This window comes from Streptomyces viridochromogenes (assembly GCF_001270495.1).
GTDB lineage: Bacteria > Actinomycetota > Actinomycetes > Streptomycetales > Streptomycetaceae > Streptomyces > Streptomyces viridochromogenes_A.
The window spans coordinates 1-56,762 of the sequence record NZ_LGUR01000222.1; the positions used below are offsets into that span (position 1 = coordinate 1).

Here is a 56,762-nt window from a genome sequence, read left to right on the forward strand (position 1 = left end):
GTCCGGGGGCGGGGGTGCCGGGAGGGTTTGGGGCGTAGGCCGTGGGGCTTGCGCCGCGGGCCGTGGGCGGTGGGTGGTGGTCCCGTGGGACCTCTGCCTCTGCCCCGCGCCCTGGCGGGACTCCCCCGTTTCGGCTGCGGCACCTGTTCGCCGCATCAATGTCCCGTTTCACCCCAAAGCTCCCTAGCCTGGAGTGATGGGTGAGGACAGACGTCTCGCGGCCGTGGTGACGCTGGCGCAGGGGATGGCGGCGGCGCACACCCCGCGTGAGTCCTGGCGGGCGGCGGCACTCGGGGCGTGTCGGGCGTTGGCCGGGAGTTTCGCCGCGCTGTCGGTGTGGGAGCGGGAACTCGGGCGGCTGCGGGTGCTCGTGAACGTGGGGGACCGCGCCGAGGGGGAGGAGGAGTTCCCGGGTGACGAGACCTACCCGGTGCATCAGTTTCCGGAGATCGCCGAGTTCCTGCACGAGCGGTGGGCCTCCGGGGGTGAGCCCCATGCCTGGGTGGAGACGGCCGACGGTCCCGCCACCGGGCATCCCGGGTACTGCCATCAGCGGGTCGCGGCTCTCCGGCGGCGTGGGCGGGGGTGCTGTGTCGTCGCGCCGCTCGTGTTGAACGGGCGTGCCTGGGGTGAGCTCTACGTCGCCCGGCCGGCCGGTTCGCCCGTCTTCGACCGGGGGGACGCCGACTTCGCCACCGTGCTGGCCTCCGTCGTGGCCGCCGGGCTCGCGCAGAGCGAGCGGCTGGAGGAGGCCCGGCGGCTGGCGTTCACCGACGCGCTCACCGGGCTCGCGAACCGGCGTGCCGTCGATGTGCGGTTGGAGGAGGCCGTCGAGCGGCATCGCGGCCAGGGTGTCGTCGTCAGTCTCGTCGTCTGCGATCTCAACGGGCTCAAGCGGGTCAACGACACCCAGGGGCACGCGGTCGGTGACCGGCTGTTGGAGCGGTTCGGGTCGGTTCTGTCGCTGTGCGGTGCCATGCTGCCGGGCGCGCTCGCCGCTCGCCTCGGCGGTGACGAGTTCTGTCTGCTCGCCGTCGGGCCGCCGGCCGACGACGTGGTGAAGGCCGCTGACGAACTGTGCCGTCGGGCGGGTGAGTTGGAGCTGGGTGAGGGGGTCGCGTGCGGGGTTGCGTCCACCGAGGATCCGATCGGGGTCGTGCGGTCTGCGCGGCGGTTGTTCCGGCTTGCTGATGCCGCGCAGTATCAGGCCAAGGCCGTGCGGGCCGATCGGCCTGTGGTCGCGGGGCGGGAGGGGCCGGACGATCCGGTCGTGCGTCTCGCCGACGAGCCCTTCGGGGAGGAGACCGGGGAGCGGCGCCGTTTCCGGGGGCGTCTGCCGTGACGCCCTCCGGCGTCGGTGCGGGCCCGTGGCCTTCTTCGCCCCCGCCGCCCCTACCCGTCCCATCCTGTGAAGGGGCTCCGCCCCTTCGACCCCGCTGGGGCTGCCGCCCCAGACCCCGCTATCGGCCCTTAACTATCGGCCCTTAAGGGGCCTCGTCCTCAAACGCCGGACGGGCTGAAGGTGCCTGGACCGGCGTCGAGCTGTGGGGTCTGCTGGTAAGGGGTGTAGCGCCCATCCACTAGTGACATCTTCGTCTTCACTGCGTACGCTCCTGAATATGGATATGCACACTGTGATGGTGGGGACGTCCGGGGTCACCGCGTCCGACGTTCTCGCCGTGGCGCGCGGCGGCGCCCGGATCGAGCTCTCGTCGGAGGCCCTCGCGGCCCTTGCCACGGCCCGGGAGATCGTGGACGCGCTGGCGGCCAAGCCCGACCCCGTCTACGGCGTCTCCACCGGCTTCGGTGCCCTGGCGACCCGGCACATCAGCCAGGAACTGCGGGCCCAGTTGCAGCGCAACATCGTGCGTTCGCACGCGGCGGGGATGGGGCCGCGGGTGGAGCGGGAGGTCGTACGGGCCCTGATGTTCCTGCGGCTCAAGACCGTCTGCTCGGGGCACACGGGCGTACGGCCGGCGGTCGCGCAGACCATGGCCGACATCCTCAACGCCGGGATCACGCCCGTCGTCCACGAGTACGGCTCCCTCGGCTGCTCCGGCGACCTCGCTCCCCTGTCGCACTGCGCCCTCACGCTCATGGGCGAGGGGGACGCCGAGGGCCCGGACGGGACCGTGCGGCCCGCCGGTGAGCTGCTCGCCGCGCACGGCATCGCGCCGGTGGAGCTGCGCGAGAAGGAGGGGCTCGCCCTTCTCAACGGCACCGACGGCATGCTCGGCATGCTGATCATGGCCCTCGCCGATCTCGACACCCTCTACAAGTCCGCCGACGTCACCGCCGCGCTGAGCCTTGAAGGGCTCCTCGGGACCGACAAGGTGCTCGCACCCGAGCTGCACGCCATCCGGCCGCACCCCGGACAGGGTGCCTCCGCCGCCAACATGCTGGCCGTGCTGAAGGGTTCGGGGCTGACCGGGCACCACCAGGACGACGCGCCCCGCGTCCAGGACGCCTACTCGGTGCGCTGCGCCCCGCAGGTCGCCGGTGCCGGGCGGGACACCATGGCGCATGCGCGGCTCGTCGCCGAGCGGGAGTTGGCGTCCGCGGTCGACAATCCCGTCGTGCTGCCCGACGGGCGGGTCGAGTCCAACGGCAACTTCCACGGGGCGCCCGTCGCCTACGTCCTCGACTTCCTCGCCATCGCCGTCGCCGACCTCGCCTCCATCGCCGAGCGCCGCACCGACCGGCTGCTGGACAAGAACCGCAGCCACGGGCTGCCGCCGTTCCTGGCCGACGACGCCGGTGTCGACTCGGGGCTGATGATCGCTCAGTACACGCAGGCCGCCCTGGTGAGCGAGTTGAAGCGGCTGGCCGTGCCCGCGTCCGCCGATTCCATTCCCTCCTCCGCCATGCAGGAGGACCACGTCTCCATGGGCTGGTCCGCCGCCCGCAAGCTGCGTACGGCCGTGGACAACCTCACGCGCGTTCTGGCGGTGGAGCTCTACGCCGCCACCCGTGCCATCGAGCTGCGGGCCGGACTCGCCCCGGCGCCGGCCTCGCAGGCCGTCATCGACGCCGTACGGGCCGCCGGGGTCCAGGGTGCCGGTCCGGACCGGTTCCTGGCGCCGGACCTCGCCGCGGCCGACGCGTTCGTGCGCGGCGGGGAGTTGGTCGCCGCGGCGGAGAAGGTCACCGGGCCGCTCCAGTGACATGCCAGGGGCCCTGTCGTACGACCGACAGGGCCCCGATGCCGTAGGTGCGGGTTACTTCAGCTTGGCGGCCTGCGCGTCGATGACGGCGGCCGGGACGTCGTACGCCTTGTCGGTCATCATCAGACCGATGTTCATCGTGTAGTACGTGGCGATGGTGCTGCCGTGCCGCACCACCTCGACGTGCGTGGTGGCCACGTCGCCGTCCTCCGCGTCGCTCTTCGCGGTGAACCCGACCGACTCGTCACCGGCGCCGGACGCCTTCTCGGCGGTGATGGCCGTCAGCTTCTGGTCCGTGCCCTGCATGACGAGCGGGAAGCCCCCGGAGCACTTCTCCACCGCGTCCGACACGGACTTGAAGGTCTCCTCGGCGCCGTCACCGTCGTAGGAGGAGAGTCCGACGACCGTCATGGTGAGGTCCAACGCGTCGGTGAACGAGTCCTCGAACTCGCCCTCCGTGAGGTCCTCCAGGGACTTGGAGGGGTTGTCGGTGGGCTTCTTCTTGTCCTGCGTGACCATGACGGCCGTCTGCGAGGCCGCATCGCCCGGCGCCTGGCCGCTCATGGCGTAGGCCAGCGGCGTGCACTGCTCCTCGCTGCTCTTGACCTGGTCCTTGGACTTCGGCAGCTGCTTGCCGGACGCGTCCACCTTGTAACCCTTGACATCGCCCTGAGCGATGATCGACTTCTTCAACTCCGCGGCACTGAGCGCCTTCGCGTCAGAACCGGCGGAGTCGCCCCCGCAACCCGTGACAAGGGCGAGCGACAGCACGCTCACGGCAACCGTGGCGGCTACACGCACGCCCGATGATCTCTTCATGGGCGGACTATGAAGCCAAGGTGAAGGGAGCGTCAAGCCTATTCAAAATCCGAGACGCTCCCGGCGCACCGAGTAGGCGACGAAGCCCGCGCCCAGCGCGAGGAAGACGGTCCCGCCGACGATGTACGGCGTGGTGTCGAAGCTTCCGGTGTCGGCGAGCCGGGTGCCGTCCCCGGTGGTGTCGTCCGCGCTGTCCGAGGCGGCCCGAGCCTGCTGGGTGACCTGGGTCGTGGGGGTCGCCGAGGGCACCGTTCTCGCCGGTTCGTCGCCTGTCGCGTTCGCGGAGGGCACGAACCACAGGGCGCCCAGCAGGGCTCCCGCGGCGGTGGCGGTCAGCAGCGATCGGCGTGCGGTGGACGACGATCGGTGAGCGGCGGACACGGAATATCGATCCCCTTGTGGCGCTGGCGAATTGGCCGTGTGGGGCGATGTTAGTGAAAGTCGCGGGTCACGGGAAAGTCACGGGAGAAAAGGGTCGTACTCTCCGGGCATGAGTACACCAGAAACCTCACGTTTTGTACGGCTTCGCGTGGAACTCGTCCTCGAAGTGGACGACCAGGACGCCGTCACCAAGGCCGCGCTGCGCCGGATCGCCGACGACACCACCATGCCGGTCGACGAACGGGCCCACGCCGAGGCCGCTGTGACGGAAGACACTGCGGAGGCCCTCGCGTATCTCGTTGATCCGTTCGACCTGGTCAGCGAGGTACCGGGGGTTGAGCTGGCGCAGGCATCCTGGTCCAGCGAGCGGATCGAGTACGACCCGGATTCGCCCGAGTGGGACCTTGACGAGGATGATGAGGAGGACTTCGACGGCGAAGAGGCCGAGCGGGCCGGCTGAGGCGTCTTGGGGAAATCGTGACCCCGGACGGCAACCGCCGCCCGGGGTTTCGTCGTCTCATGGGGCGCACTGACCGACACCCGCACCACCCGCCTCGGCGGAGGTGGCGTGCCCCACACATACAAGAGATGTGGAACGGGACGAACCGGTCGTAGCGTTGAAGATCCTTGACGGGGACTCTCGGGGTTTGGGGATTCGGGAACAGATGGAGAAGCGTGTGATGACGAACAGTAAGCGGCGCAAGGGCCTGACGGTCGCGTCCGCGCTGCTCGGTGGTGTCCTGGTGCTCTCGGCCTGCTCCGGCGGCGACGACAACGCCTCCGGCAGCGACGGCGGCGACACCTCGCAGTCCAAGGTCGACGAGGCGGCTGCCAAGAAGACCTCCGCGGCCCAGATCAAGATCACGCCCGAGGACGGCACCGACAACGCCTCCATCAACAACTCCGCCGCCGTCACCGTGAGCAAGGGCACGCTCACCGAGGTGACGATGACGACCGCCGAGGGCGCCGCGGTCGAGGGCGAGATATCCGCCGACAAGACCAGCTGGAAGCCCAGCGCCCAGCTGGAGCGCTCCACGACCTACAAGGTCGCCGTGACCGCGAAGGACTCCAAGGGCCTGGAGGCCCACGAGAACGCCTCCTTCACGACCGTCTCCCCGAACAACAGCTTCCTCGGCTACTTCACGCCGGAGGACGGCTCCACGGTCGGCGTCGGCATGCCCGTGTCGATCAACTTCGACAAGTCGATCACCAACAAGGCGGCCGTCCAGAAGGGCATCACCGTCTCCGCCACCAGCGGCCAGGAAGTCGTCTGCCACTGGTTCAACGACACCCGCATGGACTGCCGGCCCGACGAGTACTGGAAGGGCGGCTCGACCGTCACCCTGAAGATGGCCCTGGACGGCGTCGAGGGCGCCGAGGGTGTCTACGGCGTCCAGGAGAAGACGGTCACCTTCAAGATCGGCCGTAACCAGATCTCGTACGTCGACGCGAAGACCAAGCAGATGAAGGTCACGCAGGACGGCAAGACGATCAAGACCATTCCGATCTCGGCCGGTTCGCCGGAGAACAAGACCTACGAAGGCATCATGGTGATGTCCGAGAAGTTCAAGGAGACGCGCATGAACGGCGCGACCGTGGGCTTCACGGACGACGACGGCAAGGGCGAGTACGACATCAAGGACGTGCCGCACGCCATCCGCCTGTCCAGCTCCGGCACCTTCATCCACGGCAACTACTGGGGTGCCAAGTCCATCTTCGGCAGCGTGAACACCAGCCACGGCTGCGTGGGCCTGTCCGACACCAAGGGCGCCAACGACAAGGGCACCGCGGGCTACTGGTTCTACAACAACTCGATCGTCGGTGACGTCGTGATCGTCCAGAACACCGGCGACAAGACCATCGCCCCGGACAACGGCCTCAACGGCTGGAACATGGACTGGGCGCAGTGGAAGGCCGGTTCGGCGGTCTGACCGACCCGACGGGCACAGCAGCCCCACAGCTCTCCCACACAGAGCCGATGCCGCCCTCAGGGGCGGCATCGGTGTTTCCGGGCCGGGTCTCAGCCTTCTCATCCTCCTCTTATCCCGGCCTTATCTCTTCATCACGCGCCGTCCCTACCTTGCGGCGCATGTTCTTCACCTATCTGAGGCGCGAGCTGCGCCGCCGCAGAAAGGCGGCCCTCGTCGTCGCCTCTGGACTGGCGCTGGGAATCGCGCTGGTCATCGTGGTCAACTCCGTGTCCTCCGGCATGAGCAAGGCCCAGGACAAGGTCCTGCAGTCCCTGTACGGCCTGGGCACGGACATGACCGTCACCAAGGCCGCCGAGCCGGCCGCGAACAGCTCCGAGCGGCCGCGCTTCCAGTTCGACGCGCGGGACAGCGACTCCGACGAGGAGCAGAGCACCGACCGGGTGATGGTCCAGGGCTTCCAGACGCTGGCGAGCTCGACCGTCACCAAGGTCGGCTCGCAGACCGGTGTCTCGGACGCGGTCGGCGGTCTGAGCCTTCAGGTCATCAAGGTCAGCGGGCAGTTCACGCGGGGTCAGTTCCAGCAGGACCAGAGCGGCAGCGGTGGCCAGCAGGGCGGCGGCCCCGGCCAGGGCGGCGGTGGTGGCAGCAGCCGGCCGCAGGGTGAAGTGCGGGGTGGCGGCGCCGACTTCGACGTCAACAACTACTCCGTCTACGGCGCCGACGTCACCAAGCCGGCGCTCGGTCCGCTGACCTCGTCGAAGATCACCAGCGGCCGTACGTTCAAGACGACGGAGACCGACGCCAAGGTGGTCGTGGCCGACACCTCCTACGCCAAGGAGAAGAAGCTCAAGGTCGGCTCGACGGTCACCATCAAGGGCACCAAGTTCAAGGTGATCGGCATCGCCACGCCCGACAGCGGGGACGCGGCCGCCAACCTCTACATCCCGCTGCAGCGGGCGCAGACGCTCGCCGACGCGAAGGACAAGGTCACCACGATCTACGTCAAGGCGACCGACTCCCAGCGGATCGACTCCGTCAAGTCGACGATCCAGAAGAACATCTCCGGTACGACGGTGACGACCTCCGCCGATCTCGCGGACACGGTGTCCGGCTCCCTGTCCACGGCGTCCTCGCTGGCGACGAGTGTGGGCAAGTGGCTGTCCATCGCGGTGCTCGTGGCGGCCTTCCTGGTCGCCGGTCTGCTCACCTCCTCGGCGGTCTCCCGCCGGGTGCGGGAGTTCGGGACGCTGAAGGCGCTGGGGTGGAAGTCGGGGCGGGTGACCCGGCAGGTGGTCGGCGAGGCCGTGGTCAACGGGTTGCTCGGCGGTGCGTTGGGTATCGCGGTCGGGCTGGCGGGCGCGTATGTCGTGACCGCGATCAGCCCGACGCTGCAGGCCCAGTTGGGCGGCGGTGGCGGTGGCGGTGGCATGGGCGGTGGCCCGGCAGGCGGCGGCTTCGGGGACGGACCTGGTCGGCAGACGGCGAGCACGACGCTGGACGTCGCGCTGACGGCACCGGTCAGCCTCACGACGGTTGCGCTCGCGGTCGGCCTCGCGGTGACGGGTGGGCTGATCGCCGGTGCCTTCGGCGGCTGGCGGGCGTCCCGGCTCCGCCCGGCGGACGCACTGCGCCGCGTCGAGTAGCTGACGCCGGGGACTTCGGCTGCGGGCAGTGGAGGGCTGGTCGCGCAGTTTCCCGCGCCCCTGGGCGTTGCAGTCCCGCCACCCCCACAGCCAGCCACCCAACGGTGCCGCCCCGCCCTCAGAGGCGCGGAGAACTGAGCGATCGACCCCCACCCAAGCCCCTAGGGGCGCCCCACCAACCCGCAGCCGAAGTGGATTGCGACGCCCCGCAGTCATGGCCGACGGGACTGCACCCCCCTGGGGGCGCGGAGAACTGAGCGATCGACCCCCGCCCAGCCGCAGTCGCAAACGATCCGAGCCACCCCCGAAGCCCACGCAACCCCACCCCACCCAGGAGCACCCACCATGTACGACCTCAGAAGCGTCACCAAGCGCTACACCCGAGGCAAGGACACCGTCCACGCCCTCGACGGAGTCGATCTCACCATCGCCGACGGCGACCGGCTCGTCATTCAGGGCCCCACCGGCGGCGGCAAGTCCACCCTCCTTCAGATGCTGGGCGGACTCGACCGGCCCACCGCAGGTGAAGTCGTCCTCGACGGCACCGACTTGGCCAAGCTCTCCGAAGCCCGGCTGACAAGAGTCCGCAGTGAGAACATCGGCTTCGTCTTCCAGTCCTTCAACCTCATCCCCACCCTCACCGCACAGGAGAACGTCGAGACCGCCCTCGTCCCCCTCGGCGTGAAGCCGAAGGAACGGCGCGAACGGGCCGCCGAGGCACTCGAGTCGGTCGGGCTGGGGGAGCGGCTCGGACACCTGCCCTCCGAGATGTCCGGAGGACAGCAACAGCGCGTCGCCATCGCCCGCGCACTCGTCAAGCAGCCCAAGGTGCTGCTCGCCGACGAACCCACCGGAAACCTCGACGAGTCGATGCGCGACGAGATCATGGACGTACTCGAACGCATGTGGAAGGAACTCGGTTTGACCTTCGTCATGGTCACCCACGACTCGGCGATCGCGAAAAAGGCCCCACGCGTGGCGACCATCCGCAAGGGACGCATCAGTGTCAAGGAGAACGCGGGGGCGTAACCCGGCGACTGCGTAACGGAGTTCGCGCCGTCGCGTAACAGTCGTCCGGCGTGCTTCTTACCTTCTTCTCATGTATTGGCTGCCTGATCACCCCTCGGCATACTGCGTATTCCGGGGGGTGACGCGCATGCGTACGTGACTTCCTCCGGCCGGGTGAACGGGAATTCGCCCGGACCTTCTGCAAGGGGGAAACTTGCGCAGAAAAGTCAAAAGAGTATGCGCCGCCTCTGTCGCCACGGCGGCGGCCGTCGCCCTCGCCGCGGGCATGACCAGCCCGGCGTCGGCCGAACCGGAGCAGCGCCCGTCCGGCGCCGCTGCCTCGCCCACGTCCCCGCACCGCATCACCCTGATCACGGGTGACCGGGTCTCCGTCGACTCCAAGGGCCGGGTGGTCGGCCTGGAGCGGGCGAAGGGGCGCGAGAACATAGCCGTGAAGATCCGGAAGGCCGACGGGCACACGCTCGTGATCCCGGCCGACGCGGCCCAGCTGGTCGCCGCGGGCAAGCTCGACCAGCGGCTGTTCGACATCACCGAACTCAACAAGTCCGCGACCCGAACCTCCCAGGCCAAGGGCCTGAAGGTCATCGTCGGCTACCAGGGCGGAGCGGCCGGCGCCAAGGCGGACGTCCGTGACGCGGGCAAGCTCCGCCGCACCCTGAAGTCCCTGAACGCGGACGCGGTGCAGACCCCGCACCAGGACACGCCCGAACTGTGGGACGCGCTCACCAACGGCGACCGGACGGCCTCCGGCATCGCGCACGTCTGGCTCGACGGCGTCCGCAAGGCCAGCCTCGACACGTCCGTGGCGCAGATCGGCGCCCCCAAGGCGTGGTCGGCCGGCTACGACGGCAAGGGCGTCAAGATCGCCGTCCTGGACACCGGCGTGGACGCCACCCACCCGGACCTCAAGGACCAGGTGATCGCGGCCAAGAACTTCACCCCGGCCGCCACCACGGACGACAAGGTCGGCCACGGTACGCACGTCGCGTCCATCGCGGCAGGCACCGGTGCCAAGTCCGGCGGCAAGTACAAGGGTGTGGCGCCCGGTGCCGACATCCTCGCCGGCAAGGTCCTCGACGACACCGGCTCCGGTGACGACTCCGGCATCCTCGCCGGCATGGAGTGGGCCGCCGAACAGGGCGCCCAGATCGTCAACATGAGCCTCGGCGGCGGCGACACCCCGGAGATCGACCCGCTGGAGGCGGCGGTCAACAAGCTGTCCGCCGAGAAGGGGATCCTGTTCGCGATCGCGGCGGGCAACTCCGGGCCGGAGACGGTCGGTTCGCCGGGCAGCGCGGACGCCGCGCTCACGGTCGGCGCCGTCGACGACAAGGACGTCCTCGCTCCCTGGTCCAGCACCGGCCCGCGGGTCGGCGACGGCACGATCAAGCCCGACGTGACCGCGCCGGGCGTGGCCATCACGGCGGCGTCCGCCAAGGGCAGCCTCATCGAGCAGGAGGTCGGCGAGAACCCGCCCGGCTACCTGACCATCGAGGGCACGTCGATGGCGACCCCGCATGTCGCGGGCGCGGCGGCGATCCTCAAGCAGCAGCACCCGGACTGGACGTACGCCGAGCTGAAGGGCGCGCTGACCGGTTCCACCAAGGGCGGCAAGTACACGCCGTTCCAGCAGGGTTCGGGCCGGATCCAGGTCGACAAGGCCATCAAGCAGAGCGTGATCGCCGACCCGGTGTCGGTGAGCTTCGGTGTGCAGCAGTGGCCGCACACCGACGACAAGCCGGTCAGCAAGGAGCTGACGTACCGCAATCTCGGTACGAAGGACGTCACGCTCACGCTGGCCGCGACGGCCACCAACCCCAAGGGCCAGGCGGCCCCCGAGGGCTTCTTCAAGCTCGGTGCGACGAAGGTGACGGTCCCGGCGGGCGGCAAGGCATCCGTCGACTTCACCGTCGACACCAGGCTGGGCGGCACCGTCGACGGCGCCTACTCCGCTTATGTGACGGCGACGGGCGGCGGGCAGAGCGTCCGTACGGGCGCCGCGGTGCAGCGCGAGATCGAGTCGTACGACGTCACCGTCCAGCACATCGGCAAGGACGGCAAGCCGGCCCCGGAGTACCTCACGGACCTGTTCGGCTACTCCGACCTGGCGAAGGACCGCTACTACCAGGTGCCGCTCGCCGAGGCCGGCACCACGAAGATGCGGCTGCCCAAGGGCACGTATCTGCTGGACGCCTGGATCGCCAAGGACTGGGTGAACATGGAGGGCGGCCTCGACTGGCTGGTCCAGCCGAAGCTGAGCGTCACCAAGAACACCTCGGTGACGATCGACGCCCGCACGACCAGGTCGGCCGACATCACGGTGCCGGACACGCAGGCCAAGCAGGTGCTCGCCAGCACGAACTACTTCTACGCCCCGGCGGTCGTCAGCATCGGTGCCGTGCACGACTCCTTCGCCAACCTGCGCCTGGCACACCTGGGCCCGGAGGTCGCGAGCGGTCTCACCCAGACCTGGAACGGGCAGTGGACCAAGGGTGCCGACACCGAGTACGACGTCGCCACCACCGCCAAGGTCAAGAAGATCCAGGGCGACAAGGTCCGCCACTTCAAGGCGGCCGAGCTGGCCAAGGTGAAGAACAACCTCGGTGCCGCGGCTCCCGGCAAGACCGGTGGGCTGCTGCCCTTGGGCGTCTTCCCCGACGACGTCGTCTTCGCCGCGCCGGTCGAGCAGAAGCTGCCGGGCTCGCGGACGGTGTACCTGTCGACGTCGGACAAGGTCCAGTGGACGTTCGACCTGGAGCAGTACGCCGGTAAGGACGCGGACGGCTTGTCGATCGTCGACGCGTACTACACGCTGGGCACGCCGCAGACCTTCAAGGCGGGCCAGAGCTACTCGAAGACCTTCAACACGGCGGTCTTCGGCCCGCACATCAACAAGGAGTTCGGTCTGTTCCGGGAGGGCAACGAGATCTACGGCTCGCTGCCGCTGTTCGCCGACGCCAACAAGCACGCGGGCTCGTCCGAGTTCACCGCGGTGACCACCAACCTGTACCGCAACGGCACCAAGGTCGGCACCAACGAAGACCCGCTGTTCGGTGAGCCGTTCAAGGTCCCGGCCGGGGACGCCGAGTACAAGCTGACGACCTCGGTCAAGCGGAGCGTCAAGGTCGCGGCGGCCTCCACGCGGATCGACGCGAGCTGGACCTTCCGCTCCAAGAAGCCGTCCACCGACCAGGTCACGCTTCCGGCCTCCACGGTTCGCTTCAACGCCAAGACGGGCCTGGACAGCCGGGTCGAGGCGGACAAGAAGGTGACGTTCCCGGTCACCGTCGTGGGCTCGGCCGCGGGCAGCAACCTGAAGTCGCTGCATGTGTACGTGTCGTACGACTACGGCCAGAGCTGGAAGAAGCTCGACGTCAGGAACGGCAAGATCACCGTGAAGAACCCGGCGAAGGGGAAGGCCGTCTCCTTCCACGCCAAGATCGCCGACAAGAAGGGCAACAAGTCGACGATCTCGATCTACAACGCGTATTACGGCAAGTGATCCGGTGGCGGATATCTGAGCCATGAGCGAACCGCCCGCCGGAAGTGCAGCTTCCGGCGGGCGGTTCGTGTTTCCGTGAGGCCATGACGGCTCACACGGTGGAGTACATCCGGTACCGCGTTCCCGAGCAGCAGTCGGCGGAGTTCCTGTCCGCCTACACCCGTGCCGCGGCCCAGCTGGCCGCGTCCGAGCACTGTGTCGACTATGAACTCGCCCGCTGCGAGGAGGACTTCGAGCACTACGTCCTGCGCATCACCTGGACGTCGACGCAGGACCACATGGAGGGCTTCCGCGAGTCGGAGCTGTTCCCCGACTTCCTCGCCGAGATCCGCCCCTACGTCCCGTACATCCAGGAGATGCGCCACTACAAGCCGACGACGGTCCGCGGCGCGGGCGCGTCGGTGCCCACGCTCTACGCCTGGGCGGGCGGAGCGGAGGCATTCGCCCGCCTGACGTCGGTCTTCTACGACAAGGTCGTCAAGGACGACCTCCTGGCCCCGCTCTTCGCGGGCCTTGACCCCGCCCATGCGGAACATGTGGCCCGCTGGCTCGGCGAGGTGTTCGGCGGCCCGCCCGCCTACTCCGAGACCCAGGGCGGTCACGGCCACATGGTCTCCAAGCACATGGGCCGCGGCATCACCGAGCCGCAGCGCCGCCGCTGGGTCAACCTCATCCAGGACGCGGCGGACGAGGCGGGCCTGCCGACGGACGCGGAGTTCCGCTCGGCGTTCCTGGCGTATGTGGAGTGGGGGACACGGCTGGCGGTGTACTTCTCGGGTCCGGACGCGGTGCCACCGGTGGAGCAGCCGGTCCCGCGGTGGAACTGGGGGGCGGCACCGCCGTACCAGGGGTGACGAGCGCGTCAGCCGCCGCTGCCGTACGGCCTCGTCAGGATCTCCAGGTTGTGGCCGTTCGGGTCCTCGAAGTATGTGCCGCGGCCGCCGTCGTTGTGGTTGATCTCGCCGGTGCGGCGGTGGTGCGGGTCGGCCCAGTAGGTCAGGCCGGCCGCCTGGATTCGGGCGAAGATCGTGTCGAAGTCGTCCTCCGACACCAGGAACGCGTAGTGCTGCGGCGTGATGGTGTCGGGTGAGTCCATGTAGTCCAGGGTCACACCGTTGGGGATCTCGACCGGGATGAACGGGCCGTACTGCGGGCTCACCTCCAGGCCGAGGATGTCGGCGAGAAACCGGGCCGATGTCCTCTTGTCGTGCGCGGCGACGATGGTGTGGTTGAGCTGGACGGTCATCGGGGCTGCCTCCTCGTGTGCACGGTTCGGTCGGGCTCCTGACCTCACGCTAGGCAGGGTCGCCGCACGGCACATCGGTCCTGAGTAGGGGCCGGTTCTAGTCCTCCGGTACTCCGCCTACGGAGCCGACCGTTCCGCATGAGATCGACCGGGTTAAGGGATCGCCCTCGGCCTCGCGAACGGCTTCGGCGGCCATGTCTGGTACGCCTTCGCCGGTGCCGTCGTCGCCGCGTGCCTGGTGTACGGCATCGCGGCACGGGGGCGGGGTGGCGCGTCGCCGGTGAAGCTGGCGCTGGCGGGGACTGCGCTGTCGGCGATGACGGCCGGTGCCACGACCGTCGTCCTGACCTCCAGCTCGGCCACGCTCGACCAGTTCCGGTTCGGGCAGGTGGGCGCGTTGAGCGGGCGGGACGCGGGGACGGTCGTCCGCATGCTGCCGTTCCTCGTCGTCAACGAGCTGCGCGTCCCGCGTATCGCCGTCGGTGCCCTCGTGGGCGCCGCCCTCGGGGCGGCCGGGGCGCTGGTGCAGACCGTGACGCGGAATCCGCTGGCAGGTCCCGATGTGATCGGTGTCGGGCACGGGGCCGCAGCCGCGACCGTGCTCGCGCTGGCGACCGGCGCGGTGAGCTCGCCCAATGCCCTGCCCCTCGTCTCCGTGCTCGGCGGGCTCGTCGCGGCCGCCCTCGTCTACATGCTGGCCTGGCGGCGCGGGATGCAGCCGAGCCGGTTCGTGCTCACCGGCGTCGGTATCGGTCTCGCGTTGTCGGCCGTGGTGCAGCTCTATCTCACCGACAGCGAGTTGGAGGCCGCCGAGCAGGTCAAGCTGTGGCTGACCGGGAGCCTCAACGGGCGCGGCCTGGAGCAGGCGGGGCCGCTGGCCGTCGTACTGGTTCTCTCGCTGCCCGCCCTGGTGTGGGCGAGCCGGGCGCTGCGGCCGCTCGGGCTCGATCCCGAGACCGCGGCCGGACTCGGCGTACGGGTGGACCGGGTGCGGCTCGGGCTCACCGTTCTCGGCGTGGTCCTCGCCGCGACGGCGACCGGGGCCGCGGGACCGATCGGGTTCGTGGCGCTGACCGCGCCCCAGCTGGCCCGGCGACTCACCCGTACGCCCCAACTCCCGCTCCTCAACGCCGCGTCGACCGGCGCGATCATCCTGGTCGCCGCCGATCTCGCCGCCCGCACCCTGCTGCCCCCGCTGGAGATCCCGGTCGGCGCGCTCACCGCGCTCGTCGGCGGGCCGTATCTGCTGTGGCTGCTGGGACGCCGTACGGCGACACGCTGAGGCCCCGGAGCAGTGCGGCTCCGGGGCCCTCGGTCAGGGTGATCCGAATCAGATCGTCGCCGTGTCGATCACGAACCGGTACCGCACATCGCTGTCCAGCACCCGCTTGTACGCCTCGTTGATCTGGTCCGCGCTGATCACCTCGATCTCGGCGCCGAAGCCGTGCACCGCGCAGAAGTCCAGCATCTCCTGGGTCTCGGCGATGCCGCCGATCATCGAGCCGGCGAGGGTCTTGTTGCCGCCGATGAGCGAGAACAGGTTCAGGGCGACGGGCTCTTCCGGGGCGCCCACGTTCACCAGGGCGCCGCCCGTCCTGAGCAGGCTGAGGTAGGCGCCGAAGTCCAGCGGCGCGGACACCGTGGAGAGGATCAGGTCGAAGGAGCCGGCGAGCTCCTCGAACGTCTTCGGGTCACTGGTCGCGTAGTAGTGGTCGGCGCCCAGCTTCAGCCCGTCGTCCTTCTTGCGCAGGGACTGGGAGAGGACGGTGACCTCGGCGCCGAGCGCGTGCGCGATCTTGACGCCCATGTGGCCGAGACCGCCCAGGCCGATCACGGCGACCTTCTTGCCCGGGCCCGCGCCCCAGTGCTTGAGGGGCGAGTACGTGGTGATGCCCGCGCACAGCAGCGGCGCGGCGACGTCCAGGGACAGGCCGTCGGGGATGCGGACGACGAAGTTCTCGTCGACGACGACCTTCTCCGAGTAGCCGCCGTAGGTGGGCTCGCCGTCCTTGCCGATGGCGTTGTACGTGCCGACCGAGCCGCCGGTGCAGTGCTGCTCCAGGCCCGCCTTGCAGTTGTCGCACTCACGGCAGGAGTCGACCAGGCAGCCGACGCCCACGCGGTCGCCGACCTGGTACTTCGTGACGCCCGGACCGACCTCGGAGACGATGCCGGCGATCTCGTGGCCGGGGACCATCGGGAAGATCGCCTTGCCCCAGCCCTCGTGGGCCTGGTGGATGTCGGAGTGGCAGATGCCCGCGAACTTGATGTCGATCAGCACGTCGTGCTCGCGGACGGCACGGCGCTCGATGGTGGTGCGCTCCAGCGGAGCCTTGGCGGAGGGGGCTGCGTATGCGGCGACGGAGGTCATGCCGGGGTTCTCCTAGAGGGGGTTTCACGCCCGGCTGCCTTCTGACGTCGTGTTGTCCGGCCGGGCATGGCATTCAGCCTGCTGGAATGCGCCGGAGTCACCCAGACCTCGGTTGTGCGTACGTCCGCTGGTCCTACCACTGGCGGGGTCAGGCTCGTGCGCGTATGACCGGGAATACTTGAGGCATGGACGAAAAGCCCGAATCCGTGACGGGAGCCACAGCCCCTCCCGGTACCGGCCCCGGAACGGGCCCCGGTACCGGTACCGGCCTGGACCGGCGGGCCGAGCTCAGCGAGTTTCTGCCCCCCCGCCGCGCCCGGCTGAAGCCGGAGGACCTCGGGCTGCCGGACTTCGGGCGGCACCGCAGGGTGCCGGGGCTGCGGAGGGAGGAGCTGGCGCAGCTGGCCGGTGTGTCCGTGGCGTACTACACGCGCCTGGAGCAGGGCAACGGGCGGAACGTCTCGGCGGAGGTCCTCGACGCGATCGCACGGGCGCTGCGGCTGAGCGACGCCGAGCACGCGCACCTCATGCATCTGGCGAAGCCGAAGCAGCACAAGAAGAAGCCGACGACGCGTATGGAGCAGGTGCGGCCGGCCCTGGCGCAGCTGCTGGACTCGATCAACGACGTGCCCGCGTACATAACGGGCCGGCGCTCGGACATCCTCGCCTGGAACCGGATGGCGGCGGCGCTCTTCGGCGACTGGGCGGAACTGCCGGAGCGGGAGCGGAACTGGGCGCGGTTGGTGTTTCTCCGGCCCGAGTACCGCGATCTGTTCGTGGAGTGGGACCAGAAGGCGTCCGACATGGTCAGCTTGCTGCGCATGGACGCGGGCTGCCATCCGGACGATCCGCGGCTGTCCGCCCTCGTCGGCGAACTCTCCGTCAAGAGCGAGGAGTTCCGCCACCTGTGGGCCAGGCACGACGTCAAGGAGAAGACCTACGGCGTCAAGCACCTCCGGCATCCGCTGGTGGGCGAGCTGACCTTGAACTTCGAGTCGTTCCGCCTCACCGACGGCACGGAGCAGGGCCTGGTCACGTACCACGCGGAGCCGGGGTCGCCGTCGGCGGAGGCGTTGCGGTTGCTGGCCAGCTGGGGCGCGGATGCGGCGAAGGCGGGGGCTGGGACTGGCACGGGGTCCGGGGCCGGGACGGGGTCGGGGACCTCGGAGGCGTAGGCCGGTATGCGCGCGTGCGGGTCAGCCCGCGCGGCCCTCGATCGCCACGGCGACGTCATCCAGATCCTTGGCGACGGCCTTGCTCACCGCTCGTGCGCCCACTCCGCCCAGAAGCTTGGCGAGCAGGCCGGTGACACCGCCGGAGGTCACGCCCGTGAACGTCATCCGGACCGTCGTCGCCGACGGGCCGTCCGGCCGCAGCTGCCACTCCGAGACGTAGTGGGTGCCATGTGACTCGGCCTCCACCACATAACGCTCGGGCGGTTCGCTGGCGGTCACCCACATCTCCTCGGTGGCTTCCTTCCCGAACATGCGCCGCGTCTCGCGCCACCGTGTACCGACGCCGAAGGCGCCGGGCGTGAGGACCTCGACGCGGGTGACTCCACTGAGCATGTGCGGCATGCCCCCCAGGTCGGTCAAAGCCTCCCACACGGGCCCTTGGCCTGCGGCGATACTCCGCTCCACGACGACGCTTCTGCTGGTCATGCCCTCCATGAAAGCAGCAGGGTCCGACAATCGCGCGCCCACTTCGACCAGGGTGCCCCGCCCTCCCGGCCACAGGTGTCACAGGCCGGCTGGATGGGCGGAGAGCCATTCGGCGTGCCGGGCGCGCATCTCGTCGCGCTCCGCGGGCGTGGTGAGGACGACGTCCGCGCCGCCGTCGTACGGATGATGGATACGACGAAGTTCCGTGTCGGTGATGAACACCTCGACGAGCGCCTCGTCGGCGACGGCGCGCAGCAGGCCATCGGCACATCCGTGCCGCCACGGCCGCCGATCTGCGTAGAGGCGCGTGTGGGTGTGCAACTCCGGATCCAGATCCAGATCCGGGTCCTCCCGGTTCGCTTCGGTCCACCAGCGGACGCCGTCGGGATGAAGTTCCTGTCGCGGTGTCGGATAGCCCGCGGGGCCGTCCTGTGTGTACGACCAGTCCATGGTCACGACGAACACGTCCAGGCCCGTGAACAGTTCGTCCAGGACCGTGTTGTAGCGCTCCAGCACGATCCCGTACTCGTCCTCGGACTCCGGATAGCGCTTCGAGCCCGGAAGACTGTGGAAGCGCACCCAGCGATCCGCGTAGGTGCCGCGAAAGGTGTGGGCGACGGGCGGGCCCGACGGCCGTCGGTCCCGCCACAGCGCTGCCAACCGCGTCGGTGTGACGCCAGTGCTCACCCGTCGGCCTCGGCGACACCGATCGGGCAGGAGACGCCGGTGCCGCCGATCCCGCAGTATCCCGCCGGGTTCTTGTCGAGGTACTGCTGGTGATACCCCTCCGCCGGGTAGAAGGTCCGCCCCTCCGCCGGCAGGATCTCCGTGGTGATCGTGCCGTACCCCGAGCCCGTCAGGACCTTCTGGTACGACTCCCGGGACGCCTCGGCCGCCTTCGCCTGTTCCGGGGTGTGCGGGTAGATCGCCGAGCGGTACTGCGTGCCGACGTCGTTGCCCTGGCGGAAGCCCTGGGTGGGGTCGTGGGCCTCCCAGAAGGTCTTCAGGAGACGCTCGTACGAGATCACGCTCGGGTCGAAGACCACGCGGACGACCTCCGTGTGGCCGGTCAGGCCCGAGCAGACCTCCTCGTAGGTGGGGTGCTCGGTGTGGCCGCCCTGGTAGCCGACCAAGGTCGTCCACACGCCCGCCGGGAGCTGCCAGAACTTGCGCTCGGCGCCCCAGAAGCAGCCCAGCCCGAAGTCGGCGACCTCCAGGCCCTCCGGGTAGGGGCCGAGGAGCGGGTTGCCGAGGACCGTGTGGCGGTCGGGGACGGAGAAGGCCGGTTCCGGACGGCCCTGAAGCGCCTGCTCGGGGGTGGGCAGGACGGGCGTACGGCCGAAGAGCATGAGGGTTCCTTCCTCGCGGGCGACACGGACCTCGCGGGCCGGGGCACAGGCTGCGGTACGGCGGCGGGGGCACTCGGGGTGCTCCCCGCCGGGCGGTACCCCCTTCAACGTACGGCCGGGCCCTCAGATTCCGCTCTGCGCCTTCGCCACCTGCGTCAGTGCGGCAGCGTCGCCGGGCTGCCGCCGTTGGCCTCGTAGCCCGCCACCGCCAGCGCGCGGTAGACCGCGAACTCCGCGGCCGGGTCGGGGGAGAGCGTCCAGGGGAGGGCGCCGACGTGGCCGTCGACGTGTATCAGCTGGTTCATGGCCTCCGCCCAGCGCTCGCCACGGACCAGGAAGAAGACCAGCAGGTGGCGTACGTGCGCCAGCATCGGGTCGTCGTGGCGGGCCGCGCCCACCGCGAACAGCGCGCCGTGGATCGCCTTCGTCACGACCTCGCTCTGGTAGAAGCCGCTGACCAGGTTCACCTCCGGCAGGTGCTCGAAGACCGCGAAGAGCGGCATCGCGGCGAGGAGGGAGCCCTGGGGCGCGCGGGCCGCCGCCGCTTCCGCGAAGTCGTACGCCAGCTGGCGTGAGCCGTGCCACTTCTCGCACCAGTAGTGCAGGGCCGCCAGGTGTGCGCCCATGTGGGCCGGGGCCCGGTCCAGGATCTTCAGCCAGAGCTGCTCGAACTCCGGGCGGGGGTAGGCCAGTCCGCGGGCCACCGACAGCTCGATGATGTACGGGATCGGGTCACCGGGGGCCAGCAGCGCCGCGTCCCCGCAGGCCGACTTCGCCTCCTCCATGATGATCCGGAACTCGTCCGTGCCGGGCGTCGCCGTCCGCCACGCCTGCTGGACCAGGAACTCCGCGTGGACGGCCGCCCCGCCTGCGTCCTTGGGCTGCTCGGTGCGCCACACCCGCAGCCACTGGCCGCCCGGCGACTCACTGACCCCGCCCGGCCGCCGCTGGAGCTCCAGCGACGCGGCACCGGCGAAGGCCTGCACGCGCTGCCAGCGCAGCTCGCCCTCCGTCTCGGTGCCGGCGAGCAGCTGGGACGCCGCCTTGTAGTCCTGCGTGCGCTGTACCAGGTCCAGGACGTCCAGCAGGTCCTGGTCGGGGCCGGGCATGCGGATGTCCAGCTCCTCCTGGCGTACGAAGCCGTAGTTCGCCGGGTCCGCGGCGTCCGGGTGTCCAGGCGGGACCTGCTCGATCATGGCCCGCCTGCGCCGCATGAACGGCAGCACCACGAAGCCGATCATTACCAGCGCGATCAGGACCCAGAGAATCTCCATGCCTCCAGCGTTCCAGACGCCTCTGACAATTGGCCAACGGGTGCCTCCGGCGGTTGGGCGGGTGGGGTGCCTGCGGTGGCCTGGTGCCGGTGGGTGGGGGTGCGCGTCTGCGCCTGCGGCGGCTTGGTGCCGGTGGGTGGGGGTGCGCGTTTATGCCTGCGGCGCCTGTGCGGGTCCGGTGGGGGTTCGCGTAGCGCCTGAGGGTTTCGTTGTGGGGCGGGGCCGCGTCGGGGGGTGTCCGTCCTCGGTCCGGTGGTGGGCCTTGCGCCAGAGGTGCTGTTTCTTGACACCGGACTCTGCGGGCGGACACCCCCCGACGCGGCCCCTCGCCGCCGTACGCGGCTGCGGGCTCGTGGTGTGCTCTGGAGCTCCGGGCGCATCCGGCTCGTTCGCGGACTACGCTCGGGGGCCATGAGCGACAGGCACATCAGTCAGCACTTCGAGACCCTCGCGATCCACGCGGGCAACACCGCCGATCCCCTCACCGGGGCGGTCGTCCCGCCGATCTACCAGGTCTCGACCTACAAGCAGGACGGCGTGGGCGGGCTGCGCGGTGGCTACGAGTACAGCCGTAGCGCCAACCCGACCAGGACCGCCCTCGAAGAGAACCTCGCCGCCCTGGAGGGTGGCCGCCGCGGGCTCGCGTTCGCGTCCGGACTGGCGGCCGAGGACTGCCTGTTGCGTACGCTGCTCAGCCCCGGCGACCACGTGGTCATCCCCAATGACGCGTACGGCGGCACGTTCCGGCTGTTCGCGAAGGTCGTCGCACGGTGGGGGGTGGAGTGGTCGGTCGCCGACACCAGCGACGCGTCCGCCGTGCGGGCCGCCATCACCCCGAAGACCAAGGTCGTCTGGGTGGAGACCCCCTCCAACCCGCTGCTCGGTATCACCGACATCGCCGCCGTCGCGCAGGTCGCCCGGGACGCCGGCGCGAAGCTCGTCGTCGACAACACCTTCGCCACGCCGTATCTCCAGCAGCCGCTGTCCCTCGGCGCGGACGTGGTGGTGCACTCGCTGACCAAGTACATGGGTGGTCACTCGGATGTCGTGGGTGGCGCTCTGATCGTCGGTGACTCGGACCTGGGCGACGAACTGGCCTACCACCAGAACGCGATGGGCGCGGTCGCCGGGCCCTTCGACTCCTGGCTGGTGCTGCGCGGCGCCAAGACGCTTTCGGTGCGCATGGACCGGCACAGTGAGAACGCCACGAAGATCGCCGACATGCTCACCCGGCACGCGCGCGTGACCCGCGTTCTGTACCCGGGCCTGCCCGACCACCCCGGTCACGAGGTCGCCGCCAAGCAGATGAAGTCGTTCGGCGGCATGGTCTCCTTCCAGGTCACCGGCGGTGAGGAGGCGGCTGTCGAGGTCTGCAATCGCGCCAAGGTGTTCACGCTCGGCGAGTCCCTGGGCGGTGTCGAGTCGCTCATCGAGCACCCGGGGCGTATGACCCACGCCTCCGTGGCCGGGTCGGCTCTGGAAGTTCCCGGAGACCTCGTCCGCCTCTCCGTGGGCATCGAGAACGTCGACGACCTCATCGAGGACCTCCAGCAGGCCCTCGGCTAGGCCCGGGGCTCACCAGCCCATCAGGGGTGGAGTCGTCTCCGACGGCGGCTCCACCCACGGGCGGGCCGTCACCGCCCACACCACGAACGCCACCGTCGCGGCGAACAGCAGCAGCCACATCAGCCGTACGGCGACCCTCCTGCGGCGCAGCATGCGGCCACCGCGCCTGACGGCCTCCGCGTACAGCTCCGGCGGCACCGTCGCCGGAGCGCGCTCCATGATCTGTCGTGCGGCCGCTTCCCGTTGGGGGCGGTTCACGGCGACACCGCCTTCGCGTCCAGCACGGCCGGCGTGGCCCGCCTCGGCGGATGCAGCAGTGTTGCCGTCGCCCGGTCGCAGATCGTGTGGACGCGCTCCAGGGGCAGACCGAGCAGGGCCGCGGCCTGTTCCTCGGCGACCCCCTCGTACAGCCGCAGGACCAGGATCAGGCGTTCCTGCGGGGAGAGGCGGGCGAGCGGGCTGGCGGGGTGGGGGCGGGACCGGCCGAGGGCGCCCAAGCCGCCGTACTGGTGCCAGGCGGCCCGGGAGAAGCGGGTGGCCAGGTACGCGCGGGCGCGGTCGTACGGGTCCTCGCCGCGCAGCCGGTCCCAGCACGCGTACGTGTGCGCGAGGGACAGGGTCAGCAGGCGCCGCGCGCGCGGGTTGTCGTCCGGCGGCTCCGCGGTGAGCAGCGTGGCGGCATGCAGCAGTCGCCCTGCCGCGCCCGCGACGAACGCCTCGAACTCCCGGGCCCGGCGGGCGTCCTGGGCCACACGCCGTCGTTCCACCGTCCCCTCCTGCCTGAGCGCGCCCCCTGATGAACGCGTCGGTCGCGCACGAGAGGGGACCCGGTTTCATAGGAGGCCAGCGGAGGCCCGGGGTCAAGAGCCGGGAGCGGATCGCGCGGCCGGGCGTGGGTTCCGGCATTCGAGCCCGGTCGGGGCCGGGGGGGGCTGGGGGCGGCAGCCTCAGGGAGAGCCCCGTCCCTCAGGACGCCGCCGGTGTCTCGGCGCCCGAGATTCCCTGCGCCGCCATCCGTGCGGAGAGCGCCGTGTTGAAGCGGGTGAGGAGCGTGCAGAACGCCTCACGCTCCTCCGGCTCCCAGTCGTGCGTCAGCTCGGCCATCAACTGGCGTCGGGACGAGCGCACTTCCTCCAGTCGCGACTGCCCGCGCGGGGACAGCTGGAGCACCACCGCCCGCCCGTCCTCGGGGTGCGAGGTGCGCTTGACGAGCCCCGTGTCGACGAGCGGTGCCACCTGCCGGGTGACCGTCGACGAGTCGATCCCCATGCTCGCGGCGAGCGCCTTGACGCCCATGGGGCCTTCCTTGTCGAGGCGGTTGAGCAGCAGGTATGCGGCGCGGTCCATGGAGTTGCGCACCTGACCCACGCCGCCGAGCCGGGTCTGTTCGGCACGCCGGGCGAAGACCGCCACCTCGTGTTGCAGCGTGTCGAGGAGACCGCTGTCGGCGACGGTCGTCATGTCCATCGACATTTCAGGTGTTGTGGGCATGGCCGGAGGCTCACTTCATGAAGGGGGTGCTGGGTTGGGGGACAGGGTACGCGGCCCGGACGCGGGGTGTACCGGCGCTGCGCAAACCCATCTCGGTGCTTGGTCACAACAGGGCCTTGCGCCTGTGAACTGCGAGACTTGTGTCATGAGCTACAGCACGGCTGACTCCTTGCCTCCCGTCACGCTCGACGACGTACGGGGCGCCCAGAAGATGCTGACGGGCGTGGCGCGGGTGACGGCGATGGAGGGCAGCAGGCACCTGTCCCAGCTGGTGGGCGCGCCGGTGCACTTCAAGTGCGAGAACCTCCAGCGGACGGGATCGTTCAAGCTGCGCGGCGCGTATGTGCGGATCGCCGGGCTGCTGCCGGAGGAGCGGGCCGCGGGGGTCGTGGCCGCCAGTGCCGGCAATCACGCGCAGGGCGTCGCGCTGGCGTCGTCGCTGCTCGGCGTGGGCTCGACCGTGTTCATGCCGAAGGGCGCCCCGCTGCCGAAGATCAGCGCCACCAGGGACTACGGGGCCGAGGTGCGGCTGCATGGTCAGGTGGTCGACGAGACGCTCGCCGCGGCCCAGGAGTACGCCGCCGAGACGGGCGCGGTGTTCATCCACCCCTTCGACCACCCCGACATCATCGCCGGCCAGGGCACCGTCGGCCTGGAGATCCTGGAGCAGTGCCCGGAGGTGCGGACGATCGTCGTCGGCATCGGTGGGGGAGGGCTCGCGGCGGGTATCGCGATGGCGGTGAAGACGCTGCGGCCCGACGTGCGGATCGTGGGTGTGCAGGCGGCGGGCGCCGCGGCGTACCCGCCCTCACTGGCGGCCGGGCACCCGGTCGCGGTCGACAACCCGGTGACGATGGCCGACGGGATCAAGGTCGGCCGGCCCGGTGACGTGCCGTTCCGGATCATCGGGGACCTGGTGGACGAGGTCCGCACGGTCACCGAGGACGAGCTGGCCACGGCCCTGCTGCTGTGCCTGGAGCGGGCCAAGCTGGTCGTCGAACCGGCCGGGGCGAGCCCCGTCGCGGCGCTGCTGAGCGACCCGGGATCCTTCGAGGGGCCGGTCGTCGCGGTGCTGTCCGGCGGCAACGTCGATCCGGTGCTGTTGCAGGGCGTCCTGCGGCACGGCATGGCCGCGCAGGGCCGCTACCTGGCCGTACGGCTGCGGCTGACGGACCGGCCGGGCGCGCTCGCCACGCTTCTCGGGGTGTTGTCGGCGGTGGACGCCAACGTCCTCGATGTGAGCCATGTGCGGACCGACCCGCGGCTCGGGCTCACGGAGGCGGAGGTCGAGCTGCACCTGGAGACGAAGGGCCGTGCGCACTGCGTCGAGGTCGGCCAGGCCCTGCGCGAGGCGGGCTACACGGTCATCGGCTGAGGCACGGGCTCCTCTTGTCACTCGTTCGGGCAACTCTGTTGAGAGACGCGATACATCGCGTTATGGTGTGTCTCGTGATTCCGCCTCCCAGCGGAATGAAAAGTGCAAACCTAGGCTTTCCGAAGTTTCCCCGACGACGTGGAGATTCATATGCCAGGCGCCATCTATGCCGAAGGCCTGGTGAAGACCTTCGGTGACGTAAGGGCTCTGGACGGCGTCGACCTCGATGTTCCCGAGGGCACGGTCCTGGGCCTGCTCGGGCCGAACGGCGCGGGCAAGACGACCACCGTCCGCTGCCTGACGACCCTGCTGCGCCCCGACAGTGGCTCGGCGGTCGTCGCGGGTATCGACGTCCTCAAGCATCCCGACGCTGTGCGCCGCTCCATCGGCCTGTCCGGTCAGTTCGCGGCTGTCGACGAGTACCTCACCGGCCGCGAGAACCTTCAGATGGTCGGGCAGCTCTACCAGATGAAGGCGAAGCCGGCGAAGGCCCGAGCGGACGAACTGCTGGCGCAGTTCGACCTCGCCGACGCCGCCGATCGCCCCACGAAGACCTACTCCGGCGGCATGCGGCGCCGCCTGGACCTGGCGGCCGCCCTGGTCGTCTCCCCGCCTGTGATGTTCATGGACGAACCGACGACCGGCCTCGACCCCCGCAACCGGCAGATGCTGTGGGATGTCATAAAGCGGCTGGTCTCGGGCGGTACGACCCTGCTGCTGACCACCCAGTACCTCGAAGAGGCCGACCATCTCGCGCACGACATCGCGGTCGTCGACCACGGCCGTGTCATCGCGCAGGGCACCTCCGACCAGCTCAAGGCCCGCACCGGCGGAGAGCGCGTCGAGGTCGTGGTGCACGAACGCGACGACATCCAGCCGGCCTCAGAGGTGCTGCGCGGCTTCGGCAAGGGGGACACGACGGTCGAGGAGCACATGCGCAAACTCACCGTCCCCGTGACCGGAGGTGCCAAGCTCCTCGCCGAGGTCATCCGTGAACTCGACACCCGTGGCATCGAGATCGACGACATCGGCCTGCGCCGCCCGACCCTGGACGACGTGTTCCTGTCCCTGACGGGACACCTGGCCGAGGCCAAGGACGAGGAGAACGGCAAGGAGGCCGTCAAATGAGTGCCCTCACCGACGCCGTGCGGGTCGCGCCGAGCACCAACCCGGTCAGTCAGTCCTTCCGGGACTCGATGGTCGTCGCGAAGCGCAACCTGATCCGGATGTCCCGGATCCCCGAGATGATCATCTACGGGCTCATCCAGCCGATCATGTTCGTGGTGCTGTTCACCTACGTCTTCGGCGGATCCATGCAGATCGGAAGCAGCACCAGCGCCGTCGACTACAAGAACTTCCTGATGGCGGGCATCTTCGCGCAGACCGTCACGTTCGCCACCGCCAGCTCCGGCGCGGGCATCGCCGACGACATGCACAAGGGGCTCATCGACCGCTTCCGCTCGCTGCCCATGGCGAGAGGCGCGGTGCTCACCGGGCGTACCTTCGCCGACCTCGTCCAGACCGCGCTGACCCTGGTCGTCCTGGCCGTGGTCGCCCTGCTGGTCGGCTGGCGCGTCGGGTCGGACGGCAGCACCGACGCCGGCCGGGTGCTGGGGGCCTTCGGACTGCTGCTCCTGCTCGGTTACGCGTTCACCTGGATCGGCGCCCTGATCGGCATGTCCGTCCGTACGCCCGAGGCGGCCACGTCCAGCGGACTGATCTGGCTCTTCCCTGTCACCTTCATCTCGAACGCGTTCGTGGACACCAGCCATATGACCCCGTGGCTGCGGCACGTCGCCGACTGGAACCCCTTCAGCGCCACGGTCCAGGCGTGCCGTGAGCTCTTCGCCAACCCCGGGGTCTCACCCTCGGACGCCTGGCCCATGCAGCACCCGGTGTGGGCCTCACTGATCTACTCGGTCCTGATCATCCTCGTCTTCCGTACCCTGGCGGTTCGGAAGTACCGCTCCGCCACCGCATGACAAGACCCCCGGCGCCGAGGGGCAGCCGGGGGTTCGTCACGGTAGGGCGGGCCCGCTGGGCCCTGCCGGTCCTGAGGGCTGGGTCAGCCGTTGTAGGGCTCGGCCTTGAGGATCTTCACCGAGGCCGTCTTGCCGTTCGGCAGCTCGTACTGGGCGTCCTCGCCGACCTTGTGGCCGATCACGCCCGAGCCCAGCGGGGACTGCGGCGAGTACGTCTCGACGTCGGAACTCGCGTACTCGCGCGAGGCGAGCAGGAAGGTCATCGTGTCGTCCTCGTCGCCGTCGAAGGCGATCGTCACGACCATGCCGGGCGCGACCGCACCGTCCGCCGACGCCGGCGCTTCGCCGACCTTGGCGTTGTCCAGGAGCTGGGTCAGCTGGCGCACTCGGAGCTCCTGCTTGCCCTGCTCCTCCTTGGCCGCGTGGTACCCGCCGTTCTCGCGCAGGTCGCCCTCCTCGCGCGCGGCCGCGATCTTGGCGGCGATCTCAGTGCGCGCAGGACCAGACAGGTACTCCAGCTCGGCCTTGAGCTGGTTGTACGCCTCCTGGGTCAGCCAGGTGACGTTCTCGCTGGTCTGGGTCACAGGTGCTCCTCGTAGGTACTGGGAATACAAAGCATCGCCCTACCCAGAAGGATGTTCCTTCACGGATGGGCGAAACCACGAGCCTAACAATTCAATGGCCGAAGGGGGAGGACATAAGCCATCAGAATCACGTCAACGCAGGTCAGCGGCTATGTATTCCGGACACGACCGGTCGGGAGTGACCAAGGGCGGTCGATTCTGGTCAGCATGATCAGCCGATGTGATCGGGCTGTGTGATCGGGCCGTGTGATCAGTCGGTGTGATCAGTCTGTGTGGCAGCCGAGCAGTTCGGCCGTCGTCCCCTGGGACGTCGTACGCAGCGTGACGACCTTGTCGATCCGCGTGGCGTCGCCGTCGAAGCGGAAGTCGGCCCGGCCCACCTCGGCGCCGCTCTCCGCCTGGGAGCGCAGCGTGCAGTAGCCGGAGACGCCGGCGTCCTTGCGGACCTCCAGATGCACCTTCACCGAGTCCTTGCCGGCGTCGAACTCGATGACCTCGGCGCTGATCTTGTTCTGGCCGATGTAGTGATAGGCGAAGTAGCCGATCAGGGCCAGCAGCACCGCCCCGAGGACGGCGCCGACGACCTTGAGCGTGCGGTCGGCGCGCTCGTCCGAGGAGCGGCCGTAGCGGCTCTCGGGCAGCCGCGTGCTCGCCGTACTCATGATCGTCCTCTCGGCCGGGGCGGGACGGATGTCCCGAAACGGGGCCTCCGAGCCGTACCCCGGAATTATCCGCCCCCCGATTCGGTCACTATAGAAGCCGCCGATCGCACCGGCCCACGCCGGGGCGCCGACTACGAGGATTGAGTCTTGACTGACCAGCTGCGACTGATGGCCGTGCACGCCCACCCCGACGACGAGTCGAGCAAGGGCGCGGCCACCATGGCGAAGTACGTGTCCGAGGGGGTGGACGTGCTGGTCGTGACCTGCACGGGCGGGGAGCGCGGCTCCATCCTCAATCCGAAGCTCCAGGGCGACAAGTACGTCGAGGAGCACATCCACGAGGTACGCAAGAAAGAGATGGACGAGGCCCGCGAGATCCTCGGGGTCAAGCAGGAGTGGCTCGGTTTCGTCGACTCAGGTCTGCCCGAGGGCGACCCGCTGCCCCCGCTCCCCGAGGGCTGCTTCGCCCTGGAGGACGTCGACAAGGCGGCCGGTGAGCTGGTGAAGCAGATCCGCTCCTTCCGTCCCCAGGTGATCACCACCTACGACGAGAACGGCGGCTACCCGCATCCCGACCACATCATGACCCACAAGATCTCGATGGTGGCGTTCGAGGGAGCGGCGGACACCGAGAAGTACCCGGAGGCGGAGTACGGCCCCGCGTATCAGCCGCGGAAGCTCTACTACAACCAGGGCTTCAACCGCCCCCGCACCGAGGCGCTGCACCAGGCCATGCTCGACCGCGGCCTGGAGTCCCCCTACGGGGACTGGCTCAAGCGCTGGGACGAGTTCGGCATGAAGCAGCGCACGCTGACCACGCACGTCCCGTGCGGCGACTTCTATGAGATCCGCGACAAGGCCCTGATCGCGCACGCCACCCAGATCGACCCCGACGGCGGCTGGTTCCGCGTTCCGCTGGAGCTCCAGCGGGAGGTCTGGCCGACGGAGGAGTACGAGCTGGCGAAGTCCCTCGTCGATACCTCCCTCCCCGAGGACGACCTCTTTGCGGGCATCCGCGACAATGCCTGACATGAGCGCAAGCGCAAGCCTGGCAATGACACAGCTCGCCACCCTCGCCAAGGAGGTGGACGAGGACAAGGTCACCCCCGGCGTCCTCGGCTTCATCGTCTTCGCGGTGATGGCACTGGCGGTCTGGGGCCTGATGAAGTCCATGAACCGCCACATGAGCAAGGTCGACTTCAAGGAGGCCGCGGATCCCGGGGCGGGGGCCTCCGGCGACGGTGCCGACGCCGACGCGGCGGGCGCGGACGCGAAGCGCTGACCACAGGCGCTGACCGCGCGGCAACGCGGTGACGGCATGATTCGGTGATGCCCGGGGGCATCGGGGAGTCATGCCGTATCGCCCGCCTGCCTCACCTCGGGCCCCGCCCGGCCGAACCTCTCCCGCACCACCGGTGCTCAGGGCTCGGGCACGAACTCCGCCGCGGCCCAGAGTTCGGTGAACTGGCTGACGCGGTCGTCGACGTGCTCCGGCTCCGCCCTCAGCCGGGTGCCGTCCGGGGCGGACTGGAGGTCCGGCATGGTCTCGAAGCACAGTTCGCCGTCGAAGACGATGAAGTCGTCCACCCGGGTGTGTGACTCCATCAGCGAGCGCACCGCGATCCGCGCTTCGATGCCATGCCTGCGGTGGTCCTCGCACAGCGCTGTGAGTTCCGGCGTGACCTCGTCCGGTTCCCGCACGACGAACAGGCGCCGGATCGCCACTCCCCGCCGCTTCACCGCCTTCTCCTGCGCGGTGAGGTACCGCTGGCCGGGCCCGCTGGACCAGAACTCCCGGTCCACGGAGGTGCTGGTGGCGTCGAGGGTCATCTTGACGCAGTCGGTGAGGTCGATCAGCCACTCGTGGTTCTCGCCGGAGGCGTCCATGCTGCCGCCGCCCAGGCCCTCCAGCGTCCTCGCGAGACGGCGCAGCTCCCTCTCGGCGAAGGCCTGCACGATGTCGCCGCCCTGTTCACGGACCTTCGTGTAGCCGAGAAACAGCCGCGTCACCTCCTCGGAGCGGAGCACCGAACCGTCGACCCGGCTGAACAGCTCGGCCGCGGCGCAGATCTCGGCGAGGCGCCGGTCGACCGTCTCGAACCGCTGCTCGAAGTCCCTCAGGTACTGCACGATCAGTGCCACGCCGCCACTGACGAGGGATGCCGTCCACGGCCACGTCCGGGTCGCGTCCTCGGTCAGGGCGAGCGTCAGGAAGAACGCGCCCGTCGCCACGAACGCCGTGACCAGCGCCTTGCGCAACGCCGTCGACCGGTGTCGCCCCCGGAACGGTGCCGTGCCCTGGACTTCCCCTGCCGTACGTCCGTCCACGTCGGTTCCCCCCGGCCGGATACCTTGTTCGCGCCGCTCCTCGCCCCTGCGCCGCGTCGGAGGGCGAGGCCCTCTCATCGAGGCGAAGCCGAGGTCGGCACTCCCATGACCTCTCGGGCATGCCGGTTCGGCACCATCCCCAACCGCCAAGCCTGCCAGCCGGCTTCCAGGTCCACGCCTCGTTCCAGCAACAACAGATAGGCCTCGACGAAGTCGTCCAGCTTCCCGTCCCGAAGCGCGTGCCTGCCCCGCGCCAGCTGCGTCAGCTCCTCCTGCGCCACAGCCGTCCCGACCTCGACGCCGCCCGGCGCCGCGTACGGCAGCAGCGTGCAGCGCAGGAAGCGCGCCCAGTCCTCGCCTCTTCGGTCGCCGTACGACGAGAACAACGCCACCGCGTCGTCGCACAGCGTCAGTGCCTGCTGGGTACGGGCGTTCCCGGCGTCCACCACCGCGAGCTCGAGGCACGTCCACGCCTCCCCGTGGGCGACGCCGATGCGCTGGAAGTTGGCGCGGGCGTCCACGAGGAGCTGGCGGGCGAAGCCGGAGTTCTTCAGCGAGCCGGTCTGGGCGGCCCGCTGGTCCCGGGTCACGCGGGCCGAGTGGTGCCGGGCGCAGGCGAGGCCGTAGACGTCCTGGATGCGGGAGAACATCGTGCGGGAGCGCTCCAGCTCGCGCACCGCCACATCCAGGTTGCCCGTCTCCTCCAGGGCCTGGCCCAGGTAGTAGACGGACCAGGCCTCGCCGCGCGCGTCCTCGTTGTCGCGATGCCGGGCGGCCGCCTGGCGCAGACCGTCCACCGCCGGGGACGGGTCGCCGGCGACCAGGCGCGCGCGGGCCAGCTGGGTCAGCGCCCAGGCCTCCCCGCGGGCGTCGCGCGTACGGCCGTACAGCTCCAGGGCCTGGCGCAGCTCCGACTCCGCGCGCGGGACGTCGCCCATGCGCAGCCCGAGCTGGCCGAGCTGGAAGTGGGCCCACGCCTCGCCGTGCACCGACTCGCCGGCGCGGTGCAGGACCAGGGACTCGGTCAGCAGGTCCATCGACTCCGACACCCGGCCCCGGTCCCGCTCCACGGCCGCCAGCGCGTGCATCGTCCAGGCGCGGTCGGTCGACAGCTGGGGAGCCGACTGGAGGTCCAGGGCCGCACGGAGCTTGGCCACGGCCTCGGTGAGGTTGCCCTGGTGGTGGAGGGTGATGCCGAGGGAGCAGAGCGCGCGGGCCGCCCCCGCGTCGTGGTGGGCCTCCATATAGAGGTCGACCACCGAGGTCAGGGTCGTGCGGGCCTTGTCCAGCTCGCCGAGCTGACGGGCCGCGATGCCCGTACGCCACTGCACCGAGCGCACCAGCAGGCCCTGGTCCACGGCCTGGGCCAGTTCGCTGATCTCGCCGAGGCGGTAGAGGTCGCCCCGCAGCAGGCAGTAGTCGCACAGGGCGCCCAGCAGGTTCAGGACCGCCGCCTGGTTGGCGTCCTCCGCGTGCCTGAGCGCGGCCGTGATGAAGCTGGACTCGTCGTCCAGCCAGCGCAGCGCGTCGTCCAGCGAGGTGAACCCGTGCGGGCTGAAGCGGTCCGAGCGGGTCGACATGTTGCCGTCGACCAGGCGCAGAACGGACTCCGCGAGGTCGGCGTAGTTCACGATCAGCCGCTCCTGCGCCGCCGTACGCTCCGCGGCCTCCTCCTCGTCCAGGAGACGGGCGTGGGCGAAGGCGCGGACCAGGTCGTGGAGGCGGTAGCGGTTGCCGCGCACATGGTCGATCAGGCCGGACCGGGACAGGGCCACCAGGTGGCGCGTCGCCTCCGCCTCGTCCGTGGCCAGAAGCGCCGCCGCCGCTGCCGCGCCCAGCGAGGCACGGCCCGCCAGGGCCAGCCTGCGCAGCAGACGCCGCGCCGCCTCCGACTGGTCGGTGTAGCGAAGCCACAGCACCCGCTCGACCGGCTCCACCGGGCCGTACGCGCCGAGGTCCGTCGCCAGCGTGCGCGGTGACCGCGGGCCCAGCGACGAGCCCGCGATACGCAGCGCCAGCGGCAGCCCGCCGCACAACTGCCGGATCAGGTCGGCGGATTCGGCGTCGTAGGGACTGGAGGAATCCTGTGCCGCCGAGCTGAGCAGCTCCTCCGCGCCCGCCGCGTCCAGCGGCTCCACCGGCAGCTGGTGCACCCAGGCGGCGAGATCCGCGGGCAGGTCGAGGGGCTCCCGGGCGGTGACCAGGACCAGGCTGTCGGAGCGCTCGGGGACGAGGGTGCGGACCTGCGCCGCGTCCGAGGCGTCGTCCAGTACGACGGTGACCGGGAGGCCGGTGAGGTGCTGGTGGTACAGCTCGCTCAGCCGCTTGACCTGCTGGTCGGTCGAGGAACGCTCGCGGAACAGGAGCTGCTCACGGGGGGCGCCCAAACGGTTCAGCAGATGCAGGAGCGCGTCTCTCGTCGACAGCGGCGCCTCCTCCGTCGTGTCGCCCCGCAGATCCACCACGCACGCGCCGCGGAACTGGTCCTTCAGGTCGTGGGCCGCGCGGACCGCCAGTGCCGTACGACCCCCGCCGGGCGGCCCGTGCAGGACGACAACCGTCGGCTTCGTCTCCGTGCTCGCCCGCGCCGCCTGGACCCACTGCCGGATGCGGGCCATCTCCTGTCGGCGACCCGCGAACGGGCCCGTCGGCGCCGGGAGTTGACCGAACGACTGCTCCAGCGCGTTCCGGCCGCGGGCCGCCGCGCTCTTGTCCGCGCCCTTCAGCCGCCGCCCGGTCTGCTTCGGGCCGGTGGACGCGCTCAGCACCCGCTGCTGGTCGAGGAACGGACGGATGCCCCGTACCTCCAGCGCCGTCAGCCACTGCAGCCGCAGCTGTTCCGGGCCGCCGGGCTGGCTGACGGCGCCCGCACGGTGGTGCGCGGCGGGCAGATGCGTGCCGGCCACCTTCACGACCGTCGCCGCCGCGCCGACGACACCGACGGTCACACCCGCGCCCACGGCCGTCCCCGCGCCGGTGCCGAGCGCCAGGTCGGACACGGCGGCCGCGACCGCGGCGACGCCCGCCACCATCAGCGGCGTACCGCCGCCCTCCCTCGCGAACCGCTGCCCGAACGTGAGCCGGCCGGCCTCCGCCTCGTCCAGCGCGCGCGTGTACGCCTCGTACTCCTCGGCCGCCGCCTGCGCCATGGCATCGAGCGCCCCGCGCGCCCGCGACAGCAGCACCGGCCCGTCGATCCGCCCGCCCGAACGCCGGACTTCCTCCTCCACGGCCCGGGCCAACAGCCGCTCGGCATCGGCCCGATGACTGTCCCGCATGTCACGTCCCCCTCCGGCGGCAACGGTGTTCTTGGTCAAGTGTGCTGTGGATGGGGTGTTGTTGGGGAGAGGGCCGGGGTCCCCTGGGGGCCGCGAGGGGTTTTGGCTATGGTGATCGCGCACACGAACGGGAACCACGGGGGAGAGCATGAGCTGGGCGAACAACGGGCCGGCGGGTCCACCGCAGGGACAGCCGTACGGTCCGCCGCAGACCCCGCCCCCGCAGGGTCCCCACCAGCCCCACCAGCCCCGCTGGGCCTGGTGGGTCATCGGGATCGTCATCCCGGTCGTGGGCATCCTGATCACGATCCTGGTGAGCAGGCCGGGGGCTTCGGACGACAAGAGCGCGGAGGAGACGACGACGCCCGCACAGTCGTCCGCATCCACCGGTTCGACCGACCGGGCCGACCAGGAGCAGCAGCCCACCCCGACGAAAAGCGCTTCCGCCGCCAAGCCGCTGTACGGGCCGGTCGAGGTGGCGGACGACATCACCGACGCGGGGTTCTACCTTGAACTGGACACGTCGAAACCGGTCGTGGTGAGCTCCAAGGGCGCGGACGTCATCTTCTCGGCGTCCATCGGCGACCCCGGTCTGACCGTCCCGGGATCCGCTTCCAACCTGGCCCCGTGGCCCGACCCCGAAGCCGTCCCGACGGCCGCGGAATGCCTCCAGAGCGTGGAACGCAACGGCAGCTATTCGGCGTACGTGAAGGCGGGCGACGGCTTCTGCCTGCGGACGAGCGAGGGCCGCGTCGCCTACCTCGACGTCATCAGCGCACCCGACCGGGGCACCGGGAAACTCAAGGTCACCGTATGGGAGACGCCTGACGTCTGACCGGCGGGGTACTGCGGCAGGATGGACCCCATGCCGAACCGACTGGCTCACGAGACGTCCCCCTACCTGCTCCAGCACGCGGACAACCCCGTCGACTGGTGGCCGTGGTCGGCCGAAGCCTTCGACGAGGCCCGCAAGAGCGGCAAACCGGTCCTGCTCAGCGTCGGCTACAGCAGCTGCCACTGGTGCCATGTGATGGCTCACGAGTCGTTCGAGGACCAGGAGACGGCCGACTACCTCAACGCCCACTACGTCAACATCAAGGTCGACCGCGAAGAACGCCCCGACGTCGACGCCGTCTACATGGAGGCCGTCCAGGCCGCCACCGGCCAGGGCGGCTGGCCCATGACCGTCTTCCTCACCCCGGACGCCGAGCCCTTCTACTTCGGCACCTACTTCCCGCCCGCCCCCCGGCACGGCATGCCGTCCTTCCGGCAGGTGCTGGAGGGCGTGCGCAGCGCCTGGGTGGACCGGCGGGACGAGGTCGCCGACGTCGCGGGGAAGATCACCCGGGATCTCGCCGAGCGGGAGATCTCCTACGGCGGTACCGAGGCACCCGGCGAGGAGGAGCTGGCCAAGGCGCTGCTCGGGCTGACGCGGGAGTACGACCCGCAGCGCGGCGGATTCGGGGGCGCGCCCAAGTTCCCGCCGTCCATGGTGATCGAGTTCCTGCTGCGGCACCATGCGCGGACCGGCGCCGAGGGCGCGCTGCAGATGGCTCAGGACACCTGCGAGCGCATGGCCCGGGGCGGTATCTACGACCAGCTCGGCGGTGGGTTCGCGCGCTACTCCGTCGACCGTGACTGGGTCGTGCCGCACTTCGAGAAGATGCTGTACGACAACGCCCTGCTGTGCCGCGTGTACGCCCACCTGTGGCGCGCCACCGGCTCCGAGCTCGCGCGCCGTGTCGCTCTGGAGACCGCCGACTTCATGGTGCGGGAACTGCGCACCGACGAGGGCGGGTTCGCCTCCGCGCTGGATGCCGACAGCGACGACGGGACGGGCCGGCACGTCGAGGGCGCGTACTACGTGTGGACGCCGGAGCAGCTGCGCGAGGTACTCGGCGACGAGGACGCCGAACTCGCCGCCCGGCACTTCGGCGTCACCGAGGAGGGCACCTTCGAGGAGGGTTCGTCGGTGCTTCAACTCCCGCAGCAGGACGGTCTGTTCGACGCCGAGAAGATCACCTCGATCCACGAGCGGCTGCTCCGGCACCGCGGCACGCGCCCCGCGCCCGGCCGGGACGACAAGATCGTCGCAGCCTGGAACGGCCTCGCGATCGCCGCCCTCGCCGAGACCGGCGCCTACTTCGACCGCCCGGACCTCGTGGAGGCCGCCCTCGGGGCCGGCGACCTGCTCGTTCGGCTGCACCTCGACGACCACGCGCGCCTCGCCCGTACCAGCAAGGACGGCAAGGCCGGCGCCAACGCGGGTGTGCTGGAGGACTACGGCGATGTCGCCGAGGGCTTCCTCGCGCTCGCGTCCGTCACGGGTGAGGGCGTCTGGCTGGAGTTCGCCGGGTTCCTGCTCGACCACGTCCTCGCCCGCTTCACCGACGCGGAGTCCGGCGCCCTCTACGACACGGCCGCCGACGCCGAGCAACTGATCCGCCGCCCCCAGGACCCCACCGACAACGCCGCCCCCTCCGGCTGGAGCGCGGCGGCCGGCGCACTGCTGAGCTATGCCGCCCAGACCGGCGCGGAGCCCCATCGCGCCGCCGCCGAGAAGGCGCTGGGCGTGGTCAAGGCCCTCGGCCCGCGTGTGCCCCGCTTCATCGGCTGGGGGCTGGCCGTCGCCGAGGCCAACCTCGACGGGCCCCGCGAGGTCGCGATCGTCGGACCGGGCCTTGACGACAAGGCCACGAGGGCCCTGCACCGTACGGCACTTCTGGGCACCGCCCCCGGCGCCGTCGTCGCCGTCGGGACGCCGGACAGTGACGAGCTTCCGCTTCTCGCCGACCGCCCGCTGGTCGGCGGTGAACCGGCCGCGTATGTCTGCCGTAACTTCACCTGTGACGCCCCGACGACCGATCCTGAGCGGCTGCGCACGTCACTGAGCGGCTGAGGGGTCGAGGGAGGACCGGAAAGCGGAAGCGGAGGGCGTGGGTTCCGCATGCCCAAATTGGGCGTGTGTTCGGATAGATCGCGCTTTCTGCCGCACCGTTCCGAAACAAGCTATTTATCGGAACAGCCCTCGCGCTTCACACTTCCCCCCTAATCTCTCCACAGTGACGCGACGGATGTGACTCGCCGTTCGCGACAGGGGGCATTGGGGATCTGGGGGGATCTGTTGCTGACGTCTGTCTTCATAGCCTTCGTCTCGCTGGCCTTGTTCTGGATGGCGGCTTTTACTCTGTGGTGGCAGATGCACGCGTGGCGTACGCCCGAGGTGCTCGCCTCCACCCGGTTCAGCAGTCCGGACGGCGGCGAGCACGTTTCGTTCTCGCTGCTGTTGCCGGCCCGGCACGAACAGGCCGTGCTGGACCACACCATCCAGCGGCTGCTGGAGTCCACACACACCGACTTCGAGATCATCGTGATCGTCGGGCACGACGACCCGGAGACCACGGCGGTGGCCGAGACGGCCGCGGCACGTGATCCTCGCGTCCGCGTCGTCGTCGACACCCACGAGAAGAAGAACAAGCCGAAGGCCATGAACACGGCGCTGCCGCACTGCCGCGGCGACGTCGTAGGGGTCTTCGACGCCGAGGACCAGGTCCACCCGGAGCTCCTCGCCCATGTCGACCACGCGTTCCGGACGACCGAGGCGGACGTGGTCCAGGGCGGGGTCCAGCTGATCAACTTCCACTCCAGCTGGTACAGCCTGCGCAACTGCCTGGAGTACTTCTTCTGGTTCCGGTCGCGACTGCACCTGCACGCGCAGAAGGGGTTCATCCCGCTCGGCGGCAACACCGTCTTCGTACGCACCGACGTGCTGCGGGAAGCCGACGGCTGGGACCCGAACTGCCTCGCCGAGGACTGCGACCTGGGCGTCCGGCTGTCCAGCGTCGGCAAGAAGGTCGTCGTCGCCTACGACTCCGACATGGTGACCAAGGAGGAGACGCCCGGCAGCCTGATGTCGCTGCTCAAGCAACGCACCCGCTGGAACCAGGGCTTCCTCCAGGTCTACCGGAAGAAGGACTGGCGGCAACTGCCCACCTTCGGGCAGCGGTTGCTCGCCCGGTACACGCTGATGACGCCGTTCATGCAGGCCTTCACCGGGCTCGTCATCCCGCTCAACATCGCGATCGCGGTGTTCCTCGACGTGTCCGTGACCGTCGCCTTCATCACCTTCCTGCCGGCCGTCACCGCGCTCGTCACCTTCGTCTTCGAGGTCGTCGGACTGCACGACTTCGGCAAGCAGTACGGGCTGCGCGTCCGCTTCGTCCACTACCTGAAGCTCATCGTGGGCGGCCCCTTCTACCAGGTGCTCCTCGCCGGGGCCGCCGTCCGCGCCGTATGGCGTGAGCAGCGCGGCCGTAACGACTGGGAGCTGACCACCCACGTCGGCGCGCATCTCACCCATGCCGAAACGAGCCGAGAGCTCCGAGAGGACGTCCCCGCGTGACCTCCACCCTTCCCGCGGTGACCACTCCGAAGGTCCCCGCGCAGCGGCAGCCTGCGCCTGAAACGCGGCCGACCGGCCGAACGGCCCCGCCGAAGCGGCTGCGTTCGTCCAGACCCGACCTGATCCTGTGCGGTGCGCTCCTCGTGGCGATCCTCGTCGTGCAGGGCTGGAACATCGCCGACTACCCGACTCTCAGCGACGACGAGGGCACCTACCTCGCCCAGGCCTGGGCCGTCCAGGAGGGCCGGGGGCTCGCCCACTACACCTACTGGTACGACCACCCGCCCCTGGGCTGGATCCAGATAGCCCTGCTGACCTGGATACCCGCCGCGCTCAGCCCCGACTCGATGACCGTCGGCACCATGCGCGCCGCGATGCTCGTCATCAGCGCGGTCAGCGCCGTCCTCGTCTACGTGCTCGGGCGGCGGCTGTCGCTGCCGCGCTGGGCGGCCGGGCTCGGCATGGTCCTGTTCGGCCTTTCACCCCTGTCGGTCGTCCTCCAGCGGGAGATCTTCCTCGACAACCTCGCGGTGATGTGGACGCTCCTCGCGTTCGCGCTCGCCGCCTCCCCGAGCCGCCACCTCTGGCACCACTTCGGCGCCGGGATCGCGGCCGCCACGGCCGTGCTGACCAAGGAGACGATGCTCTTCGTCCTCCCGGCGGTCTTCGTCACCATGTGGCGGCACAGCCACCGCGACACCCGCAAGTTCGCCCTCACCGGCGCCGTCACCGCCTGCGCGCTGATCGGCCTCTCGTACCCGCTCTTCGCGTTGCTGAAGGGCGAGCTGTTCCCGGGCAGCGGGCATGTCTCGCTCTGGGACGGCATCAAGTACCAGATGACCAGGCCGGGTTCGGGCTTCATCCTCGACCAGGGCTCCGGCTCCTGGGGTGTCCTGCAGTCCTGGCTCTACTACGACCGCGTCCTCATCCTCGGCGGCCTCGCGGGCGGTCTGCTGCTCCTGGCCACCTGGCGCTGGTCGGTCACCGCCCGCGCCCTGGCCGGCCCGTCGTGCGCGGTGGTCATCCTCGCCCTGGTGGCCATGCGCCCCACCGGCTACCTGCCCGCCATGTACGTCATCCAGGCGCTGCCCTTCCTCGCCCTCGTCCTCGCCGGAGGAACGGCCTCGGTCGCCCACGCGGTACTGCGGAGATGGCGCTCGGGGGCCGAGAAACGGTACGTCACCGGCGGGCGGTACGCCCTCGCGGCCGTCCTCGCACTCGCCGCCTGCGCCTACGTCGTCCCGCGCTGGTACGACGGCGCCCGCACCGCCGTCACCGCCGACGCCAACGCGCCCTACCAGGCCGCCTCGAAGTGGCTGGCCACCGAGGTGGCGGACCCGGAGGACACCCGGGTGCTCGTCGACGACGCGCTGTGGCTGGACCTGGTGCACGCGGGGTACGAGCCCGGGCTCGGCGCCATCTGGTTCTACAAGGCCGACCTCGACCCGGCCGTGACGAAGACGATGCCGCGCGGCTGGAAGGACCTCGACTACGTGGTCGCCTCGCCGACGGTACGCCGGGATGCGGTCGACCTGCCCAACGTCAAGGCGGCGATGGAGCACTCGACGCCGGTCGCCGTGTTCGGCACCGGCGAGGACCGGATCGAGATCCGGCGGATCCAGACAGCATCCGGAGGGGTTCGATGACGCACGAGTACACCGCCCCCGGAGAGCTGGGCGATCCGTCGGTGGACGCCGCCGAGGTTCCCGAACCCGGCGCCGTCACCATCGTCGTACCGACCTTCAACGAGTCGGCGAACGTACGCCAGTTGCTGCACCAGATCACCGAGTCGGTGCCGTCGCGGCTGCCCTGCGAGGTCGTCTTCGTGGACGACTCCACCGACGACACCCCGCAGGTCATCAAGGAGGCGGCCCAGGACTGCCCGTTCCCCGTGACCGTCATCCACCGGGACGAACCGGTCGGCGGGCTCGGCGGTGCGGTCGTCGAGGGGATGAAGGCGGCCGGGTCGGACTGGATCGTCGTCATGGACGGCGACTGCCAGCATCCGCCGTCCCTGGTCCCGGAGTTGGTGGCCACCGGCGAGCGGGCTCAGGCCGGGCTCGTCGTCGCCTCCCGGTACATCAAGGGCGGCAGCCGGGCCGGGCTCGCCGGCAGCTACCGGGTGGCCGTGTCCAGGGCGGCGACCTGGCTGACCAAGTCCCTCTTCCCGCGCCGGCTGCACGGCATCAGCGACCCGATGAGCGGCTTCTTCGCCATCCGCCGCAGCGACATCACCGCGGAGGCGCTGAAGCCGCTCGGCTACAAGATCCTGCTGGAGCTGGCCGTCCGCAGCCGCCCGCGCACGGTCACCGAGGTGCCGTTCGTCTTCCAGGAGCGGTTCGCGGGGGAGTCCAAGTCCACCGCGTCGGAGGGGCGCCGCTTCCTGCGGCACCTCGCCGGGCTGCGTACGGCCGACCCGCTGTCCCGGATGGTGGTGTTCGGGCTGATCGGGCTGACGGGCTTCGTGCCGAACCTGGCCGCCCTGTGGGCGCTGACACAGGCGGGCCTGCACTATCTCCCGGCGGAGATAGTCGCCAACCAGTTCGGTGTGGCCTGGAACTTCCTCCTCATCGAGAAGTTGCTGTTCCGCGACCGGCGCATCCACCGCCACTGGGCCGACCGCACGGTCCGGTTCGCGCTGCTCGCCAACGCCGACCTGGTGCTGCGCATCCCGCTGATCGCGCTGCTGGTCGGCCAGTTCGGCCTCGCGGTGCTGCCGGCCACCGCGCTGGCCCTGGTCATCACGTTCGTCCTGCGCTTCGTCGGTACCGAGGCGCTGGTCTATCTGCCGCGCAGGAGCCGCACAGCAAGGAGTACTGCATGAGATCGAGACCGAGAACGGCCTTGCTGGCCGTGTTGGGCCTCACCGGAGGTCTCCTCCTCACCGCGCCCCAGCCCGCCTCCGCCGCCAACCTCATCAAGAACCCCGGCTTCGAGACCGCCGGCACCGACGACATGCCCTACTGCTGGAAGAAGTCCGGCTGGGGCGACAACGACTTCACCTTCGAGACGGTGGCCGACGCCCACTCCGGCGGCAAGGCCATGAAGGTCACGCTCACCCGCCGGGTCGAGGGCGACCGCAAGGCGCTGATCACCGAGTCCGCCGAGTGCGCGCCGGTCGTCACGCCGGGCAAGCAGTACGACCTGGGGCTCTGGTACAGGTCGACCACCCCGGACGCCTCCGTCACCCTCTTCCGGCACGACGCCACGGCGGGCTGGCAGTACTGGACCGACCTCAAGACGCTGGAGATGGCGGCCGGTTGGACCGAGGCGACGGTCCGTACGCCCGAGGTACCCGCCGGTACCGACCGGATCGCCTGGGGCGTCTCCGTCTACGGCACCGGCTCCGTCACCACCGACGACTACACGATGGACCAGGTCGCCGACCCCGTCCCCGACCCGGTGTGCACGGGCACGGCCGAGGAGTGCGCGAACGGCCGCTGGGACGTGCTGCCCACGAAGAACCCGGTCCGCTCCATGCACTCCGTCGTGCTGAACAACGGCAAGGTGCTGCTGATCGCGGGCTCCGGCAACGACCCGGAGAAGTTCGCGGCGGGCACGTTCACCAGCGCGGTCTACGACCCCGAGAACGGCACGTACAAGCAGATCCCCACCCCGAAGGACATGTTCTGCGCAGGCCACGTCCAGCTGGACGACGGGCGTGTGCTCGTGATGAGCGGCAACAAGGGCTATCCGTCGGCCGACGGCACGATCGGTTACCAGGGCTACAAGGACTCGTACCTCTTCGACCCGGTCACCGAGACGTACAGCAAGACCAACGACATGAACGACGGCCACTGGTACCCGTCGGCCACCATCCTCGGCAACGGTGACGTGATCTCCTTCGGCGGTCTGAAGGAGGACTCGACCGGTTCGGTGGCCGCCGAGCTGTGGTCGGACGCCGAGCAGAAGTGGCTGGAGCTCTGGAAGGTCAACCAGACCTGGTCGTACTGGGGCCTGTACCCGTCGATGATCCTCATGCAGGACGGCCGCCTCTTCTACTCGGGCAGCCATGTCTTCGGCAACAACATCCCGGGCACGGGTTCGGCGATCTACGACTACGACGCCAACACGATCACCCAGGTCCCCGGCCTGCAGAACAAGGACCAGCGCGACCAGTCCGCGAGCGTGCTGCTGCCCCCGGCCCAGGACCAGAAGGTCCTCACCGTCGGCGGCGGCAACATCGACTCCAACCCGGACGCCAACCGCCTCACCGACGTCATCGACCTCAAGCAGGCGAACCCGTCCTACGTCGCCGGCCCGCCGCTCCCGCAGGGCACCGTCGACCTGGGCGCCGGCAAGGTCCCGCAGACCGGCAACCAGGGCAAGATGTACGTCTCCGCCGTGCTCCTGCCCGACGGCAAGGTCCTGGAGACCGGCGGCGCCCTGCACAACCGGGCCAACCCGGTGTACGAGTCGTCGCTCTACGACCCGGCCACCAACACCTTCGACCCGGTGGCTCCCGACCCCGAGGAGCGCGGCTACCACTCCTCCGCCTTCCTCCTGCCCGATGGCCGGGTGATGACCACCGGCGACAACCCGGGCAACGGCACCTGGAACCACGACGTGTCGGTCTACACCCCGCCTTATCTCCTCAAGGGCGAGCGCCCGACGATCACTTCGGTCATCGACACCGAGTGGACGTACGGCGACACTCAGCGGATCACCGTCGACCGGCCCATCGCCAAGGCAGAGCTGATCCGTCCGGCCGCCGTCACCCACTCCTCCGACCCGAACCAGCGGTTCGTGGATCTCCCCCTGTCGGTGGACGGCAACAACGTCGACCTGAACGTGACGAGCAACCCCAACCTGGCCCCGCCCGGCTGGTACATGCTCTTCGCGGTCGACGCCAACGGCGTCCCGTCGGTCGCCAAGTGGGTGCACCTCCAGGGCCCGCAGGCCCTGAGCGCCACGGACGCCTCCGCCCACGTCCACGACTTCGCCGACAACCTCAAGGGCAAGGTCACGGGCCCCGGCAAGAAGCGCACCTCCCAGAAGGTCAGCCTGACCGTCGCCGGCTGCGACCGGCACTACGGCTCCGCCAACGTCTGCGTGCCGACGGACTTCCCGCCGACCGTGAAGGCGACGACGAAGTCCCGCTGCGACTGGCTGAAGAAGAACGACTACGGCCGACTGAAGGTCAACGGCAAGGACGACCCGCTGCGGTTGGACCCGAACAGGGACGGAATCGCCTGCGGAAAGGGTGATGTGACCCGGCGTTAGCCGGCGTAGTCGGCGAGGGCGCGCTCCACGATGGCCACCAGCTGCTCGTGGTGCGCGCCCTTCCAGTACGCGCGCCCGCACTCGGTGCACTGCGCGAAGACGTCGTACGACCGCTGCGTGCCGCCCTCCAGCCGGTCCGCCACCTCGTCCTTGGTGGCCGCCTTGAGTACGCCGTTGCAGGCGGAGCAGCGGGTCCAGGGCCGCAGCTCGGGGCGGAACCGGTCGAGGATGTCACGGAGTTGGTCCTCGGGCCGCGTGCTGTAGACATACGCCCCGGCCCACAGCTCCCGGCGCCGCAGCAGCCCCCGGTCACGGCTGAGCATGACCCGCTGCTCGGCGGCCGAGAGCGCGGCCAGCGCGGGGTCGCCGATGTCCGTCGACTCGTACGCCGTGTCCACGCCGAGCAGGCGCAGCCGGCGGGCGAGGGTGCCGAGGTGGACGTCGAGCAGGAAGCGCAGGGGAGCGCCGGGCACCCGCTGGGGGCGCCGGACGGGGCGTACGGTCACGGACTCGCCCGCCGTCGGGATGTGCGACACCGGCACCTCGTGGCCGTCCACGACCAGGGTGCCGACCTCGGTCAGCGGGATGCCGAGTGACTCCACGACATGGCCGAGGGTCGAGACGCCGTCGGTGGTGACGGCGCTCGCGCCGGCACGCCGTCCGTTGGGGAGGAACAGGCGCAGCTCGGGGGCGAACTCGACATGGATCTCGGGACCGTTCACCTGGTCAGGATGTCACGGCACGGCCCTCGCGCCTCAGGTGTTTTTCGCGGGGAGGCCGTGCTCGATGACGTCCAGGGTGCGGTCCACAAGGTCGAGGAGATCGTCCTCGAAGTCGTTCTCGGCCCAGTACAGGGAGATCTCCGCGAGGCCGCCGATCAGGGACATCGTGTAGACCCGCGCCTCCAGGCTGTTCCGGTCGAGTCCGTTGCGCTCGGCGACGGCCTCGGCGAGCATCCGGCCGGTGACCGACATGCTCTCCAGCATCCGGGACCGTACGGCCGGGACCTGGACCAGCAGATGCGACCGCAGCCGGACGACCTCGGGCCCCTCCTCCATCGCGGCCCTGATCGCCAGCCGCATGACGTACCGCAGCGACTCCATCCACGGCTCGTCCGCCGGCCGCCTGCGCAGCTCGTCCAGCAGGATCGGGTCGTACTCGTCCGTGAGGACGATGTCCTCCTTCGTCGGGAAGTAGCGGAAGACCGTGGACGGCGACACCTCGGCGCGCTCGGCGATCTGCTCGACCGTGGTGGCGTCGTAGCCCTGCTCCTTGATCAGCGCGTACGTCGCGTTACGGATCGCCGTCCGGGTCTTGATCTTCTTCCGCTCACGAAGCCCCAGCTGGGGGCGGTCGGTCAGGGGAGAGGATTGTGCGGGGGTCATGGGGCTCATTGTCGGGCATCGGCCCCCTCGGCAGCCATGTCCGGGGTCTCGGGCTCACGCGCCTCGGGCGTGCCCGGCAGGAACGCCGCCGCCAGCAGGGCGGAGACGAGGGCCGCGATCCCGCACACCAGGAGCACGACGCCCATGCCGTGGACGTACGCGCTGTTCGCGGAGGCCGCGAGCTCCGCCGAGCCGGCCCGCTCGGCGACGAGGTGCGCCGCGACCACGGACTCCCCGGCGGTGTCGGCGGCCCGCGCGGGCAGCCCGGTGACGTCGAGCCGGTCCCGGAAGGCGGCGGCGAGCAGGCTGCCGAGCAGCGCGATACCGATCGCGCCGCCGACCTGACGCAGGGTCATCAGCAGCCCCGAGCCGCTGCCGGCGCGGTCCCGGGGCAGGGCGCTCAGGCCGCCGTTCATGGCGGGGATGAGGGAGAGACCGAAGCCGAGGCCCGTGATGGTGAGCCACAGCGCGACGAACCCGTAGCCGGAGTCCACTGTCGTACGGCTGCCGAGGAGCCCGGCGAAGGCCAGGACCACCAGACCCGCGCTCACCGCGGCCCGCGCGCCGAAGCGGGCGACGACCTGCGGGGCGAGGCGGGAGGCGACCAGCAGCCCGCCCATCATCGGCAGCAGCCGCACGCCGGTGCCCAGGGCGTCGTGGCCGAGGACGGCCTGGAGGTAGGGCGGCAGCACGAACAGCAGGCCGGTCAGGATGAACGTCACCAGGGTCGCGGCGACGGTGTTGAACAGGAAGCCGCGGTGGGCGAGCAGGGCCATGTCGAGCATGGGGCGCTCGACGCGTCGTTCGCGCAGCACCAGCGCGGCGATCAGGAGCACGGCCGCCCCGAGCGTGCCCAGCACGAGCGGGTCGCCCCAGCCCCGGACGGGCGCCTCGATGATGGCGTAGACGAGGGCGCCGAGCCCGGTCGCGGCGAGCGCCGTCGAGACGGTGTCGACCTTGGGGGAGGCGGGGTCCTTCGTCTCGCGGAGCAGGAAGACGCAGGCGGCGATGCCGATCGCGGCCATCGGGACGTTGATCAGGAAGACCGAGCCCCACCAGAAGTGGTTCAGCAGCCAGCCGCCGATGATCGGGCCGAGCGGCAGGCCGAGCGCGGAGGCGGCGGAGGTGATGCCGACGGCCTTCGTGCGCTCCTCGGGGCCGAAGAGCGTGGGCAGCACGGAGAGGGAGAGCGGGGTGACCAGCGCCGCGCCGACGCCCATCACCGCACGCGCGGCGATCACCGAGTTCACGTCACCGGCCAGGGCGCCGACCAGCGATCCGGCGAGGAAGATGCCGAGCCCGGTGACCAGCATCCGCCGCCGCCCGAACCGGTCGCCGAGCAGCCCGGCGGGCAGCATCAGCGCGGCGAAGACGACGACGTACGCGTCCGCCATCCACTGCTGCTGGCCCGTACTGGCGCCGAGATCGGCGGCCATCGTCGGCAGGGCCACGTTCAGGATCGTCATGTCGAAGCCGAGCGTGAGCATGCTTGCGACGAGGGCGCCGAGAGCCCACCAGCGGCGAGGATCTGTAGTGACAGTAACCATGAAATGAGAGTAGCTCTCAAAAGAGAGGTGCTGTCAATGTTTTTGGGTGCGGAAAAGGGCCACGGCCAAGAAGCCGTGGCCCTCGAAGAGGCGGTGCGGTGGGCTACCCGTGCTGGTACGCCACCAGCGAGATCCCCACGTAGTGCGTGATGAACGCCGCCAGCGTGAAGGAGTGGAAGACCTCGTGGAAGCCGAACCAGCGCGGTGACGGGTTCGGGCGCTTGATGCCGTAGATCACGCCGCCCGCGCTGTAGAGGACGCCGCCGACGATCACCAGGACCAGCACCGCGATACCGCCGGTGCGCATGAAGTCGGGCAGGAAGAAGACGGCAGCCCAGCCCATCGCGATGTAGCAGGGGGTGTAGAGCCAGCGCGGGGCGCCGACCCAGAAGACGCGGAAGACGATGCCCGCCGCGGCGGCCGCCCAGATGCCCCACAGCAGCCACTGGCCCTTGGCTCCCGGCAGCAGCAGCATCGTCAGTGGCGTGTAGGTGCCCGCGATGATCAGGAAGATGTTGGCGTGATCCAGCCGGCGCAGGATGCCGTCCATACGGGGGCTCCAGTTGCCCCGGTGGTACAGGGCGCTCACGCCGAACAGCAGGCAGGCGGTGAGGGCGAAGATCCCGCAGGCGACCCGGCCTCTGGGTGAGTCCGCGAGGGCGGTGAGTACCAGGCCCGCTACGAGCGCGGCCGGGAACATGCCGAGGTGTAGCCAGCCGCGGAGCTTGGGCTTGATCTCGTCCGTGAGCTGCTGGGCGTGGTGTGCGATCTGGTGCTGTAGGGAGGGCGCGCCGGAGTCGCGGCCGGCGGCCGGCGTGTCCGTGGAAGCGTCGGGGACGGGCGCAGTCATGCGGGGCATCGTACCTACGGAACCGTAAGTTACGTATCAGCACGGCGAGATGAGAGCCCGGAAGTGGCCATCATCTCATGAAGTACCCCGTGCGGGCGCACCCGGGGTGAAGCCGTGGTGACGCATTGAAAACATCCCGATGAGTGGCGATGCTCACGCCGCTCACCTGTGACGCCCTCTGGACATATGGGCGGACGCGTCGGATGATCAAATGAGTGCGGTCGGCACCGGATGAGCGCGGAAGATCGGGACGGCAGATCCAGTCGGATCCCGTCCGCGAAGCATCCGGGTCGCGGCCCCCACGGGGCATACAAGGGCATATCAGAACAAAATCCCTCTCTATAGGAGCAACCGTGGCGCGCGACATCGCGGCTCCCCCCGTCCCCACCAACCACCGGGAACTGGTCTCGTGGGTCAACGAGATCGCTGAACTGACGCAGCCGGACAACGTGGTCTGGTGCGACGGATCCGAGGCCGAGTACGAGCGTCTGTCCGAGGAGCTCGTCGCGAAGGGCACCTTCCGGAAACTCGACCCGATCAAGCGCCCCAACTCGTACTACGCGGCCTCCGACCCGACCGACGTCGCGCGCGTCGAGGACCGGACCTACATCTGCTCCGAGAAGGAGGAGGACGCCGGCCCGACGAACCACTGGATGGACCCCGCCGAGATGCGTGAGGTCTTCTCCGGCGAGAAGGGCGTCTTCCGCGGCTCGATGCGCGGCCGGACCATGTACGTCGTCCCGTTCTGCATGGGCCCGCTCGGCTCCAAGCTCTCCGCGATCGGCGTCGAGATCACCGACTCCGCCTACGTCGCGGTCTCCATGCGCACCATGACCCGTATGGGCCAGGCCGTCCTCGACGAGCTCGGTGAGGACGGCTTCTTCGTGAAGGCCGTGCACTCCGTCGGCGCCCCGCTGGAGGAAGGCCAGGAGGACGTCCCCTGGCCCTGCAACCAGACCAAGTACATCTCCCACTTCCCGGAGAGCCGCGAGATCTGGTCCTACGGCTCCGGCTACGGCGGCAACGCCCTGCTCGGCAAGAAGTGCTACGCCCTGCGCATCGCCTCCGTCATGGCCCGCGACGAGGGCTGGCTCGCCGAGCACATGCTGATCCTCAAGCTCACCCCGCCCACCGGTGAGTCCAAGTACGTCGCCGCCGCATTCCCGTCGGCCTGCGGCAAGACCAACCTCGCCATGCTGGAGCCCACCATCTCCGGCTGGACCGTCGAGACGATCGGCGACGACATCGCCTGGATGCGCTTCGGCGAGGACGGCCGTCTCTACGCCATCAACCCCGAGGCCGGCTTCTTCGGCGTCGCGCCCGGCACCGGTGAGCACACCAACGCCAACGCGATGAAGACCCTGTGGGGCAACTCGGTCTTCACCAACGTCGCCCTCACCGACGACAACGACATCTGGTGGGAGGGCATGACGGAGGAGACCCCGGCCCACCTGACGGACTGGAAGGGCAACGACTGGACGCCGGCGTCCGAGACCCCGGCCGCCCACCCCAACGCCCGCTTCACCGTCCCGGCCGCCCAGTGCCCGATCATCGCGCCCGAGTGGGAGGACCCCAAGGGCGTGCCGATCTCCGCGATCCTCTTCGGCGGGCGGCGCGCCACCGCCGTACCGCTGGTGACGGAGTCCTTCGACTGGAACCACGGCGTGTTCCTCGGCGCCAACGTGGCGAGCGAGAAGACCGCCGCCGCCGAGGGCAAGGTCGGCGAGCTGCGCCGCGACCCGTTCGCGATGCTGCCGTTCTGCGGCTACAACATGGGCGACTACATGGCCCACTGGGTCGACGTGGCCAAGGACAAGGACCAGTCCAAGCTGCCGAAGATCTACTACGTCAACTGGTTCCGCAAGAACGACGAGGGCAAGTTCGTCTGGCCCGGCTTCGGCGAGAACAGCCGCGTCCTGAAGTGGATCGTCGAGCGCCTCGACGGCAAGGCCGAGGGCGTCGAGACCCCGATCGGCATCCTGCCGGCGAAGGGCGCCCTCGACACGAACGGTCTCGAACTGGCCGACTCCGACCTCGACTTCCTCCTCACCGTCGACAAGGAGATCTGGCGCGAGGAGGCCGCGCTCGTTCCCGACCACCTCAACACCTTCGGCGATCACACGCCGAAGGAGCTGTGGGACGAGTACCGGGCGTTGGTGCAGCGCCTGGGCTGAGGCCCGCCTCCCAAGACTCCGCGGCCGGTCTGGATGCGCCCTGACCAGTGATCGTCACGGCCGGCCGCGGTGTGGAACGGCGAGGCCGCGCACAACGGCGTGTGTGGCTCTGGGCCTGTCGCTGACTTCTCCGTCCGCCCCGACGGGGAGTGTCAGCGGCAGGTCTTCGCCGTTCGGGGACTCCGAGGCGAACCCGGCGTGAGGCAAGCCAGTGGTAGCGAGGGGGCGTCAGGCCGTGCTGTCGCCGGCCTTGCCGTAGCGGCGGAAGCCGGCGGTCTCCACTCGCCACGGGCCGAACGGCACGACGTCGCCGTAGATGTACGGCTCCTTGCGGCTGTCGCCGGCCTTGGACGGCTCGGAGTGCACCTCGATGGTGCCGGTGCGCGGGTCGACGATCAGGTGTGGGCGATGCCCATGGCGGGGTATTCGGCGAGCTTCTCGTGGTGGGCGTTGGCCGGGCCGGACGGCGGGACGATCTCAATGACGCCGAGAACCGCCGCGGCATCGACTGCGAAGCCCTCTTCATCAAGGGCATGTTCGGGGATGACCACGGCGTCGGGGCGACGCATGCGGCCGAGCGCGGGGTGCTTGATCCCAGGGCCGCCGGCGCAGACGTAGCCGGGGCGGGTGGTGGGGAGTTGCGCGTCGAGTTGCTCGCGGATGCGGTGGGCTGTGCCGTGGTGGCGTGTCGACGGGCAGCTCATCGCCAGTACCGGCCCGGCGGGGCCGATCTCGACGCGCTACGCCCCTTCGAACCGCTCGGCGTAGGCATCGAGTTCCTCGGCGATGGCGAGCGTCTTCGCGTACTCCACGCCGTCAGCGTAGCGAGGCTGTGGCACCCGGTCCGCGCGTCGCTGCGGGTGCACGCGGACCGGGGCCGTTCAGGGGGAGGGGCTCAGCCGACGCCGGTCAGCTCCTGCGGCTCGGCCTGCGCGGCGGCATGCGCGTCCATGCGCTCCGCCGCCAAGATCGCCGCCGCCGTGTCGGCCCGCGACGCGGCGACCACCAGTGCCCGCCCGGCGAGGGCGTGCGCACGCCGGTGCAGTGCCGCGAGCTCGGCCTGACCGCCGGATGCCGCCGCGCGGGCCGGCTTGCGTCCTTCCCGCAGTCGGGCCACCTGGTCGGCGAGCCGTACGGCGGCCGCGTCGAGGTCGGCGGAGGGCGCCGTCGTGCGCAGCTCGTCCGTGACGGCGAGCAGCGCGGCGAGATGGCCGGCGAGCTGGATGTCGAGCTCCTCCTCACGCGAGCGGTGGGGGAAGTCGGTGGTGTTGCCGGCCATCGTGCTGTGGACCGACTTGGCTCGGATCGGTTCGTACATGGGATGGCCTCCTGTGCGCTGACAGGAAACCATCCTAGCTTAGATTTCGTCTAAAGTTGAGCAGGTCACAAGACAGGAGTCATCCACCTACACAGGGTCACGGCTGGCCGTACCCGTCGAGGAACCGGCCGATCCGGCTCACCGCGTCCCGCAGGTCCGTGACTGTCGGCAGGGTGACCACACGGAAGTGGTCCGGCTCCGGCCAGTTGAAGCCGCTGCCCTGGACGACCATGATCTTCTCGCTCCGCAGCAGGTCCAGGACCATCCGCCGGTCGTCCTTGATCTTGAAGACCTTGGGATCGAGGCGCGGGAAGAGATACAGCGCGCCCTTCGGCCGTACGCAGGTCACGCCGGGGATCTGGGTCAGCAGCTCGTACGCGACATCCACCTGTTCCTTCAGCCGCCCCCCGGGCAGCACCAGGTCATTGATGGACTGCCGCCCGCTGAGGGCGGCGACGACCCCGTGCTGACCGGGCATGTTCGCGCACAGCCGCATGTTCGCGAGGATGGTGAGGCCCTCGATGTAGGAGTCGGCGTGGGCGCGGGGACCCGAGATCGCCATCCATCCCACCCGGTATCCGGCGACCCGGTAGGCCTTCGACATGCCGTTGAAGGTGAGGGTGAGCAGGTCGGGGGCGACGGCGGCGGTCGGGGTGTGCGTGGCGCCGTCGTACAGGATCTTGTCGTAGATCTCGTCGGAGCAGACGAGGAGGTTGTGCCGGCGGGCGATGTCCGTCAGCCCCCGGAGCATGGCCTCGTCGTACACGGCCCCCGTCGGATTGTTGGGGTTGATGATGACGATGGCCTTGGTGCGGTCGGTGACCTTGCGCTCTATGTCGGCGAGGTCGGGCATCCAGTCGGACTGCTCGTCGCACCGGTAGTGGACGGCGGTGCCGCCGGACAGGGACACGGCGGCGGTCCACAGGGGGTAGTCGGGCGCCGGGACCAGCACCTCGTCGCCGTCGTCGAGCAGTGCCTGCATCGCCATGACGATCAGCTCGGAGACGCCGTTGCCGATGAAGACGTGCTCGACGTCGGTCTCGATGCCGAGGGTCTGGTTGTGCATGACGACGGCCCGGCGCGCGGCCAGCAGGCCCTTCGCGTCGCCGTACCCATGGGCCGACGACACGTTGCGGAGGACGTCCTCCAGAATTTCGGGCGGACACTCGAAGCCGAACGCGGCCGGGTTCCCGGTGTTCAGCTTGAGGATCCGATGCCCCGCCGACTCGAGCCGCATCGCCTCCTCGAGCACCGGGCCCCGGATCTCGTAACAGACGTTGGCGAGCTTGGTCGACTGGATCACCTGCATGTCAAGGAGCTTACGGCCCGGTAACGCGCCTTGGGTCGTGTTTTCCGCCACGTGAGACGCGGTGGTTTGCGGGGATATCGTCCACGGGCTGTCCCGCGGGCGTCTCACGTGCCTCTTCAGCTCCTCAGGGAACAGGGCGGCGGCTCAGCCCTTGACGCGCCGGGCGACGGCCCGGACGAGGTCGGTCTTGGCGACCTGCAGCGCGAACCCGGCGCCGCTGCCCGGGGCCGGCTTGGCGTACCGGGGGAGGGCCCGCCGACGCCACTTGGCGGGCGGAAGGTCCTGCGGGAGCGGCGGGAGGGGCAAGGACCAGCTGCCCAGCCGGAGTTCGCCGTGCCAGACCCCGGCCGGGAGTCCGGTGACGGGGACACGGACGACGAAGGCACCGCCGCCTGCGGGGAGTGGGACGGCCTGGTAGGACGCCGTTTCCCCCTGTCCGTCCCACAGGGTCACCGTGAGGGCGCCCTCGGGGTGGGCGGCGAGCGTGCAGCGGCCGGTGAACTCCAGTTCGGTGGGGGCGTCCGGGGCCCACCGGATCACCTCGTCGAGGCTGAGCCGCGGCAGCACCGCGTGCTTGCGTTCGCCGAGGTCGAGCGTGAAGTTGCCGTGCGGGTGAGTGGTGTAGAGGGTGACCGCACGGATGCCCTCGGCGGTGTCCACGACGTGCGTCGCGGCCTTGCCGGACACCTCGGCGGCCCGCTTACTGCCGATGCGGACCTCGCGGGTGATCCCCTGGGCGCCGATGGCGAGCGAGATGTCCCACAGCCCGTCGTCCAGCGGGCGGCCGTCGGCGGCCGTGGTGATGTCGACGGTGGCCTCGAACCCGGCACGGTCGTAGGTGAACCGGCCCTCGTCCTCGTCGGCGCCCGCGTCGGGGGTCGGGGTGTGCGTGACGGGCAGCCGGAACTCGGCCTTGCTGTCCCGCTCGCGCAGGACCAGCTCGGTGGTGACGTCGCGCGTCTCGACGCGGTGGAGGTAGCCGTGCCCGGCGAGGTGCAGCACGGTGCCGCGCAGGTCGGCGCGGGTGACGCGGTGGCGCACTCCGAGCTGGGCGGTGACGTCGTAGCGGTCGTCGGGGATCGCGCGCGCGGGGTCGCGGAGGAAGGGGTAGCGGGCAAGGGCCCGGCCCGCGTCGACGAGCACCGGGGTCGACACCTTGGTCCGCGCCAGCTCCTTCTCGAACCGCACCAGCTCCAGCAGCTCGTCGAGCATCCGATGGCGTACGAGGTGAAGCCGCAGGCGGGCCATGGCCGAGAGCCGGTCGTTCAGCCCCTCGTGCCACAGCGGCGCGATCGTCTCGGCGAGGGTGGCGAGTGCCTTCTCCTGCTCGGTACGGGGTTCGTGGGCCAGGTGGTCGAGGAACTGCTGGACCTCGACCGTGAGGTGCCGGTGCGCCAGGTGGTCGAGGCCGGGGCCGGGCGGCACGTTCTCCAGGAGCATGTCGATCACACGCGGCAGGAACCGCAGCCGGGGTTCGGTCCCGCCCGTGCGCAGGGTGATGTTGCCCTCGTCCTCCCGTCGTACCCAGTACAGGCAGTCGTAGGAGGCCACTACGGAGATGCCCGCCGCGTGGAGGTAGGCGGAGCCGACGAACAGCTGGTCCTCGCCGATGGACAGGTCGGTGGGGAAGCGCAGGCGATGGCGCTCCAGCAGCTCCCGGCGGAAGAGCTTCATGGGGTTGAGCGTCCAGTACACCCGGGACGAGAAGACGTCCGTCTTCGGCTGGTCACGCCGGAACATCGAGGTGGGAGCCCCGCGTCCGCCGACGCCGACCATCTTGCCCAGCACGACGTCGGTGCCGTTCTTCTCGGCCGTCGCCACCATGCGTTCCAGCGCCTCCGGCCCCAGGTGGTCGTCGGCGTCCAGGAAGAACACGAACCGTCCGCGCGCGTGGTCGAGGCCGAGGTTGCGGGGCGCCGAGGGGCCGCCGGAGTTCTCCTGCCGGAAGACGCGCAGCAACTGCGGGTACTCGCCGGCCAGCCGGTCGAGTTCCTCGGCCGTCCCGTCGGTCGAGCCGTCGTCGACGACGAGGATCTCCAGCTGGTCCTGACCGATGGTCTGTTCGATGACAGAAGCGATGCAACGCGTCAGATACGGCATTGCGTTGTACGCGGCGACAATCACCGAAACGGCCGGGACAGTCATCGTCACGCTCTCCAATTGATACGGGGCACAACCCCGTTTCTCTTGGATGGCTCAGATATGGGACGACTCGTTGCCGTATAGCGCCATTTGCGAGGAGATCTGCCAACAGAGCTGTGAAGATATCATGACTTGTTGGTGCCTTTGAGGTGGCCTCCATCTCTCCGGCGTGAGCGTTCTGCGCCGCCCGCCCGGCGGGATCTGCCGGGCCCCTCACTCCCCGTGATAGGGAAAGCCCTACGGCTCGAACTCGCCGGTAATCAACTCCTTGTCCACACCCCCCTCCTGCGTGAGAATGCGCATGACAAAAGTGCGGGTGACCGGAGATTTTCCGGTCACCCTCCTCGTATGAGGGGACCCCCACATGAGAAAACCGCTCGGCGCCGCCCTCCTCGCCCTGGCGATAGCCGGGGCCGGCGCCGCACCCGCGGTCGCGGCTCCCGTGGACTCGGCCGCTTCCTTCGGCAAGAGCGTGGACACGGGCTCGGTCACGTCGGTGGTCAATGACACCGTCGCCTCCACCGCGGACACCCTCGGCCAGGTCCTGAACAGCCCCAAGGTTCAGGCCGTCAACTTCGCGGGCACCGTCGCGCTCAGCAACTGTTCCGGCTCCGTCGTCCGTTTCCCGGACTCGGAGGGCAACGACCCGGCGCTGGTGATGACCAACGGCCACTGTCTGGAGACCGGCATGCCGGGCCCGGGCGCTGTCGTGGTCGACCGGGCCTCCAGTCGTACCTTCAGTCTGCTCAACGCCTCGGGCAGCCGGGTCGGCACGCTGCGGGCCAGCAAGATCGCTTACGGGACGATGACCGACACGGACGTCGCCTTCTACCAACTCACCACCACGTACGCGCAGATCAAGAGCTCGTACAACATCAACCCGCTCACGGTGGCCGACACCCACCCGGTCAAGGGCACCGCCATCACCGTCGCCTCCGGCTACTGGAAGCGGCTTTACAACTGCAATATCGACGGGTTCGCGTACCGCCTCAAGGAAGGTGACTGGACCTTCAAGGACTCCGTCCGCTACACCTCCGCCTGCAACACCATCGGCGGCACGTCCGGCTCCCCGGTCATCGACCAGGCCACCAACCAGGTCGTCGCCGTCAACAACACCGGCAACGAGGACGGCGAGCGCTGCACGGTCAACAACCCGTGCGAGGTCGACGAGAGCGGCAACGTCACCGTCCGCCAGGGCATCAACTACGCCCAGGAGATCTACCAGATCCACGCCTGCTTCGGCGTCGACAACAAGCTCGACCTGAGCGCGAGCGGATGCGTGCTGCCCAAGCCGTAACCGGCAAGCTGCAAACCAGCAAGCGGTGGACCGGCTAGGCGGTTCTACGGATCGCCCGTCCCGCCAGTACGTCCGTGCGGCGGCCGTCCTCGATCACGAAACGGCCGTCGATCAGGACGTGCGGGATGCCCGTCGGTAGCGTGCGCGGCTCCTCGAAGGTGGAGCCCGCCGCTACCGTCGCCGGGTCGAACAGCACCAGGTCCGCCCGGTGTCCCTCGCGGACCAGCCCTCGGTCGGGCAGCCGCAGCCGCGCCGCCGGGCGCCCGGTCAGATGGGCGACGCACTCCTCCAGGGACAGCACCCCCAACTCCCGCACGTACCGGCCGAGATAGTGCGGGAACGTGCCGTACGCCCGTGGATGCGGCTTGGTGCCGCGCAGGATGCCGTCCGAACCGCCGGTGTGGACGCGGTGCCGCATGATCGTCCGCACGTTCTCCTCATGGCCGACGTGCTGGAGGATCGTCGAGCCCAGCCGGTCGTCCAGGAGCAGCCGGCGCGCGGTCACCCAGGGCGCCTCGCCCCGTGCCTTTGCCGACTGCCGGATCGTACGGCCGACGAAGTCCCCGAGCGCCGGGTCGCTCACGCCGGAGATCTCGATCGTGTCCCACTCGATGGGCACGCCGTGGCAGCCGTCCGCGCCGATGACCTCCATGTGGTGCCGGATGCGTTCGGCGGTGTCGTCGTCGGCCAGCCGGGCCAGGACCGCCTCGGGGCCGCCCTCGCTCGCCCAGCTCGGCAGCATGGCGACCAGCGTCGTACAGCCGGGTGTGTAGGGGTAGGTGTCGAGGGTGATGTCGGCCCCCGACTCCAGCGCCTCGTCCAGCAGCGACAGCAGCTCCGGCGCACGGCCCTTGTTCACGCCGAAGTTCATGGTGGCGTGGGCCAGGTGAAGGGAGCAGCCCGCCTCCCTCGTCAGGGCCACCATCGCCTCGTACGCCTCCAGGGCCCCGGCCCCGTAGGAGCGGTGGTGCGGGCAGTAGTAGCCGCCGTACGACGCCACCACCCGGCACAGCTCCGTCAGCTCCGCGTCCTTGGCGTACATGCCCGGCGTGTACGTCAGCCCGGACGACATGCCGACCGCGCCCTGCTCCAGGCCCTCCGCGACCAGCTGCCGCATCCGGTCGAGCTCGTCCGGCGTCGCCTCCCGGTCTTCCCAGCCCACGGCGAGGGCGCGGACCGTTCCCTGCGGGATCAGGTAGGCCGCGTTGACCGCGATGCCCTGGCCCTCGAAACCGGAGTCGAGGCGGTCCAGGTACTCGCCCACCGTCCGCCAGCCGAAGTCGATGTCGTCGCCGGAGCCGTTCCAGCCGGTGATCGCGCGGCGGACCTCCGCGAGGGTGCGGTCGTCGACGGGGGCGTACGACAGCCCGTCCTGGCCGATGACTTCGAGCGTGACCCCCTGCGCCGCCTTCGCGCTGTGGTCGGGGTTCCGCAGCAGCTCCAGGTCGCTGTGGGCGTGCATGTCGATGAAGCCGGGGG

General features: G+C 69.9%; 49 protein-coding genes (1 of these 49 running past the window's edge). 24 read left to right on the top strand and 25 right to left on the bottom strand.

Going from position 1 to position 56,762, the window contains the following annotated elements:
* The first annotated feature begins 196 nt into the window (after nucleotides 1-196).
* Both ADK36_RS31425 and hutH read left to right on the top strand, forming a co-directional pair.
* On the top strand, nucleotides 197-1,342 hold the full coding sequence (locus ADK36_RS31425) for a GGDEF domain-containing protein (protein ID WP_048586968.1): 1,146 nt from the start codon (nucleotides 197-199) through the stop codon (nucleotides 1,340-1,342).
* A gap of 283 nt (nucleotides 1,343-1,625) precedes the next feature.
* A complete protein-coding gene (gene hutH, locus ADK36_RS31430) occupies nucleotides 1,626-3,164 on the top strand; it encodes a histidine ammonia-lyase (protein WP_048586969.1) in 1,539 nt (512 codons plus the stop codon).
* 54 nt (nucleotides 3,165-3,218) lie between these two features.
* On the opposite strand, the gene ADK36_RS31435 is transcribed toward hutH, so the two are convergent.
* Nucleotides 3,219-3,983: a hypothetical protein gene (locus tag ADK36_RS31435; protein ID WP_199830286.1), complete on the bottom strand. Its 765-nt coding sequence runs from the start codon at nucleotides 3,981-3,983 to the stop codon at nucleotides 3,219-3,221.
* A 42-nt stretch (nucleotides 3,984-4,025) separates the two neighbouring features.
* A complete protein-coding gene (locus ADK36_RS31440; protein WP_234329946.1) occupies nucleotides 4,026-4,364 on the bottom strand; it encodes an LAETG motif-containing sortase-dependent surface protein in 339 nt (112 codons plus the stop codon).
* Between the two features lie 109 nt (nucleotides 4,365-4,473).
* On the opposite strand from ADK36_RS31440, the gene ADK36_RS31445 reads away from it, so the two are divergent.
* The 6 genes from ADK36_RS31445 (at nucleotide 4,474) to ADK36_RS31470 (ending at nucleotide 13,323) form a co-directional block, all read left to right on the top strand.
* The gene (locus tag ADK36_RS31445) at nucleotides 4,474-4,824 is read left to right on the top strand and encodes a hypothetical protein (RefSeq protein ID WP_048586971.1); all 351 of its coding nucleotides are present in this window, start codon (nucleotides 4,474-4,476) and stop codon (nucleotides 4,822-4,824) included.
* 220 nt (nucleotides 4,825-5,044) lie between these two features.
* On the top strand, nucleotides 5,045-6,295 hold the full coding sequence (locus ADK36_RS31450) for a L,D-transpeptidase (RefSeq protein WP_053199952.1): 1,251 nt from the start codon (nucleotides 5,045-5,047) through the stop codon (nucleotides 6,293-6,295).
* A 158-nt stretch (nucleotides 6,296-6,453) separates the two neighbouring features.
* A complete protein-coding gene (locus ADK36_RS31455; RefSeq protein ID WP_053199923.1) occupies nucleotides 6,454-7,938 on the top strand; it encodes an ABC transporter permease in 1,485 nt (494 codons plus the stop codon).
* 345 nt (nucleotides 7,939-8,283) lie between these two features.
* Nucleotides 8,284-8,967 carry an ABC transporter ATP-binding protein gene (locus ADK36_RS31460; RefSeq protein WP_048586973.1) on the top strand — a complete coding sequence of 228 codons (684 nt, stop codon included), beginning with the start codon at nucleotides 8,284-8,286 and terminating at the stop codon, nucleotides 8,965-8,967.
* A gap of 265 nt (nucleotides 8,968-9,232) precedes the next feature.
* Nucleotides 9,233-12,469, top strand: coding sequence for a S8 family peptidase (locus ADK36_RS31465; protein WP_053199925.1), 3,237 nt, complete (start codon nucleotides 9,233-9,235; stop codon nucleotides 12,467-12,469).
* Between the two features lie 83 nt (nucleotides 12,470-12,552).
* Nucleotides 12,553-13,323, top strand: coding sequence for a group II truncated hemoglobin (locus ADK36_RS31470; RefSeq protein ID WP_053199928.1), 771 nt, complete (start codon nucleotides 12,553-12,555; stop codon nucleotides 13,321-13,323).
* 8 nt (nucleotides 13,324-13,331) lie between these two features.
* Here the strand turns inward: ADK36_RS31470 and ADK36_RS31475 are convergent, their stop codons facing one another.
* Nucleotides 13,332-13,715, bottom strand: a complete 384-nt coding sequence (locus ADK36_RS31475; protein ID WP_048586976.1) for a VOC family protein — start codon at nucleotides 13,713-13,715, stop codon at nucleotides 13,332-13,334.
* Between the two features lie 160 nt (nucleotides 13,716-13,875).
* Between ADK36_RS31475 and ADK36_RS31485 the strand changes: the two genes are divergently transcribed.
* Nucleotides 13,876-14,997 carry a FecCD family ABC transporter permease gene (locus ADK36_RS31485; protein ID WP_078916757.1) on the top strand — a complete coding sequence of 374 codons (1,122 nt, stop codon included), beginning with the start codon at nucleotides 13,876-13,878 and terminating at the stop codon, nucleotides 14,995-14,997.
* A 48-nt stretch (nucleotides 14,998-15,045) separates the two neighbouring features.
* Here ADK36_RS31485 and ADK36_RS31490 read toward each other — a convergent pair whose 3' ends face one another.
* On the bottom strand, nucleotides 15,046-16,086 hold the full coding sequence (locus ADK36_RS31490; RefSeq protein ID WP_048586978.1) for an NAD(P)-dependent alcohol dehydrogenase: 1,041 nt from the start codon (nucleotides 16,084-16,086) through the stop codon (nucleotides 15,046-15,048).
* Between the two features lie 185 nt (nucleotides 16,087-16,271).
* Here ADK36_RS31490 and ADK36_RS31495 point away from each other — a divergent pair, with 185 nt between their 5' ends.
* Nucleotides 16,272-17,261, top strand: coding sequence for a helix-turn-helix domain-containing protein (locus tag ADK36_RS31495; RefSeq protein ID WP_078916762.1), 990 nt, complete (start codon nucleotides 16,272-16,274; stop codon nucleotides 17,259-17,261).
* A 21-nt stretch (nucleotides 17,262-17,282) separates the two neighbouring features.
* Here the strand turns inward: ADK36_RS31495 and ADK36_RS31500 are convergent, their stop codons facing one another.
* The 4 genes from ADK36_RS31500 to ADK36_RS31515 all read right to left on the bottom strand — a co-directional run bounded on the left by ADK36_RS31500 (nucleotide 17,283) and on the right by ADK36_RS31515 (nucleotide 20,370).
* Complete coding sequence (locus tag ADK36_RS31500) at nucleotides 17,283-17,747, bottom strand: SRPBCC family protein (protein WP_048586979.1); 465 nt, start codon at nucleotides 17,745-17,747, stop codon at nucleotides 17,283-17,285.
* A 78-nt stretch (nucleotides 17,748-17,825) separates the two neighbouring features.
* On the bottom strand, nucleotides 17,826-18,434 hold the full coding sequence (locus ADK36_RS31505; RefSeq protein ID WP_234329948.1) for a DUF3885 domain-containing protein: 609 nt from the start codon (nucleotides 18,432-18,434) through the stop codon (nucleotides 17,826-17,828).
* Nucleotides 18,431-19,096 carry a peptide-methionine (S)-S-oxide reductase MsrA gene (msrA, locus tag ADK36_RS31510; RefSeq protein WP_048586981.1) on the bottom strand — a complete coding sequence of 222 codons (666 nt, stop codon included), beginning with the start codon at nucleotides 19,094-19,096 and terminating at the stop codon, nucleotides 18,431-18,433. Before msrA ends, ADK36_RS31505 begins: the two co-directional genes overlap by 4 nt.
* Before the next feature lie 155 nt (nucleotides 19,097-19,251).
* Nucleotides 19,252-20,370 (bottom strand): hypothetical protein, encoded by a 1,119-nt coding sequence (locus ADK36_RS31515; protein WP_048586982.1) that lies wholly within the window; start codon nucleotides 20,368-20,370, stop codon nucleotides 19,252-19,254.
* 411 nt (nucleotides 20,371-20,781) lie between these two features.
* On the opposite strand from ADK36_RS31515, the gene ADK36_RS31520 reads away from it, so the two are divergent.
* Complete coding sequence (locus ADK36_RS31520) at nucleotides 20,782-21,936, top strand: cystathionine gamma-synthase (RefSeq protein WP_048586155.1); 1,155 nt, start codon at nucleotides 20,782-20,784, stop codon at nucleotides 21,934-21,936.
* A 9-nt stretch (nucleotides 21,937-21,945) separates the two neighbouring features.
* Here the strand turns inward: ADK36_RS31520 and ADK36_RS50595 are convergent, their stop codons facing one another.
* The 3 genes from ADK36_RS50595 to ADK36_RS31535 all read right to left on the bottom strand — a co-directional run bounded on the left by ADK36_RS50595 (nucleotide 21,946) and on the right by ADK36_RS31535 (nucleotide 23,409).
* A complete protein-coding gene (locus ADK36_RS50595) occupies nucleotides 21,946-22,194 on the bottom strand; it encodes a hypothetical protein (protein WP_048586156.1) in 249 nt (82 codons plus the stop codon).
* A complete protein-coding gene (locus ADK36_RS48285) occupies nucleotides 22,191-22,703 on the bottom strand; it encodes a sigma factor-like helix-turn-helix DNA-binding protein (RefSeq protein ID WP_048586157.1) in 513 nt (170 codons plus the stop codon). Before ADK36_RS48285 ends, ADK36_RS50595 begins: the two co-directional genes overlap by 4 nt.
* A gap of 199 nt (nucleotides 22,704-22,902) precedes the next feature.
* Complete coding sequence (locus tag ADK36_RS31535) at nucleotides 22,903-23,409, bottom strand: MarR family winged helix-turn-helix transcriptional regulator (RefSeq protein ID WP_078916655.1); 507 nt, start codon at nucleotides 23,407-23,409, stop codon at nucleotides 22,903-22,905.
* Nucleotides 23,410-23,572: 163 nt separating this feature from the next.
* Between ADK36_RS31535 and ilvA the strand changes: the two genes are divergently transcribed.
* From ilvA to ADK36_RS31550, 3 genes are all read left to right on the top strand, one after another.
* Nucleotides 23,573-24,802: a threonine ammonia-lyase gene (ilvA, locus tag ADK36_RS31540; RefSeq protein ID WP_048586158.1), complete on the top strand. Its 1,230-nt coding sequence runs from the start codon at nucleotides 23,573-23,575 to the stop codon at nucleotides 24,800-24,802.
* 150 nt (nucleotides 24,803-24,952) lie between these two features.
* The gene (locus ADK36_RS31545; RefSeq protein ID WP_048586159.1) at nucleotides 24,953-25,930 is read left to right on the top strand and encodes an ATP-binding cassette domain-containing protein; all 978 of its coding nucleotides are present in this window, start codon (nucleotides 24,953-24,955) and stop codon (nucleotides 25,928-25,930) included.
* Entirely contained in the window at nucleotides 25,927-26,784 is an 858-nt protein-coding gene (locus ADK36_RS31550) for an ABC transporter permease (protein ID WP_048586160.1), read from the top strand. Before ADK36_RS31545 ends, ADK36_RS31550 begins: the two co-directional genes overlap by 4 nt.
* A gap of 83 nt (nucleotides 26,785-26,867) precedes the next feature.
* Here ADK36_RS31550 and greA read toward each other — a convergent pair whose 3' ends face one another.
* Together greA and ADK36_RS31560 are read right to left on the bottom strand one after the other, a co-directional pair.
* Nucleotides 26,868-27,368 (bottom strand): transcription elongation factor GreA, encoded by a 501-nt coding sequence (gene greA, locus ADK36_RS31555; protein ID WP_048586161.1) that lies wholly within the window; start codon nucleotides 27,366-27,368, stop codon nucleotides 26,868-26,870.
* A 263-nt stretch (nucleotides 27,369-27,631) separates the two neighbouring features.
* Nucleotides 27,632-28,030 carry a DUF4307 domain-containing protein gene (locus tag ADK36_RS31560; protein ID WP_048586162.1) on the bottom strand — a complete coding sequence of 133 codons (399 nt, stop codon included), beginning with the start codon at nucleotides 28,028-28,030 and terminating at the stop codon, nucleotides 27,632-27,634.
* Nucleotides 28,031-28,198: 168 nt separating this feature from the next.
* Here ADK36_RS31560 and mca point away from each other — a divergent pair, with 168 nt between their 5' ends.
* Together mca and ADK36_RS31570 are read left to right on the top strand one after the other, a co-directional pair.
* Complete coding sequence (mca, locus tag ADK36_RS31565; protein WP_048586191.1) at nucleotides 28,199-29,059, top strand: mycothiol conjugate amidase Mca; 861 nt, start codon at nucleotides 28,199-28,201, stop codon at nucleotides 29,057-29,059.
* Entirely contained in the window at nucleotides 29,052-29,312 is a 261-nt protein-coding gene (locus ADK36_RS31570) for a hypothetical protein (RefSeq protein ID WP_078916656.1), read from the top strand. The genes mca and ADK36_RS31570 overlap by 8 nt, the downstream gene beginning before the upstream one ends.
* Nucleotides 29,313-29,449: 137 nt before the next feature.
* Here ADK36_RS31570 and ADK36_RS31575 read toward each other — a convergent pair whose 3' ends face one another.
* Both ADK36_RS31575 and ADK36_RS31580 read right to left on the bottom strand, forming a co-directional pair.
* A complete protein-coding gene (locus ADK36_RS31575) occupies nucleotides 29,450-30,358 on the bottom strand; it encodes a DUF6879 family protein (RefSeq protein ID WP_063784554.1) in 909 nt (302 codons plus the stop codon).
* Nucleotides 30,359-30,432: 74 nt separating this feature from the next.
* A complete protein-coding gene (locus ADK36_RS31580; protein WP_048586165.1) occupies nucleotides 30,433-33,636 on the bottom strand; it encodes a tetratricopeptide repeat protein in 3,204 nt (1,067 codons plus the stop codon).
* 148 nt (nucleotides 33,637-33,784) lie between these two features.
* Here ADK36_RS31580 and ADK36_RS31585 point away from each other — a divergent pair, with 148 nt between their 5' ends.
* From ADK36_RS31585 to ADK36_RS31610, 6 genes are all read left to right on the top strand, one after another.
* The gene (locus ADK36_RS31585) at nucleotides 33,785-34,471 is read left to right on the top strand and encodes a hypothetical protein (protein WP_053199936.1); all 687 of its coding nucleotides are present in this window, start codon (nucleotides 33,785-33,787) and stop codon (nucleotides 34,469-34,471) included.
* Nucleotides 34,472-34,501: 30 nt separating this feature from the next.
* Nucleotides 34,502-36,535: a thioredoxin domain-containing protein gene (locus ADK36_RS31590; RefSeq protein WP_048586167.1), complete on the top strand. Its 2,034-nt coding sequence runs from the start codon at nucleotides 34,502-34,504 to the stop codon at nucleotides 36,533-36,535.
* Nucleotides 36,536-36,760: 225 nt separating this feature from the next.
* Entirely contained in the window at nucleotides 36,761-38,038 is a 1,278-nt protein-coding gene (locus ADK36_RS31595) for a glycosyltransferase (RefSeq protein WP_053199954.1), read from the top strand.
* A complete protein-coding gene (locus tag ADK36_RS31600; RefSeq protein ID WP_048586168.1) occupies nucleotides 38,035-39,684 on the top strand; it encodes an ArnT family glycosyltransferase in 1,650 nt (549 codons plus the stop codon). Before ADK36_RS31595 ends, ADK36_RS31600 begins: the two co-directional genes overlap by 4 nt.
* Entirely contained in the window at nucleotides 39,681-40,862 is a 1,182-nt protein-coding gene (locus tag ADK36_RS31605) for a glycosyltransferase (protein ID WP_048586169.1), read from the top strand. The genes ADK36_RS31600 and ADK36_RS31605 overlap by 4 nt, the downstream gene beginning before the upstream one ends.
* Nucleotides 40,859-43,261: a galactose oxidase-like domain-containing protein gene (locus ADK36_RS31610; protein ID WP_048586170.1), complete on the top strand. Its 2,403-nt coding sequence runs from the start codon at nucleotides 40,859-40,861 to the stop codon at nucleotides 43,259-43,261. Before ADK36_RS31605 ends, ADK36_RS31610 begins: the two co-directional genes overlap by 4 nt.
* Here the strand turns inward: ADK36_RS31610 and ADK36_RS31615 are convergent.
* The 4 genes from ADK36_RS31615 to trhA all read right to left on the bottom strand — a co-directional run bounded on the left by ADK36_RS31615 (nucleotide 43,258) and on the right by trhA (nucleotide 47,043).
* Entirely contained in the window at nucleotides 43,258-43,983 is a 726-nt protein-coding gene (locus tag ADK36_RS31615; RefSeq protein ID WP_053199939.1) for a Mut7-C RNAse domain-containing protein, read from the bottom strand. The two genes, ADK36_RS31610 and ADK36_RS31615, sit on opposite strands and share 4 nt — an antisense overlap.
* A 33-nt stretch (nucleotides 43,984-44,016) precedes the next feature.
* Nucleotides 44,017-44,655, bottom strand: coding sequence for a TetR/AcrR family transcriptional regulator (locus tag ADK36_RS31620; protein WP_048586172.1), 639 nt, complete (start codon nucleotides 44,653-44,655; stop codon nucleotides 44,017-44,019).
* Nucleotides 44,652-46,193, bottom strand: a complete 1,542-nt coding sequence (locus tag ADK36_RS31625; RefSeq protein WP_048586173.1) for a DHA2 family efflux MFS transporter permease subunit — start codon at nucleotides 46,191-46,193, stop codon at nucleotides 44,652-44,654. The genes ADK36_RS31620 and ADK36_RS31625 overlap by 4 nt, the downstream gene beginning before the upstream one ends.
* 103 nt (nucleotides 46,194-46,296) lie before the next feature.
* A complete protein-coding gene (gene trhA / locus ADK36_RS31630) occupies nucleotides 46,297-47,043 on the bottom strand; it encodes a PAQR family membrane homeostasis protein TrhA (protein WP_048586174.1) in 747 nt (248 codons plus the stop codon).
* 353 nt (nucleotides 47,044-47,396) lie between these two features.
* Between trhA and ADK36_RS31635 the strand changes: the two genes are divergently transcribed.
* Nucleotides 47,397-49,217 carry a phosphoenolpyruvate carboxykinase (GTP) gene (locus ADK36_RS31635; RefSeq protein WP_048586175.1) on the top strand — a complete coding sequence of 607 codons (1,821 nt, stop codon included), beginning with the start codon at nucleotides 47,397-47,399 and terminating at the stop codon, nucleotides 49,215-49,217.
* A gap of 228 nt (nucleotides 49,218-49,445) precedes the next feature.
* Here the strand turns inward: ADK36_RS31635 and ADK36_RS51285 are convergent, their stop codons facing one another.
* From ADK36_RS51285 to ADK36_RS31655, 5 genes are all read right to left on the bottom strand, one after another.
* Entirely contained in the window at nucleotides 49,446-49,583 is a 138-nt protein-coding gene (locus tag ADK36_RS51285) for a hypothetical protein (RefSeq protein ID WP_338060802.1), read from the bottom strand.
* Between the two features lie 29 nt (nucleotides 49,584-49,612).
* Nucleotides 49,613-49,921 (bottom strand): Uma2 family endonuclease, encoded by a 309-nt coding sequence (locus ADK36_RS51290; protein WP_338060803.1) that lies wholly within the window; start codon nucleotides 49,919-49,921, stop codon nucleotides 49,613-49,615.
* A gap of 191 nt (nucleotides 49,922-50,112) precedes the next feature.
* Nucleotides 50,113-50,535 (bottom strand): hypothetical protein, encoded by a 423-nt coding sequence (locus ADK36_RS31645; protein WP_053199941.1) that lies wholly within the window; start codon nucleotides 50,533-50,535, stop codon nucleotides 50,113-50,115.
* Nucleotides 50,536-50,632: 97 nt separating this feature from the next.
* Nucleotides 50,633-51,844, bottom strand: coding sequence for a pyridoxal phosphate-dependent aminotransferase (locus tag ADK36_RS31650; RefSeq protein WP_048586178.1), 1,212 nt, complete (start codon nucleotides 51,842-51,844; stop codon nucleotides 50,633-50,635).
* 144 nt (nucleotides 51,845-51,988) lie between these two features.
* Entirely contained in the window at nucleotides 51,989-53,989 is a 2,001-nt protein-coding gene (locus tag ADK36_RS31655) for a glycosyltransferase family 2 protein (RefSeq protein WP_078942801.1), read from the bottom strand.
* 361 nt (nucleotides 53,990-54,350) lie between these two features.
* Between ADK36_RS31655 and ADK36_RS31660 the strand changes: the two genes are divergently transcribed.
* A complete protein-coding gene (locus ADK36_RS31660; protein ID WP_048586180.1) occupies nucleotides 54,351-55,283 on the top strand; it encodes a S1 family peptidase in 933 nt (310 codons plus the stop codon).
* 34 nt (nucleotides 55,284-55,317) lie between these two features.
* Here ADK36_RS31660 and ADK36_RS31665 read toward each other — a convergent pair whose 3' ends face one another.
* Nucleotides 55,318-56,762, bottom strand: partial view of an N-acyl-D-amino-acid deacylase family protein gene (locus ADK36_RS31665; protein ID WP_053199945.1) — the 3' portion only. The gene runs 178 nt beyond the window's last position; 1,445 of the gene's 1,623 nt are visible here — the last part of the coding sequence; its start codon lies off the right edge, out of view — the gene reads right to left on this strand; its stop codon occupies nucleotides 55,318-55,320.

Excerpts from the sequence above, each read along its gene's own strand:
- mca (WP_048586191.1), top strand. The coding sequence starts at position 28,199 with ATGGCCGTGCACGCCCACCCCGACGACGAGTCGAGCAAGGGCGCGGCC.
- ADK36_RS31425 (WP_048586968.1), top strand. The coding sequence starts at position 197 with ATGGGTGAGGACAGACGTCTCGCGGCCGTGGTGACGCTGGCGCAGGGG.
- ADK36_RS31645 (WP_053199941.1), bottom strand. The coding sequence starts at position 50,535 with ATGTACGAACCGATCCGAGCCAAGTCGGTCCACAGCACGATGGCCGGC.
- ADK36_RS31590 (WP_048586167.1), top strand. The coding sequence starts at position 34,502 with ATGCCGAACCGACTGGCTCACGAGACGTCCCCCTACCTGCTCCAGCAC.
- ADK36_RS31660 (WP_048586180.1), top strand. The coding sequence starts at position 54,351 with ATGAGAAAACCGCTCGGCGCCGCCCTCCTCGCCCTGGCGATAGCCGGG.
- ADK36_RS31585 (WP_053199936.1), top strand. The coding sequence starts at position 33,785 with ATGAGCTGGGCGAACAACGGGCCGGCGGGTCCACCGCAGGGACAGCCG.
- hutH (WP_048586969.1), top strand. The coding sequence starts at position 1,626 with ATGCACACTGTGATGGTGGGGACGTCCGGGGTCACCGCGTCCGACGTT.
- ADK36_RS31495 (WP_078916762.1), top strand. The coding sequence starts at position 16,272 with ATGGACGAAAAGCCCGAATCCGTGACGGGAGCCACAGCCCCTCCCGGT.
- ADK36_RS31450 (WP_053199952.1), top strand. The coding sequence starts at position 5,045 with ATGACGAACAGTAAGCGGCGCAAGGGCCTGACGGTCGCGTCCGCGCTG.
- ADK36_RS31475 (WP_048586976.1), bottom strand. The coding sequence starts at position 13,715 with ATGACCGTCCAGCTCAACCACACCATCGTCGCCGCGCACGACAAGAGG.
- ADK36_RS31520 (WP_048586155.1), top strand. The coding sequence starts at position 20,782 with ATGAGCGACAGGCACATCAGTCAGCACTTCGAGACCCTCGCGATCCAC.
- ADK36_RS31560 (WP_048586162.1), bottom strand. The coding sequence starts at position 28,030 with ATGAGTACGGCGAGCACGCGGCTGCCCGAGAGCCGCTACGGCCGCTCC.
- ADK36_RS31460 (WP_048586973.1), top strand. The coding sequence starts at position 8,284 with ATGTACGACCTCAGAAGCGTCACCAAGCGCTACACCCGAGGCAAGGAC.
- ADK36_RS31455 (WP_053199923.1), top strand. The coding sequence starts at position 6,454 with ATGTTCTTCACCTATCTGAGGCGCGAGCTGCGCCGCCGCAGAAAGGCG.
- ilvA (WP_048586158.1), top strand. The coding sequence starts at position 23,573 with ATGAGCTACAGCACGGCTGACTCCTTGCCTCCCGTCACGCTCGACGAC.
- ADK36_RS31650 (WP_048586178.1), bottom strand. The coding sequence starts at position 51,844 with ATGCAGGTGATCCAGTCGACCAAGCTCGCCAACGTCTGTTACGAGATC.
- ADK36_RS31570 (WP_078916656.1), top strand. The coding sequence starts at position 29,052 with ATGCCTGACATGAGCGCAAGCGCAAGCCTGGCAATGACACAGCTCGCC.
- ADK36_RS31545 (WP_048586159.1), top strand. The coding sequence starts at position 24,953 with ATGCCAGGCGCCATCTATGCCGAAGGCCTGGTGAAGACCTTCGGTGAC.
- ADK36_RS51290 (WP_338060803.1), bottom strand. The coding sequence starts at position 49,921 with ATGAGCTGCCCGTCGACACGCCACCACGGCACAGCCCACCGCATCCGC.
- ADK36_RS31470 (WP_053199928.1), top strand. The coding sequence starts at position 12,553 with ATGACGGCTCACACGGTGGAGTACATCCGGTACCGCGTTCCCGAGCAG.
- ADK36_RS31435 (WP_199830286.1), bottom strand. The coding sequence starts at position 3,983 with ATGAAGAGATCATCGGGCGTGCGTGTAGCCGCCACGGTTGCCGTGAGC.
- ADK36_RS31620 (WP_048586172.1), bottom strand. The coding sequence starts at position 44,655 with ATGAGCCCCATGACCCCCGCACAATCCTCTCCCCTGACCGACCGCCCC.
- ADK36_RS31490 (WP_048586978.1), bottom strand. The coding sequence starts at position 16,086 with ATGACCTCCGTCGCCGCATACGCAGCCCCCTCCGCCAAGGCTCCGCTG.
- ADK36_RS31625 (WP_048586173.1), bottom strand. The coding sequence starts at position 46,193 with ATGGTTACTGTCACTACAGATCCTCGCCGCTGGTGGGCTCTCGGCGCC.
- ADK36_RS31605 (WP_048586169.1), top strand. The coding sequence starts at position 39,681 with ATGACGCACGAGTACACCGCCCCCGGAGAGCTGGGCGATCCGTCGGTG.
- msrA (WP_048586981.1), bottom strand. The coding sequence starts at position 19,096 with ATGCTCTTCGGCCGTACGCCCGTCCTGCCCACCCCCGAGCAGGCGCTT.
- ADK36_RS31610 (WP_048586170.1), top strand. The coding sequence starts at position 40,859 with ATGAGATCGAGACCGAGAACGGCCTTGCTGGCCGTGTTGGGCCTCACC.
- ADK36_RS31465 (WP_053199925.1), top strand. The coding sequence starts at position 9,233 with ATGACCAGCCCGGCGTCGGCCGAACCGGAGCAGCGCCCGTCCGGCGCC.
- ADK36_RS31655 (WP_078942801.1), bottom strand. The coding sequence starts at position 53,989 with ATGACTGTCCCGGCCGTTTCGGTGATTGTCGCCGCGTACAACGCAATG.
- ADK36_RS31500 (WP_048586979.1), bottom strand. The coding sequence starts at position 17,747 with ATGACCAGCAGAAGCGTCGTCGTGGAGCGGAGTATCGCCGCAGGCCAA.
- ADK36_RS31445 (WP_048586971.1), top strand. The coding sequence starts at position 4,474 with ATGAGTACACCAGAAACCTCACGTTTTGTACGGCTTCGCGTGGAACTC.
- ADK36_RS31580 (WP_048586165.1), bottom strand. The coding sequence starts at position 33,636 with ATGCGGGACAGTCATCGGGCCGATGCCGAGCGGCTGTTGGCCCGGGCC.
- ADK36_RS31515 (WP_048586982.1), bottom strand. The coding sequence starts at position 20,370 with ATGGAGATTCTCTGGGTCCTGATCGCGCTGGTAATGATCGGCTTCGTG.
- ADK36_RS31535 (WP_078916655.1), bottom strand. The coding sequence starts at position 23,409 with ATGTCGATGGACATGACGACCGTCGCCGACAGCGGTCTCCTCGACACG.
- ADK36_RS31550 (WP_048586160.1), top strand. The coding sequence starts at position 25,927 with ATGAGTGCCCTCACCGACGCCGTGCGGGTCGCGCCGAGCACCAACCCG.
- trhA (WP_048586174.1), bottom strand. The coding sequence starts at position 47,043 with ATGACTGCGCCCGTCCCCGACGCTTCCACGGACACGCCGGCCGCCGGC.